We start from the raw sequence: 57,671 nt of genomic DNA, 5'->3' as shown, positions 1-57,671 counted from the left end.
GGGAACAAAGATCATAATCAATAGCCACCACCACGGTCTGTTAATGATTTGGAGCATTACGTAAAGATTGTAAATAGGGATAATGCCTTCCCAGCCTTGTCTTCCTGCTTTTTCGTACACTTTCCACATTGAAACAAGTAATAATACGACAATAAGCAAGTAAATGATAGATACTAACATAGTTCTGATTTTTTAGTTAAACATTTATAGTAATAGAATTCCTTTTTGCCACACAGCATTTCTGTTGCAAATGTATAAAAATTGATATGAATGTCAAAGATTTTTGATGTTTATCGTGCGTCTTTTTTCTTTCAAGGAATTGTAGGATTTCGTTTTTGAAGTAGAGTGTATGGAAATGAAGCGATAAAGATAAAGTCTCGACAAAATTTGATCATTTCACAAAATTGCATACCTTTGCCCTAGGTGTTGGTTTGGGATTAACGATAGGATATCTGTTGAGGAGAGGGAGAGGGTATATCGATCGAATCCGAAGAAAAGAAGTTCTATATTTAAATTTACAATTCCTTATCAAGAAATTGCTATCATAAAGGTATAACGATATGGAAAATAATGAAATTAAAGGAAATGTTAGTGAGGGAAGAACCGTTTTAGTGGCAGAAGATGTCGAGAGTAATTTTCTGTTATTAAAAGCAATTATCGGAAAAATGTATAATTTACTTCACGCTTGGAATGGAAAAGAAGCTGTTGAGATATATGAACAATTCCAGCCGGATCTTATTCTTATGGATATTAAAATGCCGGAAATGGACGGGCTAGAGGCTACTCGAATTATTCGTAAAGTTTCTCAAGAAATTCCGATTATAGCTTTAACAGCATTTGCTTTTGATGACGATCGGGTAAAAGCGTTAGAGGCTGGTTGTAATGATTATTTGACCAAGCCGTTGTCAGCTCCTTTATTAAAGGAAACGATTGCTAAGTATTTGGTTTGATTGATATTGTTATAAAATTATTGTATTTCTAATTTATGTGCATGGAAGTTCATCATGGATTTCCATGTCGTGTATAAGGAAGGTGTTATTGGGTATGAAAAAAGCTGTAAACTTATTTGTTTACAGCTTTTTTATGTAGATGCTAGAATTTTATTTCACTTCCTCGAAGTCAACGTCAGTTACTTCTTGGTCTTTTCCACCATTGTTCGCTTGTTGTTGTTGATCAGCGTGAGGGGCTCCTTGTTGTGCGCCGCCTTGTTGTTGTTGGGCATTGTACATTTCTTGAGATGCAGCTTGGAACACGTTGTTCAGTTCATCAATAGCCGAATTGATAGCGGTAACGTCCTGAGCCTTGTGAGCGTCTTTCAGTTTTTGCAGGGCAGCTTTGATCGGTTGTTTCTTGTCGGCAGGCAATTTGTCTCCAAACTCTTTCAATTGTTTTTCTGTTTGGAAGATCATGCTGTCGGCTTTATTGATCGTGTCAATCCGCTCTTTTTCCTTCTTGTCAGCCTCTGCATTAGCGGCAGCCTCGTCCTTCATTCTCTTGATGTCGGAGTCGGAAAGTCCGGATGAAGCTTCGATTCGGATAGATTGCTCTTTTCCGGTAGCTTTATCTTTTGCAGATACTTTCAGAATACCATTGGCATCAATGTCGAAACTAACCTCGATCTGTGGCACTCCACGCGGGGCTGGTGGTAGTCCGTCCAAGTGGAAACGTCCGATTGTCTTGTTGTCTTTTGCCATAGGACGTTCTCCTTGTAACACGTGAATCTCAACAGACGGTTGGTTATCGGCAGCCGTGGAGAATACTTCTGATTTCTTGGTCGGGATCGTGGTGTTGGATTCAATCAACTTCGTCATCACTCCACCTAATGTTTCGATACCTAAAGAAAGCGGGGTTACGTCAAGTAACAACACGTCTTTAACTTCTCCGGTTAATACACCACCTTGGATAGCTGCACCAACAGCAACAACTTCGTCCGGGTTAACTCCCTTGGAAGGAGCTTTTCCAAAGAACTCCTCAACTTTCTTCTGAACAGCCGGGATACGGGTAGAACCACCTACCAGAATTACCTCGCTGATGTCTGATGCACTCACGTTTGCATTCTTCAATGCACGACGACAAGGCTCGATAGTAGCTTGCACCAGATGGTCTGTCAATTGTTCGAATTGTGACCGGGTCAAGGTTCTTACCAAGTGTTTTGGAATTCCGTCAACCGGGAATATGTACGGCAAGTTGATTTCCGTGGAGGTTGAGCTGGAAAGCTCGATTTTAGCTTTCTCGGCAGCCTCTTTCAGACGTTGGTGAGCCATCGGGTCTTTCCGGATGTCCACGTTCTCGTCTTTCTTGAACTCGTCAGCCAACCAGTTGATAATCACGTCATCGAAGTCATCACCTCCTAGGTGGGTATCACCATCGGTTGATTTAACCTCGAACACTCCGTCACCTAATTCCAAGATAGAAATATCGAAGGTACCGCCTCCCAAGTCGAAAACAGCGATCTTCATATCTTTATCTTGTTTATCCAATCCGTAAGCCAATGCAGCGGCAGTCGGCTCGTTGATAATACGTTTCACTGTCAACCCGGCAATTTCTCCGGCCTCTTTTGTCGCTTGACGTTGAGCGTCGTTAAAATATGCGGGAACGGTAATTACCGCCTCTGATACCTCTTGTCCCAAGTAATCTTCGGCTGTCTTCTTCATTTTTTGAAGAATCATGGCAGAAATTTCCTGCGGGGAATATTTCCGGTCTCCGATTTCAACACGCGGGGTGTTGTTTTCTCCTCTTACCACTTTGTAAGCTACACGATTGATTTCTTTATCTACCTGATCATAGGTTTCACCCATGAAACGTTTGATAGAATATATTGTTCTCGTCGGGTTCGTGATAGCCTGACGTTTTGCAGGGTCACCTACTTTTCTTTCGCCATTGTCAACAAAAGCAACAATAGATGGTGTTGTTCTCCTACCTTCACTGTTCGGGATCACCACCGGCTCGTTACCTTCCATTACGGCAACGCAAGAGTTCGTGGTTCCCAAGTCTATACCAATAATCTTTCCCATATTGTTTAATATTTATAATGTTATTATTTTCTATTTACTTTTTCGTTCTTTGTCCCTGAATAGTTTCAAGAACATTTATCTTTTATCAAACGGTGTGCCAGTTCCCAAATAAGACTTATTTTCATAAAAATCTCTTACAGACATGTGACTGGTGTCACGTTTACTGACAGAACGTCATAAATCGAACCGGTCAAGACGTTTCAATCTGACAATGAAATGGCAGAAAGAGTATTGGGAGTTGATAACTTATTTTATATCTTTATACCCGTTAAAGGTCGTAAGTGGGCGGTGAGATATATTAACTAGTTGTGTAAAAGATTCTACAGTGGAAGAAGTCGTAAATAAGTCTATTCAGGTAATTGGTTTCACGAGAAATGCTGATTTTCAATTACCCGTTTTAAATGCCAATAAAGAATTATTGCAGGAGAATATCATCCTGCTGCGGGTTGGTTGTCAGCATGAAGAGTTTCTAAACGTGTTACAAGAGGTACAGGCCGAGGATATAATGCTTGTCGATCTGGATCGGGTGGCCCTGCCCGTGTTGAACGCTCTTGGGCAAGCTTACGGAAAAACGGAACGAAAGGATCATGTTTATTACGTGAGTAACCGGAAACGTAAGCTGTGGCTTGGGTTTGTGGATGCAGTCCTGTGGCGAGGTGATCGGAGTATCACGGATTCTCCTGTGTTGATCGGTAACAAGTCTTTGTTCATGAAGGCTTACGCCGGGGATGACTTGGACGGAAATCTATTGCGGGCTGTGAGTTACAGTTTACAGAAAGCTTTCGTGAAATTCGGGACCTTGGAGGTGCCTGTTACTTGGAAAGATTCGGAAAACGTTTCGAACCCTGCCGTGAATTATTTTTGGAAGATACCTTTTCGTTTTTTGACCACAGGCCGTTTCTTTACCACCTTGTTTGATGTTTCCGGTCGGTCTCGTCGGGATATGACATTCCGAATGCTTATGCTGTTATTCGGTTTGTTCGTCTTTTTTTACATGCCTTATATCAGCAAGGATTACGGGATTAGCGGGGACGAGTTTGTCGATCACCGGCATTCCGGTTATGTGCTTGATTTCTTCACGAAAGGAGATAAGGCCGCGTTGAATCAGCCGAAAACGGCTTTACATCTTTACGGTAATTCGATGCAGGTCGTGGCGGCCGTTGTGGCTAACGTGATCGGTGCGGATGATGTCTATGCCGTGCGCCATGTCGTGTGTGCCTTGGTGGGAGCTTTGGGGGTAATTGCGATCGGTCTGTTGGGAATGCGTTTCGGGGGAGGGTTGTGTGGACTGATTTCCATGTTGTTACTCTTTTTTTCGCCTCGTTTCTTCGGGCATAGTATGAATAACCTGAAGGACATTCCGTTTGCCGTGGGATACTTGGTTGCCATATTCTACTTCGTGCGGATGTTCGATCGTTATCCCGTGGTCAAACTACGACACATGATCGGGGCCATGCTGGGAATCGCTTTGGCACTGGGAACCCGTTCCGGGGGCTTGCTTTTGTTCCCGTACTTGTTGATGTATGGCGGTTTGTTTTACATCTTGTGGGTCGGATTTAAGGAGTTTTATAAATTTATGAAATATCGTAAGGAAGTCGAAAACATTCTGTTTTTGATTATACTCGTTTTATTTGTTGGGTATTTCTTGTCTATCATCACGTGGCCTTTCGCGTTGGCTCGCCCGTTTACTAACGTGGTTGTGTCGTTAAAGGAATTCACGAATTATAATATCGGGTTGCGCACGATATTCGAGGGCGAACAGATGATGTCGAATATGTTGCCTGTCCATTACGCCCCGAAATACCTGATGATTGGGTCTCCCTTAGTGGTGGTGGCCGGTTTTATCGGTTACCTCTTTTTCATGGCTTTCCGGAAGAAGGAATTCTCTCTGTTGTCGTTCTTCATTTTATTCTCACTGGTATTTCCCGTGTTTTGGGTGATTTACCAGAAATCAAATTTGTACGGGGGAATTCGTCATTTGTTGTTCGTGATGCCTTTCATGGTGTTGTTGGCAGCCCGGTTCTGGACGTTAATGTTATCTGTTTCCCCTAAATATTTGAAGGGCGTTATGGTGGTCGTGTTTGTTGGGTTGTTATTCCTGCCTGCACGTCACATGGCCGTGAATCATCCCAATGACTATGTTTATTTTAGCGAGTTGGTGGGAGGATTGCGAGGTGCTTACGGGGATTACGAAACAGACTATTATTATAATTCCTTGAAGAAAGGGGTGGATTGGTTCAAGAAGAACGTGGATTATAAGGGACGTCCTCTCCGGATCGTGACGAATCATAGTGCGAATCTGCAACATTATTTCCGGAAAGATACGAATGTAACCATCGTGTATAGCCGATATTACGATAAATTCAGCAAGGAGTGGGATTACATGATATTCGATAACGTGTATATCAATAGTTTCCAGTTGAAAAATGGTCTTTTCCCGGTGAAAGAGGGCTTTTTATACTCGGTGGATGCCGATGGGTTGCCGATGTGCGTGGTGGGTGAGAGAACGTCTAGGGATGATTACGAGGCGATCAAGTTGGAGGAACAGAAGAAGTACCCGGAGGCGATCGCGAAATTGGAGAATTATTTGAAAGATCACCCGTGGAACGAGGAAATGTGGATGCGTTTATCCCGGATGTACTACACGATTGGTAAACCGGAAGAGGCTCTTCGGTGTACGGGTGAATCTCTGAAATGGCAACCGCAGTTGATGGATGCGTTGAATATCCGGGCGTTGAGTGCTTTGGATTTGAAAAAGTTCGCGACGGCTCATCAGGCGGTTGATGCGATGTTGGCCCAAAATGACGTGGCGTCCTCGTCTTATTATCTGAAGGGGTTGATTTACTACACGGAGGGAAAGGATAAGGAGGCGTTGGACTATGTCAATAAAGCGTTGAGGTATAACGGTGGAAACGTGCAGGCGTTGGCCTTGGGTGGGGATATTCTACGGCGAAACGGGAGTTATTCGAAAGCGATAGAACCTTACGAGAAGGTGGTGAGAGCCAAACGGGCGGATGAGCGGGTGTTGCTTTCTTTGGCGGAATGTTACTGTCGTGTGAATAACTACAAGTTACTGGAACAGGTCTCGTCATTGTTACACGAGCAAGGACGGGATAAAGAGGCGTTGCAGAAGATTGAACTCCGGGCTTTGATTCAGCAAAAACGCATGGAAGATGCCGAGAAATTGTTGAAACAGATGAACGGGGTCAAGGAGGATAGCGAGTTTGTATTGTTACGTGCGCTATGTGAACTTGCCGCGGGACGCCGGGCTACTGCCACTGAAATGGCTCAAAAGGCGGTGGAACTGGACCCGAAGAACAGGGAGGCGATTGAATTACAGCGTTTCTTGTCGAAAGAAATGGAGATTCGGAAATAAAACGATTATAAATGGAAAAGATATGTGTCATCATCCCGTGTTATAACGAGGCGCAACGTTTGGAGTTGGAGGTCTTCCGGGAATTCGTGGGTAGAGAAGAACGTTTTGATTTTTGTTTCGTGAACGATGGTAGTCAGGATAATACTTCCGAGGTTTTACGGCGGGCCGTGGAGTTGGAACCGGGGCGTTTCTTGCTGGTTGACAATGCGGATAACCGGGGAAAGGCGGAGGCCGTCAGGAGTGGGATGTTGTATGTCAGTTCCTTGAATCGTTACAAGATCGTGGGGTACTTGGATGCCGATCTGGCCACGCCATTGGAGGATTTGTATTTGTTGGCAGAGGTGATGGACCGGAAACCGGGAGTATGCATGACGATGGGGGCCCGTTTGAAACGCTTGGGGGCTAACGTGCAAAGGAAAGCGTATCGCCACTATTTGGGGCGGGGGTTTGCCACGTTAGTTTCGATGTTATACCAACTTCCCGTGTATGATTCCCAATGCGGGGCCAAGCTTTTGAAAAGTGAGTTGATACCTGTTGGATTTAGCGAGGAATTTCGTTCCGGTTGGCTCTTCGACGTGGAACTAATCTTACGAATCCGGGAAAAACACGCTGATTATGACCGGATTATTCATGAAGTTCCCTTGAATACATGGGTGGAGAAGGGGGATAGCCGTATCAAGTTCAAGCATTTGTTGAAGATGCCCAAGGAATTGTTTAATATTTATTGTCGATACATGGGGAGTGAATAAGGGAGCGTGTTCCGGGTTATTCTAAACTTAATATTCCGGATAAGTTACCATGTACTCGCGTCGCTGCCTCGTTAGTAAGTTACCGATAAGTTACCGATAAGTCTTCGAGCGGGAGTGGTAACTTGTTCCAGTGTTCGTGTCGATGAATGGTGGGATTACGCCCGAGTCACAGGCAGAACACCGGAGAGTGTGTCTGCCAGTAGCCTTGAATAATGTTTCTATTGTAAATATTCCGGATGTCGTTTCAACCACACGGCCGCGTACGAGCAAGTGCCTTCCGGTTTGAGGTGATTGGCTTTCGCATAGTCATAAGCGGTTTCCGTGAGTGCGCTAGCGATTCCTCTCCCTTCTAAAGCCGGGGGAACGAACGTGTGAATGATGTCGAGACTATTGTCCGTTAACCTGTATTTAGCATAAGCTGTCATGTTTTCCAGCTCGATTTCGAAACGTTGCCGGGTAGGGTAATGTGTCACTTTGTAATTCATAGTTTTTGTTTTTTGATGTAACGAAGATAAGCAATAAAATGTTTTGTGTCATTTTTTCGATTATATTTGAGGAAGAAAGAGTATAAATTTAAATGATGGAATTATGATAGAAGCACCTGAAGCGCTTTGTTTGTCGGAACAGTTGAACGGGGTTATCAAAGGAAAGGTCGTGACGGATGTTATACCTTGCTACACCCCGCATAAGTTTACCTTTTTCAACGGGGATCCGGAAAAATACCCGGGGATGTTACTCGGTAAAATGGTGGACGGGGCTTGTGCTTACGGGGGAATGGTGCAAATAAACGTGGGGGATGCCAAGGTGGTGTTTAGCGACGGGGTAAACCTCCGTTATTACGAACCCGAGGCGAAGTTACCGAACAAGCACCAGTTACTGATCGGGTTTGAAGATCAGAGTTGCATAATCGTTTCCGTGAGGATGTACGGCGCTGTGTGGTGTTTCGTGGGGGATTCTTTCGAGGGTAGTTTGATGTCATATTATGAAGGGGCAAAAAATAAACCGCAGGTATTGTCGGATGCTTTTGACAAGGCGTATTTCATGTCCCTGATTAATGACGAAGGGGTACAGAAAAAGAGTGCCAAGGCGTTTCTTGCCACTGATCAGATGATTCCCGGTTTGGGAAATGGCGTGTTGCAAGATATTCTGTATCTGGCTCGGGTACATCCGAAGACGAAGATTGCGGTTCTTTCGCGGGCGAAAAGGGAAGAGCTTTTCGGGTGTGTGAAGAAGGTTTTGCGGGAGATATACCGACTGGGAGGACGTTGTTCCGAGAAGGATTTGTTTGATCAAAAAGGGGGTTACGTTCCTTACTTGTCTAAAGATACAGTGGGGAGCCATTGCGTGTACTGCGGGGATTATATATTAAAAGAGAATTATTTGGGGGGTAGTATTTACTATTGCAACACTTGTCAGCAAGAAGAAAGATAGAATAAAAAATCCCGGAGTTTAATCCGGGATTTTCGATATTATCTGTTGTGATCTTTTAATATCACGTCGTGGGCACCGCCTTCCACGATACTGGTTGAAGAAACCATGGTGATTTTAGCATTCTTTTGTAATTCAAAGATGGATGTTGCTCCGCAGCTACACATCGTGGAGCGGATTTTACCGATGGTCACGTCCAAATTGTCTTTTAATTTTCCGGCGTATGGAACGTAACTATCCACACCTTCCTCGAATTTGAGGGATTCACTGCCGCCCATATCATAACGTTGCCAGTTGTGGGCGCGGTTAGAACCTTCTCCCCAGTACTCTTTCACGTAGGAGTTATTCACCATTAGTTTTTTGGTGGGGGATTCGTCGAATCGGGCGAAATAACGTCCCATCATCAAGAAATCGGCACCCATGGCAAGAGCCAACACCATGTGGTAGTCATGTACGAGACCGCCATCACTACAAATCGGAACGTAGATACCGGTATCCTCGAAGTATTTGTCACGGGCTTTGGCCACGTCAATCACGGCTGTTGCCTGTCCGCGGCCGATACCTTTCTGCTCGCGGGTGATACAGATGGAACCTCCACCGATGCCCACTTTGATAAAGTCAGCCCCGGCTTCCACCAGATAACGGAATCCGGCCTGATCTACCACGTTTCCGGCACCAACGAGTACTTTGCCGTTGTATTCTTGTTTAATCCATTGTAATGTTTCTTTTTGCCATTCGGAGAAACCGTCGGATGAATCGATACATAAAACGTCCACCCCGGCTTCTACTAATGCGGGAACACGTTCTTTGTAATCACGGGAATTAATCCCGGCACCTACCAGTAATTTCTTGTCCGTGGTGTTTAATAATTCATTCGGGTTATCTTTGTGGCTATCGTAGTCCTTGCGGAACACGAAGTAAGCAAGGTTTTGATCTTTATCGATGATCGGTAAGGTGTTTAGTTTATGATCCCAGATGATTTGGTTTGCCTCGCTCAGGGTCATCCCGATTTCTCCGACGGTTAATTTGGAGAAGGGAGTCATGAATTCTTTCACCTTTCTGTCTTTCGGGTCTTTTTCTCCCCGATAATCCCGGCTGGTTACTATACCCAATAATTTGCCGTTCGGGGTTCCGTCATGGGTAACCCCCATCGTGGTATGTCCCGTGCGTTTCACCAAAGCAAGCACGTCTGCCAAAGTGGCTTCCGGGGTGATGTTGGAGTCACTGGTAACGAACCCGGCTTTGAATTTCTTTACCTTGCGAACCATTTCTGCCTGTGATTCGATAGGTTGCGAACCGAAGATAAATGACAATCCCCCGTTCCGGGCAAGTGCAATTGCCAATCCAGAATCGGAAACGGACTGCATAATCGCTGAAACAAACGGGATGTTCAGTTCAATGGCTGATTTCTCGCCTTTTTTATACTTCACCAAGGGTGTTTTCAATGAAACGTTGGTTGGGATACACTGTTTCGTGGTCAGACCGGGAATAAGCAGATATTCTCCGAAAGTTCTTGATACATCGTCCAAATAGATTGCCATAGAATTTATCTTTATGCGGTTTGATTAAAAATTGGGCAAAGATAGTCAAATTCTCGGAATATACAGGGTGTAGAGCCTTATTTTTTGTTGCGATGAATTTCATACAATTTTTCAAGATAGTTTAAAAAGTGATATAAAAAAGGGGCTGTCCCAAAAGTCATTTTTAACTCCCTCCCCCCTTCGGGGTACTCCCTCTATAAACAGAGGGAGAGCTGAAATACTTCCTGTCTTTGGGAAGAGTCACCAGCTCCTCCTCTGTTTATGAGGCCACTGAAAAAGTCTTTCTTTTTTTTTGAAAGACTTTTTTCTTTTGAAAAACACTCCCGGTAAAACGATGATGGTATTCTCCATCACTCCAGGAAAACCTGTTGATTCAATTTTTTAGTCGCCAAATTCGATTTAGAGGAGATAATTTGCCTGTTTCACGGGTTATGCCCGGTTTTTACAACACGTTTTTACTTAACGTTAATATTTTCAGCGTGTTGGCAGCGAATATGGTTATCGCTCCTTGCATGGACATGCAATCAAGGCCACATGACACGGTCCTGTCATACCCGAACACGTTCTTGAGCTGCGCGAATTTAGCCTCCACGCGGGGACGTAACCTGGCATTCGCTCGAAAAACACCCGTTTCTTGAAATTTCTTTTGCTCGACATGCTCGTCAGATTTTATCATCACCGAGAACGTTTTCTTGCTTGCCCCTTCCTTGTAACATCCCTCGCGAAGGGGACACTCCTTGCATCGCTTCACGTCAAAAAAGTACACCCGGCGGGCGTTCTTGTTACCTTTCGGCTTCTGGTAGCGTTCCTTGTATGCCAGGTGCCTCGCGGGGCAAACCATCATCGCCGCGTCCTTGTTATAAACGAATCCCGTTTTCCCGCGTACTCCGTCTAGCACCGGGTTCAATCTCGATACCAGTTGAACGTCATGCCCGGTAGCGTAAATGATATTATCCCGGCCCGAGTAAGCCATGTCACCGATTACAGTGTCCACCTCCATCCCGTTCTCCACGCTTCGCTCCACGAGCGGTTCCAGGTATTGCCCGTCCGCCTTCTCCCCCGTGGTTACCAGGGCCGCCGTGATGATCCCGCTGCTCGTCATGGCAACGTGTGTCTTGTAACCGAAAAAGGACTTGTTCACCGCCTTGTGCCCGACCCGGGCCTCCTTGTCAACGGAAAACGAGACGGAATCCTTGACGTCTTCAAGGGTTTCCTCCAGAAGGTTGACTCGCTCGTTCACCAGCGGAAGGGAAGACACTCCCCCGTGGGAACGAACCCGTTTTACCAAGCTCGTGCAAGCCGCCCGGGTTTGCTCCAGTGTTTCCCCGGGGGAAACCGTCGAGAGAATATCGTTAATTTCCCCGGCCGGGAGAGGGGCCTGCCGGATCGAGGATTGAAGGTGACGGAGACGACCTTGCAAGGCGACCCTGGCCGAGTACAGGTTATAACGGGAAAGCGTGTGGGTGGCATCGAGGATTATCGCCTTCCCTTCTAGAACACCGCGGGCGCGGGCAAGACTTACCGTTTTACTCACCAGGAGATCCAGCAAGTTCATGTCTTTCAGACGCTGACGACGGAAACGGGTCAACGTGCTGGCGTCGAGAACGTCATCCTCGGGGGCTAAACCCAGGAAATACTTGAAAGAAAGATCGTAACGCGAACGATCTACAACGTCAACATCCGAGAGGTCAAAGATCACTTTCAAAAGAAGGTACTTGAAGACCCGGACGGGGTCTATAGCCACGCGACCATTCGTCTGGCAGTATCTCGTGGACAATTCATCGTAAACAAAAGTGAAGTCCACCAGGTCGTTGAGCTGGCGAAGCTTGTTATCCCGGGGGATCAGTTTATCATACAAGTCGGAATAAACGCTGAAAGAAAGAGAGGTTTGGCGTGGTAACATCATGCATTGTTTTAGACCTCGAAGATAAACCTATTTGAAAAAAGTTAAAAGTAAAAAATGAATATTTTGAAAAAAGTCCCCTTCTGGGGGACTTTTTCAGTGGCCTCGTTTATAGAGGAGGTGGCACGAAGTGACGGAGGAGTTTTTTGATATAAAATGACTTTTGGGACAGCCCCAATAAATAATATAGAACTATTTACTTTCTGATTTAGAATAATCAACAAGAAATAAAGATCTCTTATTTCTTGTTTGCTAACCGTTCGTCCAGCCACGTTTTCAGCTCGTGCTTGTCTTTTGCTTTCCCGACGATTTTTCCATCCGGGTCGATCAGCATCAACGTGGGAAGGTAAGGGATAGCGTAGAGCGTGGCTACTTTGGCAGGTGTATTGCGTATCGGATATTCATCGATGACTTGTAACCACGGGAGGTTGTCTTCTTCCAACGCTTTAAGCCAGTCGGCTTTCCGGCTATCATTCGTGATTCCGAGTATTTCAACCCCTTTTTTATGGTATTCTGCGTATAGTTTTTTCATTTCAGGGAAAGAGGCTCTGCAAGGACGACACCAAGAAGCCCAGAAATCCAGAATCACGTATTTCCCTCGCAAATCTGATAGAGATAATTTTGCCCCATCGGGTGTTTCCAGCGTGAAGTCCGGGGCCGGCATTCCCGGTTGCACCCGAATTCTTGCTGCAATTTCCTCTCTAACATCTTTAGCGAATGAGCTGTTTTGTACTTTAGGAGATAAGGCCTTGAATACTTGTTCCAATTCTGCTAACTCCATGTCATTCTGAAGGAAATTTAAATAGTATGCTACTGCTTCTATCGTGTCATTTTTCAGGATCAATTCTTTTTGTTGCTTCCGCACCTCATTGCTGAATTCTTTGGTTATCGCCTCGGTTTCTGCTTGATACTTGTAGAAGGCTTCTTTATCCTCACCATTATGGAGTTCATTCAATTTAGTTTGTACTTCTGCGTATTTCTTAAAGCGGGGTTCTTGCATCAACTTTTCCCGAACGTTACTGATTTCTTGGTATATTTTTTCGTTTAATGAACCTGTCACATCAACATTCGGTATACCCCGATACCCGTATTGGTCGATAACATCTGCCCATTTTCCAGCGAGAGTGATCGGGTTATTTTCCCCGATAAAGCTAAAGGATGCCGTTTTTTCCTTATCTGGGCAAATTTGAATCACGATCATGGTGGGTTCTTCCAGTTTTCCCGTGAAGGTAAAGTTCCCGTCCTTCATTTTTACCGTGTCCCCGGTTGTGACTTCTTCTCTCCCGACGGGAATTGTCATGATTGCGGTTCCGTTTCCAGCACCTTCAATATTTCCCTTGATAGTGTAACCATCCTTGTTGGATTGACAGGCTAAAATTGTTAACCCGATTAATCCGATAATTGTCATTTTTTTCATTTTTCGAATATTTCTATTAATTTTTGATCCAAATTCTCTTGCGGTTCGCCTCCTCCCCCGTAACGTCCAATGATGGTGCCGTTTTTATCAATTAGAATTTTCGTGGGTAGTGAGTGGATACCATACCATTCTCCGATGTCCTCGGAGGTGTCGTAGCCGTTAGCCGTGCTTTTCAGGCCACTTAAAATGTGGCGAAAATGCCCGATCCCGTCTTCTTCAATAGCTTTTTTCCACTTTTCTGGGGTGTCATCGTCAGACGCGATACACACGATTTCGAATCCCATACTTGCGTATTTTTCGTATAATGTCTTTAAGTGTGGATTACCTTTACGGCAAGGGACACACCAGCTGGCCCAGAAATCCAGAAGAACATATTTTTTACCTTTTAACTCGGAGAGGTTGAATGTTTCGTTGTTGACATCTTTCCGGTTGAACGGGGTGGCAACACTTCCCGGAGAACCTTTTTTTAATTTAACTATCTCCCCTGCTATTTCCTTGCCCGAACTACTGTTTTTTACCCGTTCCGTCCATTGGTTATAGGCGTTTTCAACTTCATCGGCAGGCAACGACATCAACCGGAAGCGCATGAGATAGGGGGCTAGATAAGAGTCGGGATGGGTTCGGATGAATTCATCTGTGATCCTGTTCATTCGGTCGTTATAAGGTTCGAATTGTTCACGGATAACGGCGGCTTTCTCGTGATCTTTTTCTGCCCGGTAAGCATCCAGAAGCGGTTGCATTTCTTTTCGTATAGGAGCTTGGAGGCGTCTTAATTCTTGCTCTTCGTCATTTGTTTTCGAACCGGTAAGTTTAAACTCTTTAAATGCCCCGACAGTTACTTCCATGTGCATGGTGGTGGCTTCGATCCAGAAATCGGCTAGATTCGGATCGTCCATGAGCTGGATAGTTGAATCTAAACACAACAACACTTGCGTGGGTTCGGAAATATTTCCTTCTAGTTTAAATTTACCGTTTTCCACTGGAATTGTCTTTTTCAGGTATTGCCCGTTGTTATCCGTGTGTCCGAAATAGAGGCTACCGGAAGTCATGCCTTCTATTTTTCCGTTGAGCGTGAATTTAGTATTTTGCCCAAGGAGTATTGTTGTGCTTAATACAAGTGCGGCGAAGAATACGATTGATTTTTTCATATAAATAATGTTTTAAATTTTGCTGTATCCGGGATTCTGATTTCCAATAGTGGGATTTTTCTCGAATTCTGTTGCCGGGATGGGGAGTATCGTGTAATTATATTCCTTTATGGCGGGTTTGATCTTCAAGATTTCCTCTAACGGTAATCGTGTCATGGCGGTCCACTCTATCCCGTCTTCAAATATTAAATTTTTGACGGTTTCTTTATAAATTTCCAAACGTAGTTCATCCCGGTTCGTGATGGCATCTATGACGGAAAAATCAGTTATTCCCGCATGGCCCGAGACTGTTTTTAATAGATTTTTTGCATCCTCCAGTTTTCCCCCGGAAAGGACGATCGCTTCTGCCTTTAGTAAGTACATTTCAGTCAAACGTATGGCAATAGATTCTTCTTTTTTGTTTCCCGATATTCCTTTTACAATACCGTAGTCCGTTAGTGTCGGGTCATTATAACGCTTTTGTGCTATGAGCATCCAATCTTTTCGGGGATCATTCTCGATCAGAGACATGAAACTCGGCATCGCTGTGTACATGGCCATAGAATTATATTCCTGCCAGTAAGTACCATATCTGGCTGTTTGGTTTGCTAAGGGTTGAATCCCTAACATGACCTCTTTGCTCGTTAGACCTTTCGTGTTGAATATATCTTCAACATGTTCTTCCAATTCGTAGGGACCGTTATCAATGATATCGGTTGTGATCGTGACCACATCTGCATAATCTGTACCTTCACCCCGTAAAATCAATACTCTTGCTTTCATGGCTTTGGCAATCCATTGATTCCCGTAAATATTCTTGTTTTCTAGCGGGGCGTTTTTAATGGCTTCTTCGAGGTCTTCCAGTATGAACGTGTATGTGGACTTCACGTCACTCCTGCTTTTTGCGATATTATTTGTCGTGACAAATTCATCACGGATCAGAGCCCCGTATTCACTCTCCGTGTCATCAAAACGGCAGAAATAACGCAGCAAATTGTAGTGTCCGTATGCTCGCATTAATTTTGCCTCGGCAATGATTTCTGCCTTGCGGTTTCCCGTGAATAACGTGGAGGATAATGCTTCCATCTGTTCGATTACCCCGTTGGCTGCATTAATTAAGGAGTAAGCATTCGACCATGTATTTAAAATATTATTATCTGTTGGATAAAATGTTTCTTCAAGGGGAGAACCTCCGAATGCATACGTGAAGTATCCTGTAAGTATGGGAGAAGTTAGTTCGTGATAAATTGCCCATAAAATGGCTGGTTCGTCCTGAGATTCTCCTCCCGAGGCAAATCGGTAGTACACGCCATTTAATGCTATTTCGGCACTGGCTTGATCGACAATCACGTTTCCCTCTACTTTCGATTGAGTCGGTAAGGCGTTGAGTTGATCTTCGCAACTTGTCTGGGATATGATACTCAAGAACATGAATATATATATAAAGGTCTGTTTCATAATTCAATTTATTTGTTTAAAAACCTATTCTTATGCCAAACGTGTATGATTTTGCGGTAGGGTAGGTGCTGGCATCCCGTCCTCCCCCGATCACGCTTCCCGGGTCATCGCTTACTTCGGGATCTGGTCCGGGATAAGAGGTAAGTGTGAACACATTGGTTGCCGTTCCATATATGGAAGCGGATTTGATCTTGACTTTTTGACAGATGCTTGCGGGAAGATTGTAGTTTAACGTGAGTGTTTTCAATTTTAAATAAGAAGCATCATACACGTTTAAACTTGTTAGCATATATGTGGCTGCCCACATACTTCTCGGGCGATTGGAGGAGGTGTTCGTTTCGCTGTAATGGTTTAATACTCGTGTACCCCGGTTGGCTAAACTTGACATGCCTGAATCGCTCACGTCTTTTTGGTATATTAAATCGTTACCATACGAGAATGTAAATAGTGCGGTTAGAGTGAATTGTTTCCACGTGAAGGTGTTCGTGTAACCACCGAAGAAATCCGGGGTCGAACGTCCGATCACGTCTTCTTTCCAGTAGCCATCTTCATATTCGAAAGCGATGTCTCCCAAGTCTAGATAGGGATCGAAACTCGTGTAGTAGGGAAATGCCTCCTTGGCGGCAGCCAGTTGTTCTTCTGTTTTTATGATGCCTGTAGCTACCCGTCCATAAAGTAGTCCTAGGGGTTCGCCTTCTTTTACCACGCTGGTTCCCAAATTCAATGCATCACGGTTGTTGGGGTCGGAGAAGGGACCTCCGTTTATATCCAATACTTTAGATATATTCCGGGAGATATTCAGCGCTCCCGTCCAGCGGAAATGCTTTTTACGAATGAAATCTCCATGAATATCAAATTCCACCCCTTGATTTCGAATTTTGGCAATATTGAATACAACAGTCGAGTACGAGCTACTTGGGGCCGGGGTCATATTTAATAATGCGCCATCAGTTACCTTGTGGTAATACCCGAATGTTCCGCCCAAACGTCCTTGTGCGAAAGAGAAGTCAATCCCGAGATCTTTTTGTACGGTGGATTCCCATTTAATGCTACTATTTCCGAGTTGCGAGGGGATTAATGCGTTTTTGTCACCATACGATACCGGTGTGTAGAGCGTGCGCCACATGTGGTCTCCAATACTCTGTGTTCCGGTTTTTCCCATGCTTGCACGAATTTTTATTTCATCAATCCACTCCGCTCTTTTCAGAAAGTTCTCTTCCGATATTCTCCATGCAATAGCTCCCGAGGGGAAAAATCCATACTGGTTATCCGGGGCAAATTTGGAAGATGCATCTGCGCGTCCCGTGAATGTGAATAGGTAGCGATCCTTCCAAACGTAGTTTGCTCTGGCATAAAATGATAATAACGAATTTTGGCTCTCCGGGGTAGCTCCCTGTACTTTGGATGCGTGAGCTGCAGAACTCAGGTTGTTTAATTGCTTGTCATCCGGATAACCCTTGCCCGCGGCTGAAAAGAAATCGCTTCGGTGTTCTTCCCATGAAGTACCTACCAATAAATTGAAACGATGGTTCTCGTTTATTTCTTTGTCCCATGTCAATGTATTTTCGAAAAATATATCCAGTGTTGTCGAATGGGATTGAGATCCGGTTCCGTTTTCAGAACTTGTTTTTCCCATGTAATTACCTATATCCACGTAACTTGGAGTATAGCTTAGCTGGTTGTAACTGCTATAATTGATTGAAACCGTACTTTTGAATTTCAAATCTTTCAGGATACTTATCTCCCCGGCAACGGATCCCATGAAAGTGTATGTCTTTGCTTGGTTCGTGCAGGAAGCTACTGCCAAAGGGTTCTGGTAACCTTGATAATTGTATCCTAATTCAAGTATAGCGTATGTACCATCTTCGTTGTATGGGGCAAATGTTGGAGGTGCGTATAAGGCCTGTCCGTAGACACCGTTAGTAATGTTGGATTTCGTGTACCCGAAATTCAGATTGGTGTTTAACCTGAAATACTTGGAAATATCACTGTCAAGACTGATCTTACCGGATATCCGTTGGAAATCGGTTTTAATTAAGGTTCCCTCTTGTCCGGTGTAAGATAGCGACGTGTAGTAACGGGAATTGACACCCCCACCGGCAACCGAAAGATCCAGATTTTGGGTAACCCCCGTGCGTAGCACGAGATCCAGCCAATCTGTATCCGTGTCACCGAAATAATCCGGGTTGTTCAAAATAGCTTGCGCTTGTTCCACGTCACTTCCGGTCAAAGGTTCTCCTGCTTTTTCACGGGCATCGAGGTACGTCTGGGCAGCTTCCTTTAGTGTCGATTTATATTGTTCTGCGTTCAGAACTTTTTCTTTGTTCGGAGTGGAAATCCCGATGTAATAATTCAGGTTTAATTGTGGCTTACTTTCTTTGCGTCCTTTTTTAGTCGTGATAATAACCACTCCATTAGCGGCTTTCGACCCGTAAATTGCCGTTGCGGATGCATCTTTCAGGATGTCGATACTTTCAATATCCGCGATGTTTAATCCGGATAAATTATTTAATCCCCGTAAAAAAGCACCTTGAACACTGTTATTGAAGTCTTCCCCGTAATTATTAGATTCTATCGGGTTAACAATATCAGATTCTGTGATATAATTATTTGACACGACCATCGGAATCCCGTCTATCACGTATAGCGGGTCATTCGTTCCCAGCAACGACGCCCCACCTCGAATACGGATACGTACTGCTCCACCGGGAGAGCCGTCCGCCTTGACCACGGATACCCCGGAAGCCTTACCGGCTAAGGCATCATCCACGCTAATGTACGGGACATCTTTTATCTCAGATACTTTCACTGTAGATACCGATCCCGTGAAGTCCTTTACCCGGGTTATTCCGTATCCAACCACAACCACCTCGTCCTCCACTTTCACATTTTCCTTCATGACAATATTAATGGTATCTTTGCCCGTGTAAGGAATCTCTTGTGTTTGCATCCCGACAAACGAGAACACTAGGATAAAGTTTTCACCGATGCTAGTGGGAACCGAAAGGCTGTATGTCCCGTCCACTGCGGTTGCTGTTCCGCGTTCGGTCCCTTTTATCTGGATCGTCACACCGGGTAGTTCTTGTCCCTGTTCATCGCGAACTTTTCCCGTGATTTTGATTTCTTTCACTTGTTGTGCCGTTTGGCTTTTTAATTTCGGTGAAATGATAATCACGTCGTCTTCAATCGTGTAAGCCAGTTTCGACCCGGCAAGAAAGACTTGCAGGACTTCTTCGATCGTGGCATCCTTCAAATCCATCTGTTTTGCCGGTAATTGTCTGATTTCTTCGTGATTGTAAAGAAAACGGTAATGAGTGAGTGCTTTTAACTGCTGGATCACCATTTCTGCCGGAATCCGGTCTGCTTTGAAATTAATCCTTCCCGTTTGGGCTCTTCCCTCTGCAAATGATGCGAGGGTGAATCCCATGATCATGATAAATGTTAGCTTCATGATTCTGCAACTTTTTGACAACACTTTTCCCGTTAAGTGACAAGTGTTTCTGTTTTTTTTCATAACTTTGTCATTTAGTAATTCAACTTCGTTTGAGTTTTGCCGGAGTAGGGGTCGAAGTCTTCTCCGGCTATTTTATTGTTTTAGAATTTTATTCCGGTGTGATCGTGATTGTTTTCCCGTTGATCGAGAATGATATATTTGTCGTTAATTCAATCATGCGTAATACTTTGTCAATCTTTTCATATCTGTCAATTTCCCCGCTAAAATGTAATTCTCTTGCTCGGGTTCCGACAAAGAAAATATTCACGTCATACCAACGTCCCAGTTGAGCCATAATGTCTTCCAGTCTCTCGTTGGCAAAGAGAAAACGTCCGTGACGCCACACGCTTTGTTGGCGTGCATTTACTTTTACAATCTCCACGTCCTTCGAGGGGTTTAATATTGCTTGTTCGTTCGGGGTTAACCGGAATTCTTTGTCATCAACAAATAAACCGATAGAACCGGTTTCGAGCGTTGTCTTTTGGAATGAGTCATCCGGGTAGGCTTTTACGTTGAAGGTTGTTCCGTATACCCGGATAGTTGACTGGGATGTTTTCACGAAGAAGGGTATTTGATCGTCGTGTTGTACCTCAAAATAAGCCTCTCCTTCCAGTTCCACCTCCCGGTTGGTACCGGAGAAAGAAGTTGGATATTTTAGACGGGAATCAGCATTTAACCAGATTTTCGTACCGTCGGCCAGTACGAGAGAGAATTCTCCACCCTTGGGAACCACCAGAGTGTTTATTGTCGGGGCTCCGGTAACTGCGGAATGTTTTAATTCGTTATGAGCTACCACAACGGATGAATCCTGAGTTAACACGGCTTGCATATTTTCCTTGAGTTCGATCACCTTGTTATCTCCGGTGTACAAGGTTGCTTTGAAACTTCCAGCCTGAATTTGAGCCGTGTGAACGGGGGCAGGGGTGATATTTTCGGGATAGAACCAGTAAGAGCCGATGGCGAACAATAGGGCTATCGTGGCAGCTATGCCTATCTCCCGATAACGAATGATTCGTGTATGACGGTTTCGGGTTACTTGCCATTGTTTCCAACTTTCTTCGATATTGGAATTTAAACGATTATATTGTTCCAGCTTGTTTTCTATGTTTTGTTTGGATAAAACTTCCCGTACGATTTTCTCGTCTTCTTCCCGGAGCGAGTTTTCTGTATTCTCCTCACTCTTGTTCTTTCCCGTGAGATACAGCCCGATTCGAAGGGCCTGTTTTATCGTTTCTTCAATTTGTCTCTTCATTTTTATCTCCTATTTTCATATAAGAAACACGCTCGTTAAGGTTTGGATGGAGACAAAAAGTGATTTTTTTTGAAGAAAAATGATATGTTATTGAAAATTAGGAAAGTAAAAGTAACAATATTTTTAAGTATTGTAGTTTTTCCCTTAGTACTGCGTAACCTTTTGCCTTATGGCTCTTCACGGTAGAGACGGCAATTCCCAGCTCTTGAGCGATTTCTTCGTTTGATTTTTCCTCCAGCGTGAGCAATAATACTTTTTGCTCCATTTCCGTGAGGTGGCTGATTTCTTGATGAATGACATGGAATATTTCTTCTTTTACAACCGTTTCGTGTATGAAACTCTCGCTTTCTAGGTATTGAAGGTTCTCCGCGAGATATTTATTTTGTACTTGTTGATGACGGATTAGGTTTAGACACGTGTTACGGATTGATTTGTAGAAAAAAGCTCTAATGGCTATTAAATTATCGAAATCGTTTCGGGTATTCCAGTATTTCAGAAAAACATCATGTACCACGTCCTTACATTCTTCTTCGGAAGGCAACAAGTTGTTTGCGAAAGAAACAAATAGGGCAAAATACTCTTCGTAAAAGCTTTTGAGTGTTTTCTCTTTTCCGTTTTTTAATTCTTCTACTAGGAGCTGGTCATGTTTTTTCATACACATACACGTTATACATTTACAAATATAGGATATTTTTGATTGGATCAACATATTTTAAAATGTATTTTTGTCCTTGATGAATTATATTGAATGGAACATAGATCCCGTCGCGTTTTGGGTAGGAGGAATCCCTGTCATGTATTACAGTTTGCTGTTGATTGCGGGGACCGTGGCGTCCGTGTCGATACTGAAATGTGTTTACCGGGAAAACGGGATACCGTGGGAGCATCTCCAGATACTCGTGATGCTGAGTATTGCCGGCTTGTTTCTAGGGGCGCGTCTGGGGCATTGCCTGATTTACGAGTACGCGTATTATTTTGCGCATCCATTGGAAATTTTGCTCCCGATACAGGTTAAGTCGGATGGAAGTGTTATTTTTTCCGGTTATCAGGGGATGGCCAGTCATGGAGGGCTTGTCGGGTGGATGATTGCCATGGTGATTTATTCCCGGATTACAGGTGAGAACGTGTTACGGACACTTGACACGATTGCTCTCGTTTTACCTTTAGCGGCGGGGTGTATTCGTTTGGGAAACTTAGCAAATTCCGAGATTATCGGAATCGAAACCAACGTGCCATGGGCCTTTGTTTTCGAACAGATTGATTCGGTACCCCGTCATCCGGCTCAAATTTATGAGGCCTTGGCCTATTTCTTTACTTTCGGGATAAATTTGTTGCTTTACCGACGAATCGGGTTGAAGTGTTATAGGGGGGTACTTTTAGGGAATACGCTTGTCTGGGTTTTCGTGGCTCGTTTTTTGATTGAATTTGTCAAGGAAAGGCAAGTCCCTTTCGAGGATCAAATGACTTTGGACGTGGGACAGGTGTTGAGTATTCCGTTTATCTTATTGGGTATATTCCTATTGATTTGCGGGCTAAAGTGTAAAAAGAGTACGACACGGTGATTCATGTAACGTGTGTAAATCGTGTTTTGTTCCTGTGAAAGAAATGTTTATTGGGAGTTGTTATTAGATATGGCTATTATTATATGATCATACTGTTATTATAAATGTAGCCAAATCATTCTATATACTAATAAATGTCTATTTTTTATTAGTGTGATAGGATGGGAATAGGGGAGGAATGGGAGCGGAATGGGAGCGGCTCGCAATATGGTTCGTGTATGATTGAAATTTAGTAATAATAATTTACATGAATTTGTGAAAATTTAGGATTGAACTCGACTGAAGTTACCTTACTATGATGGCCTACCCCCTCCAAGGGGCTGTCCTAAAAGTCATTTTATTTCAAAAACTCCTCCGTCACTTCGTGCCACCTCCTCTATAAACAGAGGAGGTGCTGGTGAATCTTCTCGAAGACAGGGAGTATTTCAGCTCTCCCTCTGTTTATAGAGGGAGTACGGCGAAGCCGGGAGGGAGTTGGAAAAATGACTTTTAGGACAACCCCAGTTAATTTCCAAATGGTCACCGCTTTTAATAAGCTAACCGTACGTTATCTACCCAAAGTTTATTTCCCACGGTGCCAATGTAAGCCTCCCCGTAACTAGAGGATACACGCAGGAACAAATGGGTGGGTTTGTCGTCCGTATCTCCCCAACCTACTTCTTCCACGGGTACGGATTTACCTTTACTGTTGATACAGTATAGAGATTGTTCTTTGGGGATTAATTGCATATAGGATTTACTACCGGCCTGATTTGCCGGGTCCCCGTAAAGAATATTCAGCCTGTGGTCGTTTTTCCAGTCGGGAGTGTTTTCGGAAAGGCGTTCTATGGCTGTTCCGATCCGTTTGGCATACACGTTACCATTCTTGTCTTCCCAACGTTTTTGAAGGATCACGTATATTTCGGCGGAATCCCGTCCCGCCACGTCAACAATTTTGCTGAAACCGGTTGCTTTGATCCGGTGATCTGTTCCCGGGGTCTCCATCTTGTAGTCAAATACAACTGCGTTCGGGGTTTCCGTGAAAGGAATTCCGGCGTTCAGTTTACTTTGCGGGTTCTTCGTGTCCTTGATCGGTTCGTGCATCTGTCCCAGATAAATTGTACCCGGTACAAGCACGGTGATGTTCACGATGCCCAGTACTTTACACTTTTCCATGAGCGTTTCGACACGTACGCAATAGCCGTCATCTCTTTTCTCCGGGAAAACGGAAATACTGCATTTTGTGACTCCACTGACTTTTGCCATGACGTTAGAAGTTCTCCACGGGGAAACCGTGGAACTGATATAGGGTTTGTCTCCTCGAATCGTGTCCACCGGGGCAATCTCGTAGAGGGTTTTCGTGTTACCACCAATGACAAATGATTCGTCAATGATTCGAACCATCCAGCTATTGAAGTCCCCGAATGGGATTAATTTTTCATTTTCTTTTTCTGTTGTTTGTGCCATGGATAGAACGCTTGTTCCCAGAATAATTCCTAGGCATAGCGTTTTTATTGTATTACGTGTAAATTGTTTCATATCAATTGATTTTCTTCTGTCTTGAATACTTTTATTACGATAAAATGACTTTAAGGTTTTATGCAAGAAACATGCCAGTGTTAATAATCGTGTTGAATAATGTAAATAATGTTGTTAACGTGTTTATTTTTTGATTTGAAAATGAGAATGTTAAAAATAAAGCGTATCTTTGATTGTCTTAAATACTTTTATATATGATGATGAAAAAATTAAACATTGGGAATCTCTCTATCTCAGTTCCCATTGTACAAGGTGGTATGGGTGTTGGTATATCACTTTCAGGATTGGCGTCCGCGGTGGCAAATGAGGGGGGAGTTGGTGTGATTTCCAGCGCAGGATTAGGTTTGTTATATCGGAATTTATCTAAAGATTATATTCAGGCTAGTATCATGGGTTTGAAGGAAGAACTTCGTAAAGCTCGTGAGAAAACGAAGGGTGTGATTGGCGTGAATGTTATGGTGGCTATGTCTAATTTTGCGGATATGGTGAAGACGGCGATAGCCGAGAAAGCGGATATTATTTTCTCCGGTGCGGGGTTACCGTTGAATTTGCCGAGTTTCTTGCAAAAGGATAGCGTGACCAAGTTGGTTCCGATCGTTTCTTCTGCGCGTGCAGCGAGAGTTATTGCCGAGAAGTGGCATAATTTGTATAATTACCTGCCGGATGCGTTTGTCGTGGAAGGACCGAAAGCGGGGGGACACCTCGGTTTCAAGGATGAGCAAATCAATGACGAGCATTTTTCGCTGGAACATATTTTACCGGAAGTGATCGACGAGGTGAAGGATATTGAAACGCATTACGGGAAGAGTATTCCGGTAATCGTGGCTGGTGGAATTTACACTGGTGAAGATATTAAACGTTTTATGGATATGGGAGCAGCCGGGGTACAAATGGGTACTCGTTTCGTGACCACGGAAGAATGTGATGCGTCCGATATTTTCAAACAGACTTATATCGAGGCAAAACAGGAGGATATACAAATCATCAAGAGTCCGGTGGGAATGCCGGGACGGGCGATATTTAGTAAGTTTATCCAAAAGGTGAAGGAAGGACAGAAACAGCCTAAAACGTGTATGTGCAAGTGTATCAAAACGTGTGATATAAGCAAGAGTCCTTATTGTATTATTGCGGCTCTGTACAACGCTTTCAAGGGAAACATGGATAACGGTTACGCTTTTGCCGGGGCGAATGCTTTCCGGGCCACGAAGATTGTTTCAGTGAAAGAGACTTTCCGTTCTTTATTGGACGAGTTTAATCGTGCTATAAATAAATAGATGATCTGATTTGGTGGTTTCATATCGAGATCACCAAATCTTTAAATCTAAAATTATCACGTTCTCCACCAGATACTATACACGGCGAAAGCGGCAATCGTGAGTAATCCCGTGTAAATAATGATTGACGTGTGTTGCATGTGAGATGGGTGTTTCACGAGTTTACGATCTAGATGAAATTTTAGCCCGTTGGCAATGCTATCCACCCGAAGACAGAAACGGTATATTCCATAAGTGACGGCTCCCACGGCAAACCCGACAACTGTTCCGAAAAGTAGATCTCCGGGATAATGTACTCCCACGTACACCCTCGTGTAACAAGTTACAATCGCCCATAGCATAAAGAATGTAGTTAAGGCTCTGTTCTTGAACAGTAACATCATGAAACAAGCTAATGCGAACGTGTTAGCCGCGTGGCAGGAGGGGAATCCGAATTTTCCGCCTCGCTTTCCATTGACTAAATGTACCATGTCTGCAATATCCGGGTTGCGTGATGGTCGAGGACGTTCGAATATAGGGCGCAGGAGGGAACTACATGTTTGGTCTGCCAATGCTATAAGCAAGGCGAACATCAAAGTAGTGAAAATGACCATACGGATATTCATGTTTTTATACAAGACGTACAGGATGGACGCGTAAAGAGGAATCCATACGAGTTTACTCGTGAATATGTACATGAAGGAATCCAAATAAGGGGTGTGCATTCCGTTTAAGGCAAGAAATACCGTACGATCTAGTGCTTGTAGTGATTCTAACATGGAATTTGAATCTATAAGTTTAAATAAATAATGTTCAGCCGCTATTTGAGGGGATTATTGGAGAGCAAATATATCATTTTTCGGTATATTTGCAAAATTGTTCTGCGAAATGGTAAAACTCCTCCGTCAGCTTCGCTGCCACCTCCTCTATAAACAGAGGAGGAGTTTTTGCTCTTGCCAAAGATTGGGAGTATTTCAACTCTCCCTCTATTTATAGAGGGAGTATGGCAGAGCCGGGAGGGAGTTTGAATGTGGAATTGAATGAATTACAAATAGTAAATCGGCAGGTGCCGGATCTTTAAATTTTGATGAGTTTATGGTAATATTTCCGAATGCAAAGATTAATATAGGGTTGTTCGTCACGGAGAAGAGATCGGATGGATTTCATAACTTGGAAACTGTTTTTTATCCGATTGATCTTCGGGATATACTGGAAATCACGGAGGTGAAGGGTGAGCAAGGGCGTTGTGTTTTTACTTCCACGGGAATTTTGATAGATTGCCCGCCGGAAAAGAACTTGGTGAGCAAGGCATACGCTATTCTGGCTGCCGAGTATGATTTACCCTCGGTAGATGTGCATTTGCATAAGATCATACCATACGGTGCCGGACTGGGTGGCGGTTCCTCTGATGCGGCTTTTATGCTGGTTGGGTTGAATCAGCTTTTTTCCTTGGGGTTGAACGAGGAACAATTAATGGGATATGCAGCCCGGGTAGGAAGCGATTGTCCTTTTTTCGTTTTGAATCATCCCGTGTTTGCTTTTGGGAAAGGCGAGTTGATGGAAACGATAGATTTGTCATTAAAGGACTATCATATGGTACTCGTGAAACCGAATCGGGGAGTTTCTACTCCCGAGGCATACCGGGGAATAACGCCTCGTGCGGCCTCTTTTGACTTGCGAGAATTGGGAAAATTGCCGGTAGAGCAATGGAGCGGAGTGATCGTGAATGATTTTGAAGATTCCGTGATTCCTAAAGTACCGGAGATAGAAGAAATAAAGAATAAATTACGGGATTTGGGTGCGATTTATGTTTCCATGACCGGAAGTGGATCAGCCGTTTACGGGTTGTTCCATCATCCCGTGGAGGCAGAAAAGGCGTTTTCGGAATATTTCGTGTGGCAAAGTGAGGGAATGAGTTTATAAAGTCCATAAGGTTCGTAGACCTTTGTGGGATGCTTTGTCAACGGCAGCTTTACTGTAAATATAAAACAACTACCCCCTCCGGCTCCCCCTTACACAGGGGGAGTTAGAGGGGGTAGTTTGTTAGCCTCTTCCCACAAATGCGTATACAAATGAAGAGATGCCGGCGAAGATGAAACTAAGGCCGGTCCAGATGATGATATTGAAAATTCCGAACAGGGGATAGAAGACGATCATGAAGGAAAAGAACAAGGTGATGATTCCCGCTATGAATATCCATCCCCATCCTCTGATTTTTAGCGATGACATCTGTAATGATTCGGCAATGTAATCAATGCTTTTGAACATGAGGATAAAGCCGACGATGTAAGGAAGTATGTCTTCCGTGATGATCGGGTGGATTAACAGGATAAAACCGATAATTAGGTCGAGTAACCCGATGAACAGTCCCCATCCCCAATGCCGGGAGTTACCGCCTGCAAAAGCATTCATGATTTCACTGATTCCGATAACAATGATAACGATACTGAAATACATGGCCAATCCGAAATAAGATGCCACCGGATGCCGGATGATGCCGACACCAAAAACGAATAACACGATACCTAGGATTAGGTATAGCCATCTGAACCCCTTGGGACCGGTAGATGTTGTTGCACTTGTTGTAGTCATTTTTCTGATATTTTTAAAGTTTAGTTTGTTTCTTTATATGTGAAATGCATTCAAAAAGTTGTTATATTGTCATTAAAAATAAATAACCAAATGCCGGGAAATACGTTTCAGAGATTAAAAGAGCGATGATGAGAAAAATTATATTATTCTTGATGTTGTTTTTAGTAAACTACATGATTATGGCACAAAAGAAAGAGTTGACAGCGGATGAAAAACAAGTGATTATTTATAAGGGGACGGAGAGACCTTTCACGGGTAAATATTATGATTTCAAGGCGAAGGGGACATACGTTTGCAAACAATGCGGGAACCCGCTTTACCGTTCGGAGGATAAGTTTGATTCCCGGTGCGGGTGGCCGAGTTTTGATGATGAGATTCCGGGAGCGGTGAAACGAGTACCGGATGCAGATGGGAGACGGACGGAGATTGTCTGCGCTCGTTGTGGAGCGCACTTGGGACACGTGTTCACGGGAGAGGGGCTTACCCCAAAGAATACCCGTCATTGTGTGAATTCGATTTCGATGGAATTTATTCCTGCGGAAGAATTGAAAATAGACACGGCTATTTTTGCCGGAGGATGTTTCTGGGGAGTGGAGTATTACATGAAAAAGGCACCCGGCGTGCTTGCCGTTGAGTCCGGGTACATTGGAGGAAAAGTAGAGGACCCGTCTTACGAGGAAGTATGTGAGGGAAACACGGGACACGTGGAGGCGGTACGAGTGTTGTTTGATACATCGAAGACCGATTACGAGACATTGACAAAGTTGTTTTTCGAGATACATGATCCCACGCAACAAGATCACCAAGGTCCGGATTACGGGGAGCAATACCGTTCGGAAATTTTCTACAATAGTCCGGAACAGAAGGCCGTGGCTGAAAAGCTGATACAGGAGTTAAAAGAGAAAGGCTATGCGGTGGTGACCCGGTTAGCTCCGACTACAACATTTTGGGTGGCAGAGGATTATCATCAGAATTACTATACTAGGAAAGGGACTTTGCCTTATTGTCATGGATATATGAGGCGATTTTGAAAAAATCATGTACCTTTGTTTGGATAAATATTTCAAAGGATAACAGAGAATTTATTTATATAAAAGAAAGGAATTGAATCATGAAAATTGCAGTACCAACAAGAGAAAACGTTGTTGATGATCATTTTGGACATTGCGCGTATTACACGCTGTTCACGGTAGATGACGATAAAAATATCACGAATATTGAAACACTCCCTTCTCCACAAGGATGCGGTTGTAAATCGAACATTGCTTCCGTGTTGAAAGAAAAAGGGGTTACCGTGATGCTTGCCGGTAGCATGGGTGACGGGGCTTTAAAGGTATTAAGTGACCAAGGGATTAAAGTTTTCCGTGGTTGTAAAGGGGATGTCCGGAAAATAGCGGAAGGTTATTTGAAAGGGTTTATTTTGGATTCCGGCATCGGTTGCCACCATCATCACGAGGGTGGAGAACATCAGTGCAGTCATCATAAAGAGGTTGACTAAAAAGTCTTGTCCAGTATCTACAAGCTACCCCCTCCAACACCCCCTTATACAGAGGGTGTTGGAGGGGGTAGTTATTTAAAATTGACTTTTTAGTCCGTCTCTTTGTTTATTTTGACAAGAACTTTGTCAATTCGAGCGGCATCCATATCCACGATTTCAAACTCGAAGTTATACCATCTCAATTTTTCTCCGGTTTGGGGAATATGTTCCAAAATCTTCAGGATCAGTCCGCTTAACGTGTTGTAGTAATGGTTCGTGTAAAGACATTCTAGGTCGAAATAGGCCAAGAAATCATAGAAGGGACATTGGCCGTCCACGAGATAAGTACCATCTTCCCGTTGCACTATGTCCGGCTCTTCTCCAAGTTCCGGTAGGTCTCCGATCAAGGCTTTCAGAATATCCTGTAATGTAACAATACCTTCGATACTTCCAAATTCGTCCGTGACTAGCCCATATTTCGTGTGTCCTTGTTTCAAGTGTTCCATGGCGTTATACACGCTTTGATTCTGCGGAAAATACTGGGGTGGGCGTACAATTGATTTTAGATCAAAATCCGGGGCATCCATTTTTCCGAAAAGGTCTTTCAGAAAGACGATACCGACGATATTGTCCAATTTCGTGTCAGCCACCGGGTAAATTGTGTGAAGATGTGCGTTTACCGTTTCCCGTAGAGTTTCGTTACTATCTTGTATGTTCAGCCAGATGAGATCACTCCGGTGTGTCATGATGGAGCCGAGATCCCGGTCGCCGAGGTTAAACACCCGTTCCACGATGTCTTGCTCCACTTCTTGAATCTCTCCTTCGGCGGTACTTTCTTGGATGATTGCTTTAATTTCCTCTTCCGTGATTTTGTTCTCTCCCGATTTGTTCAATCCCAATAGTTTCATCATGAATGACGTGCTGGCAGAGAGTAACCACACGAAAGGTGAGGCTATACGGGAAAGAATATCCATCGGGGCGGCAATTAGTTTTGCCATTCTTTCTGCGGCGACCATTCCTATGCGTTTAGGTACGAGTTCTCCGAAAATCAGCGTGAGATAAGTCACGACGATCACGATAAGCGTTTTGGATATGAGTAATGCATGAGGTTGCAACACCTCTATTTTTTCCACCCATATGGCCAAGTCGCCAGCGAGGGCTTGCCCGGAATAAAGACCGGTAAGGATACCGATTAACGTGATTCCGATCTGTATGGTCGAGAGGAATCGATCCGGTTGATTCGCTAATTTTAACGCTCTTTGTGCGGATTTGTTCCCGCTTTTGGCTTCTGTTTCAAGACGGGATTTACGGGCAGAGACCATCGCTATTTCAGACATGGCGAGTACCCCGTTTAAAATGATAAGTCCTATGATGATTAGAAATTCCATGTGTTAATTTTTTGATTTGGTGATTTTAGATTTTAGATTCCAGCCGCCCAAAGCCTGCGCTTTGACTACCCCCTCTAACTCCCCCTTGCACAGGGGGAGGAAACGCTACAATGTAACCTTGAAACGTCTTCTTGCGTCCGTTTCTCCCCCTGTGTAAGGAGCCAGAGGGGGTAGTTGTTTTTTCCATTCTAAATTCTAAATTTTAAACTTTAAATTCTATTTGTTTTGGCCTTATGATTAGTAGTGAGGGTAACTTTGCAAAAAGAGCCTGATCTTTTGACAACTTTTCGCAAGTGGTATAACTCATCACTAATAAGGTTTCTTTATTTTCAATAAAAGTGTTCATGGTTAATGGTTTGTCCAGTATGAATTTGTTTGAATCGATTTGAACGAAATCATTCATAATTCTGGATTCTAGTTGTTTATCCACCTGTTCGTTGATAAAGCAAATCCGGATGGTCATGCTTTGTTCGCCCAACCGGGTTCTGGCGTAATTAAAGAGGAACAAGTCGTCTTCGCTATCAACGAGAAGTAAGATATTGGAAGCCCGCGTGAAACCTCTGTTCACGAAGATTCCCACGGAACAATCCACGTGATCCATGATGGATTCCAGTTTTTGCCGGAGTAGCGTTCCCGGTAAATGTAACGGGCGATCTTTTAATTGTTTCAACCAGCGGGAGATCGTGGTGAATCTTTTACCCAGTTTTCCGGGGGCCGTGCTATTGTCCTGCATGAATTGTTGTCCGGCCCCGACGAACAGGTAGTCCACGTGTTCTTTCTTGGCCACGTGAATCATCTCCTGAATGAGTTTGTCGGTTACCTGATAACGTTCATCAACCTGTAAATTCAGATGGCGAGCCTCTTCCCGAAGGGGAATAAAACTCTCTTCTGCAAACTCTTCCGCTTTGGCAGGATTCAAGTCTGTTCCCAGCGTGAAGTGGGTGGCTATAAGTTGACTGTTTTGCAGACGATGTCCTAGTAAAAGATCGGCCATACCCAGTAAGGTTCTACCGGTTTCGGGACGACCAAAGGAGAGCAACACTTTCTCGTGATGATGGGATTTTTCCTCTTGTTTGGCAAATATCTTTTCCACGAGCGACAACATGGGAGTTGCCATGAACGTGGTCAATAAAGACATGATCAATAGCACCACGAACATTTGGGCAGAAAGGATTCCCATCTCGAACCCGATGTTCAGGGCCACGAGTTGCATAAGTCCCCGTGTGTTCATTAGTGTGCCGACGATAAGACTATCTTTCCAGTTTTCGCCCACAGCCCGTGCAGCCAACGTACACCCCCCAAACTTCCCGGCAATGGCTACCACGATGAACAGTAAGCACACGCCCCATAGCTCCGGCGTGTTAATCAAACCGATTTCCGTGTGTAATCCCGAAAAGGCAAAGAATAGGGGGAGGAAGAATACCAAAGAAATGTCTTCCACCTTCTCCATCATGACTTTACGGAAGCCGATGTTCGTGGGCATGACTACCCCGGCGATAAATGCCCCGAAAAGGGCATGAATACCGATGATTTCTGTCGTTACCGCCGAGAGTACGAGGAAGAGGAATATGAATCCCACGAAGGTCTTGTTGATGACTTCCGAGTTGGCATAAATGTCCCCGATTTTACGCAGAAACGGGCGCATGACCATAAACATGAAGGCGATGTAGATGAGCGTTAAGGCAATGGTGTAGAGGGCGCTGACGAAATTACCCGCTTTCGCTAAAGCAATCACGATGGCCAGTAAACACCATGCGGTGACGTCATCATTGGCCGCCGAGGCGATAGATAACATCCCGACAGGGCTTTTTGTCATATTACGTTCCTGCACGATTCGGGCCAACACGGGAAAGGCCGTGATACTCATGCTTATCCCGATGAACATGGCAAAAGGTAAAAATTCCGCTTGCTGTGCCCCGTAGTCCGCGTATACCCAGATGGCAGCTACTACTCCTAGGAAAAAAGGAACCACGATTCCGGCATGACTGATGACCAGTGTTTCGTTTAGTTTGTCTTTTATGACGCTGAAATCCAATTCCAGTCCGATGACAAACATAAACAGCACTAACCCGATCTGGCTTAACAGGTTCAGGTTCATCAGTGATTCGGGAGGGAATAGCGTGGCAGAGAATTCCGGGAAAAAATATCCCAGCAACGAAGGTCCCAAGACGATTCCGGCCACGATTTCACCCATAACACCGGGTTGCCCGATGTATTTGAAAAGGAACGAGAAAATGCGGACGGTGATCAAAATCACGATGATTTGTAACAACAAGATCGTTAGTGAGTTTGCCAGATTGTCGGAAATGATTCGTTTGAATAGTTCAAATGAACTCATTTCCGTGTTTACCGTACTGCTGACTTCGGGATGATCGATATGTTGACCCGTGCAAAGTGCAAAGTAAATTAAAGCACAGAAGACGGTCATCATGCCGAGATATATCCAGTAGTTTGTGCTATTCCTTTTCATGATCCCCAATGATTTTTACACTACTTCCTGTTTTTCATTCGTTTGAATGCTCTGAAGATTTCTCCCACCCAAAGTACAAGAGACGTGGCAAGCGTGATCCAGATCCATTCGGTCCACGTCAACGGGATGGTTCTGAAAACGGAACCACCGAAGTTGACCACGAGTACTTGTCCCACGATAATGGCCATTCCCACGGTAAGGAAACCTTCGCTTTTGAATATATCTTTAAAGGCGGAATCATTTGTTCCGAAAGTCTTCGCGTTGAACATGTTCCAAAACTGTAACATCACGAATACCGTGAAGAAGATCGTCAGGTTCCGAAGTCCTTCCGGTGTTCCGGCCTCAATACCTCCGGCATAGTTGGAGAGTACATATAACAAGCCGAGTAGGATAACCACGAACGTGATTCCGGTGGCTAGTATCAGTCTCTGCATTTGCGGGACGATGATGAAGGCATTCGAGTTTCTCGGCTTCCGTTTCATCACTTCCGGGCTAGGTGGGAGTGAGGCTAAAGCCCCGGCAGCAAACGTGTCCATGATGAGGTTTACCCACAACATCTGTGTTACCGTGATGGGAAGTTCCGAACCGAACAAAGACCCCAGTAGCACAATAATCAAGGCTGCCACGTTAATGGTAAGCTGGAACAGGATAAACCGTTGAATGTTCTGGTACACCGAACGTCCCCACATCACGGCAGAGGTGATGCTGCTGAACGAGTCGTCCAGCAAGGTGATGTCACTGGCCTCTTTCGCCACGGAGGTTCCGCTACCCATAGATAATCCCACATGTGCATGATTCAAGGCGGGAGCGTCGTTCGTCCCGTCTCCGGTAACGGCCACGATGGCTTGTTTCTGTTGTAGCAATTGAACGAGGCGTTGTTTGTCCATCGGGCGGGCACGGGACATGATTTTTAAATCCAGTACTCGATCCAAGGCCTCTTTATCAGTTAGTTTCGCGAATTCAACTCCCGTGATCACATTTCGATCGGTATCTTTTTCCGTCCACAGGCCGATTTGTCTTCCGATCTCTTTTGCCGTACCCGGTGTATCCCCGGTCACCATTTTCACTTGTATTCCGGCATCAAAACAGCGTTTTACGGCATCCGGTACATCCAAACGGATCGGGTCTGAAATTGCCACGATACCAAGGAAGGTTAATTCGGTGTTGTATAAACGTCCGTCTTTAAAATGCGGTTCATTATCCTCGATGATTTGGTAAGCAAAACCCAGCGTCCGCATGGCTTGATTTTGGTATTCCAGCAATTGGTTCTCCACGGTCGTTTTGTAACTGGCAATCGGTTGCAGTTCCCCGTCGATCAACGCGTTCTTACATTGAGCGAAGATAATTTCGGGAGCCCCTTTCACGTATAGAATCTTTTTTCCCATGACGGGAGAGTCAACCAATGTGGCCATGTATTTCCGTTCCGTGGAAAAGGTTAATTGGTCGATCACCGTGGCATTTTCCCGGAGTTCTTGGTAATTAGCCTGTTGTCCGTTTAACCAGAGTAACAAGGCAGCCTCGGTCGGGTTACCTAGAGTTTTCACTTTGCCCGGATCGGAAAAGTCAAGGAACGCGGTTGTATTTACGGCAATACCCTCTTTTATCAGTCGGGAGTTTTCATTATCCGTGAGTTGTTGATCTTTCAGACCGTAGAAGTTTGTTTTGTACACGGTCATCTGGTTTTGGGTCAGGGTTCCCGTTTTATCCGTACAAATAACGGTTGTGGCACCCATCGTTTCGCAAGCGTGCATTTTGCGAACGAGGTTGTTGGATTTTAGCATTTTACGCATACTGAGAGCCAAGCTCAAGGTAACACTCATTGGAAGACCTTCCGGAACAGTTACCACGATCAGGGTAACGGAAGCCATGAATGCCGACAGGATTTTCTTTCCCAGACTTAGCGAGATCCACGCTTGCGGATCCCAAGGTTTAACCCCGAAAGCCAAACCAATGGCGAGCATGATAACCAATGCTCCTAATCCGTACAGAATCCAACGTCCCCAACCTCCTTGCTTTATACTCTTGGGGAGTTCTTTTTCTTTTCCCCGTAGGGCATGAACATCGTATATAACAGGTACCCATACTTTGGCAAGCATGATGACTGCCGCGATTATCAATGCCCCGATCAGTCCGAGCTGTCCTAATTCCGGGGTAGGGGATGCGGGATTAAAGAAGATGGCTTTAATGAATAGGATGGTGAACGTGACCGCGGCACCGCAGAATCCTACTATTCCAATGAATTTTGCCAGCGAATCCAGCTGTTTGTCGAGCGGGGTTGGTTCTTCGCTTTTTTCCGAAGATTTTTCTGCCACTTTTCCAAATTCCGTGGCATCTCCCACGGCGAGTACCTGCATGATCCCGTGACCGTCGGATACGGTTGTGCCTCTCATCACGTGATTGGAAGGATAGGTGGCTTCGAGGTTAAATTCGGACTCGATCACGGTTTTATTGGCGATCGGTTCTCCGGTTAAACTGGACTCGTTCACCTGTAACGAGATTGCCTCCAGAAGCACCCCGTCGGCGGGGATCTCTTCTCCTTGCTCCAATAGCACGATGTCGTCCACGACAATGTCTTTTTTAGGGACTTCATGTACATTACCGTTGCGGATAACTTTAACCAACGTGTCGTCATTCACTTGATTCAGCACGTCGAACTTTTTGTTTGCATCCCACACGAACCAAGTGGCTACCCCTGTCGCGAGTAAAATGGCCACGGCGATACCGATGGTTTCTGCGATCTCGATGATTCCTTCCGAGAAATACATGGAGATGGCGATACCTCCCGAAAGAAATACCGCGATCATTAATATGCGAATGACGGGATCTTCAAAGTTCCCGATAAAAATCTGCCATAAAGAATCCCTTTTAGGGGGAGTTAACACGTTAGCCCCGTGTTTCTCGCGACTTTCCAGCACTTGTTTATCCGTGAGGCCCGTGTAGTGTTTACGTGATTCCATGTTATAATTTAAGATTTAATTGTTTTTTTTTACGTGTTGACCGAATAATAAGATACGTGAAAAAGCCAATGCCGACGATTAGCATGACGATGGAAATCTCGGTGAAATACTTTTCCAGTAACTCTTTTCGAGAATATAAAAAATAGCCGGCCGTAGCCAGTATCAGGTTCCAGATACCGCTTCCGGCAGCCGTGTAAAATATAAAGCTGTTTAAAGGCATTTTGACCAATCCAGCCGGAAGGGAAATAAAACTTCTTACCCCCGGGGTAAGTCTTCCGATCAGCGTGGAACTTTTGCCGTATTTCAAAAAATATTGTTCGGATTTTTCTACTTTTTCTTTTGACATCCGCAAAATCTTTCCCCAGCGTGATTCCGCGAAAGAATAAATGAATTTACGCCCTAACGTGTATGCTAACACGTAGTTGAAAAGGGCGCCTAGAACCGATCCGATTGTGCTGAAAATAACTACCAGTAGGAAATTGAGATCCCCGTTTGCAGCTTTCCAAGCTGCAGGAGGCACGATCAATTCCGCCGGAAAGGGAATGATGGAACTCTCAATGGTCATACACACGAGAACGCTCCAGTAGTTCACGTTATGCATATACCAATCGAGAATAGATTGAAGCCAATCGATCATATGTTGTTTCTAAATTTTTTTTTTATGTTTTTATTTGCTCTCACTTGTTATAATTATCGTTATGGTTTTGTCATAACAGCAATACTTTCAGCGAGTAGATATAAAAACCTTGACTATGTCGGGCGGTCAGGTATTGGATAAAGTGCCGTTCTTTTTTAGCGAAAGACAATTTTATCGGAATATTCTTCCCACTCTGCATATTGTGATGCGAATACACGTTTGTTTTAGGAGTTTTATCGAGTCCGAAACGTCGTCCGTGAGAGCTTGCAATTCCTTCATCGGAGCCTAAACGAAGACCTCGTAAGAGAGTGTCATAATGATGGGCCATCTCGTCCGGTTCGGATAGTTGTTCTGTTTGTGTAGGCAATGTTATCTCTTCCTCGTTTTCCTCAGCCTGTAGTCCATTGACTATGAGTAGTAAAGAAAAAATGAAGATAGATATATATACAAAAAACAGCCTTTTCATTATAAAATTATTTACAGGCTCAAAAGTAATATATTTTTTGGATATATATCCAGTCTCGTTTACGCTTTTTCTTATCAATAAATCCGTTTTATTACGTACCTTTGCGGGGAATCAGAAATATTCGGATCATGACGGTAAAAATGATATTAGCTTGTATCGTGGCTCTCTTGGCGTTAGTAAACCCGGTACAGAAAGTTTTAATTGTTACTTCATTGCAGGAGAGGTTCAGTCCTAAAGAATTGCGGTATATATCCATTAAATCATCTATTACAGCCGCGTTGATTCTAGTCTTTTTTCTTTTCTTGGGAGAGGTTACTTTCAGTTACGTGTTCCATGTCGAATTGTATTCTTTTCAAATCACTTGTGGGGCGGTGTTGATGTATAATGGTTTATCCGGTTTGTTGAAAGGTTTTTTCCTGAAAGTGGACGAGCATATCAAACTAGCCGATCTGACCACCGTGCCTATTGCCATCCCGATGATCGCGGGCCCGGCAACCATCACGGCAGCCGTTACGTTTCCCGTTCAATACGGGCGTGAGATCACGATTATAGCCATTTTGATCGCTTTGGTGGTAAATCTGTTTTGTATGTTACAAGCCCGGCGAATCGGGAATTTCTTGATTAAATACAATTTCATGAACCCGTTGATCCGGATTATCGGGTTGATTGTTGCCACGATCGGGTTACAGATGATATTTGACGGAATCACGCTGTTTATAAAGTCGTTGACGGTGTAGTGTATTTGTTTCCCATTTCCTTTCTGGCCAGACGAGTGGCCTCTTGGATAAAGTCGGTTTTGGCCTCGGTGTAGGCATCCCGATCATGTTCATAGCGGAGTTGAAGGTTTTGTTTCAGTTTGCCGTATGATTTTGCCGTTTCCGGGTGGGAACGCAGGTAATCCCGAAAATAGAGTTCGTCCCAATCCCCCGGGAATCTCACGTGAAGATGAACGGCTTGGCCTCGGAAACCTTGAGGGGTATATCCTTTCATGAACATCAGGTGAGGGGCCGGGTTATTAGGCTGCGTGTTGCAAATATATCCCGCAGAGATCAGGGCTGCGGTGAGCGACGGGATGTCCGCGTCAGTGGGGATTTCCAATAGAATGTCTATGGTTGGTTTGGCTATTAGACCGGGGACGGATGTACTGCCGATATGATTGATTCTGCTGATGTTTTTTGTCCCAAGAGCTGAAATGATGGTGTCTTTTTCTTGTTCGTAAAACTTTGTCCATTCTGCACGATGTTCGCTTAGGATGATCGGAAATAGAGCCCAAAGCTCTTCGTTTGTCATTTTTTGTAAAGGGTTGTTCATTGTGTTAAGGTTTCCAGTCTATAATTCCGTTTGCAGGATGTGTTTTCCGCCAGTTTTGGAAAGCGGTATAATCTTGTATCCCGTCTTGAATGACGGCTTGATAATACTCGATTCCCATGATTTCTTCGCCGTCGGGAGTCTTGTACTTTAGTTTCAATATGGTTTCCCGGATTTCGGGTGTCAATACCGCTAAGATTCGTTCGGCCACTTGCTCGAAATAGCCGTCATAGTAGGAACCTTTCAGGATGTGAATCATGTCGATTTGCCACAATTCGTAATCGGTATCCTCGTACCACGCGTGCCATTCAATGCAATGTTCGTCCGTGTTGATCAGGTTTTTGTATTCGATTCGTTTGATAGCCGGGTTGGCGGCCAGTTGCGTGATTGCTTGGAAACTGATGGCCGGGGTTAATTGTGGCGTATAGATATGGAAATCTATATCCCGGTGTTTCATCATCAATCCCATTTTTAATGACCCGACAAGATTGATTTCCGCCCCGATGGATTTCCAGATATTGATAATGTCAGTTGTTTGGACTATCTGTTTGGCTCGTTCTGTATTGCGAGCTGCAAGTTGTAACATCGTTTCCATATATTCGTGATTGAATATGCAAAAGTATAAAAACAATCTGCGTTTTTGCTAAAAAACAACTATCTTCATGCCGAAATTATAAATATTCACATTTTGGGAACAATTCTTAAATTTATACTGGCTTAGTATTAGTCTTAGAAACCACAGGCTAATAATTCTTTCGTTTGGGTAATTCTGCCCAAGCCGGTTTATTGTTTTTATTTCTTTTCATTCACGGCATTGCTCTTTTTAAGGGGATAAGTCTCTATTGTTGTAGTTTATGGTCACTTCTACGTGTGCCGTAAGTTGTAATGCTGTGAATGATCATAAAATCTTTCAAAGAATATTAGGCACAGTATAGATTATGAGAACAGAGTATATATGGGAGATAAAGGTTAAAAACACACCTACCTTAAAAAGAAAATGTAATCATTGTAATAGTAATAGATTTTATTGTAGTAACAAGTTCAGGATGAATGCCCAAAAAAGAAATATTGATGTATGGTTAATTTATAGATGTGTTGAATGTGATAGTACCTATAATTTGACTATTTTGTCACGCACAAAACCTGAATTGATAAAAAAAGATTTATTTTCCAAGTTTTCAGAAAATGATGAAAAACTTTCTTGGGAGTACGCTTTTTCTTCTGAAATAGGACGTAAAAATGGTGTCGAACTTGATTATAGTAATGTCGAATACGAGATTTTGCATGATGGTATTTCGATAAATGACATCTTGGATGTTGAGGGGGAGGTCGTGGTGTTTAAAATTAGAACCTATTTTGAATTTGGGTTGAAGCTATCTTCTGTTATTCGATCGTGTTTAGGGGTATCTTCCAATTTGTTAAACCAAATGATAGAAGCTGAAGCTATTTTTGTTTCTGAAGGCTGTTTGCTAAAGAAACGTAAAGTTAAAGATGGAGATATTGTATTTGTGAATAAAGAGAAGTTACGAAATATGTATATATTTCGGGGGATGTTATAAATCTATGGACTAGGGGCTGTTCCAGAAGTCATTTAATTTCCAAAAACTCCTCCGTCACTTCGTGCCACCTCCTCTATAAACAGAGGAGGTGCTGGTGACTCATCCCGAAGACGGGTAGTATTTCAACTCTCCCTCTGTTTATAGAGGGAGTACCCCGAAGGGGGGAGGGAGTTTGAAAGATGACTTTTGGAACACGTTATTCATTTTTCATCCCAATATAAAAGACATAGCCGTAGTAACTTTTGTATTTCCGGTAATAGTCGATTTCATCTAATTCCCGTTGTACTAATTGCTGGGCGGGTTTACTGTTTTTATATTTTTCCAAGAAGAGAGGAATGTTTTCTTGCATAGGTTTGTAAAAACAATCCAACCAACAATATTCAGGTAAAATGAAATGGGCTACCGGGGTGTATCCGGCTTCTTCCATTTTCTTGATTTTATTGGAAATGGTGTCAATTTCGGCATAATTGAAATTCCAGAATTGTTCAATCTCATCCGGTCGGGTATTCGTGAGCCAAGAAACTTCCGAAACGGCGATCATTCCTCCCGGTTTCAGGAATTGTTTCCACTCCCTTAGACCTCTTTCGAATCCGATGTTATAGATGGAGCCTTCCGCCCAGATTAAATCCAGTTCTCCGGGTTCAAAAGGTAGGTTCTCCATGGAAACTGCAATGCCGGAAATCCGGTCGCTGAGTCCATGACGAATGGCCCGTTCCTTTAAAAGTGTGATCATCTTCGGGAATAAATCGATCGCCGTGATCTGTCCTTTCGTGTTCTCGGCAAGCGTGATGGTTTGTCCACCGCTGCCGCAACCAATATCGGCAATTTTGGCGTTATCCGATAACTCCCCGATAAAGCTCAAGGCTTGTCGGGTGACTTGTTGACTTCCGGGACCTTGACGGTTTAGACGTGAAAAAAAGTCTACGATCATGTCAAAGTCGAAGTCTGCTACTAATTGTAATTCTTGTTCCATAATTGTAATAAATATATGTGATTATATGGTGAATCCCATGCTTTAGACATAAAGATTCGGATAAAAATTTTCGTCGTGGCAGTAGGCACTTGAAAATCAAAAAATAAAATCAATAGAAATAATTTCCGGGTAGGAAACCCGGATAGGGAAATCCAGCCTGAAAGAATTCGGGCTGTTAATTACGCATTTATCTTCTTAGAATTTGTTGTTTTCAAAAAGCGATATTTTGTTTGTTGAGGCGAAGGTATATTATTTTCATTTAAAATCTATTTTCCGGCTCTAAAAAACTCGATCATTTCGCTGGTAAGACTAATGTCAGATTCAGAAGCCGGAATGTTTTCCCGCTCAAACCATTCGGCCAAGGCCAGTTCCTCCCGGTCGAGCGTGATGCTGTCGTCTCCTTCCACTTCGGCAAAAAAGCCCATTAGAAGTGTGTCGGAGAATGACCACGGTTGACTTTTGTAGTATCTGAGGTTTTTAACGTGTAATCCGACTTCTTCCATGACTTCCCGTTTCACGGTTTCCTCGACGCTTTCCCCGATCTCGGTAAATCCGGCGAGCAAGGCGTAGCGGGTATATTCCCGGTTGGCATATTTGGATAACAGGATTTTATTCCCGTTCGTGACGGCGATGATCACGGCTGGCATGATTTTCGGGTATTCAGTGTTATTACAAGTCAGGCAATGTAACATCCGTTCCTTTTCATGGGGAACGAGTTTTGTCCCACAATGGCTACAGAACTGATGGTTGTCGTACCATTTGTAGAGGCTGTACGCCGTGATACCTGCAAATGCAAGGTGTCTCGGCCCGCTTGTCCGGAAAAGCCCGATGTCTTTTAGCTCGAATTCCGGTTGTCCTTCCGGGACTTGATGTACCAGATAAAAACAGTCGTTGTCAATGGCGAATAAATAAATGGCTTTCTCGTAAACACTTTCTTCGATCCCGTTTAATTCCGCGAAACGGGGAAACCGCAGGACGGATGAATCTTTACCTGCCAGAACCGTGCGCCCGTCGAAATAAAGCGCGTAGCTTGTTGCCTCCGGACGTTTGGGGGCGTAAGCATTTGAAAATATATGGGGCGCTATATCTTGTATCATACCTTATTTATTTTGCCTGTGAATTCGGGCGTCAAAGGTATTAAATTGTTGGATATGACGCTAGTTTTTAAAATGAAAATGGGGTGTGTCAAAAGTCATTTTATTTCAAAAAACTCCTCCGTCACTTCGTGCCACCTCCTCTATAAACAGAGGAGGAGCTGGTGACTCATCCCGAAGACAGGGAGTATTTCAACTCTCTCTCTGTTTATAGAGGGAGTACCCCGAAGGGGGGAGGGAGTTGGATAAATGACTTTTGACACACCCTCATTTAAGAATAAAAACTTTGTAATGAAGGGTAATTGGCTCCTATTTTACCATCTCGTAATCGAGGCCGTTTACATAGTAGATAGAATAGAAGTTTTTATTATGGTTTTTCATCCATTCCCGCATTTGTTGAATGCTGTTCTTTTCAGAGTCGCAGTGGTCGGAATCTTTGTCTCCTTTAGCCTCTTCTTCCGCGACTTCTTTTTCCCAGTTGTCGATGTATTCCTGTGACAGGCGTTGTTCCTGTAATACCCCGGTCACGACGATTTCGGAATTAACCAGCTCTTTGTTGAAAGATTGTATGTTACCACCAGCTTCAACACGGATTGTGAGTTTACCCGTGGAGTCCGCGATGAAACAGCGACGTCCGGAGTGAGAACAAGTGTGTTTCACGACGCCTTTCAGAACGACCGTATCATTCAGTTGTTCTTCGGCCACGTTCAGAAGACCGTTAACGTCCAAGGTTTTGGAGGCCAAAGATATTTCAGTGGTATTCTCCTGCTGTGTTTTCTTGTTCGTGTTTTTGCATCCCACGATGGAAAGTGTTGCGATACAAGCGATAATAAAAATAAATGTACTTCTTTTCATGACGATATATTTAATGTTATTTTCTTATTCTGGCAAAAAGGCACACGGTAATAAATCCGGCAAATCCCGAGAATAACGTGATAATCCCGGCAAGGTATTTCCCGTATGATTTCTCTTTACGATACACGACAAAAGTAACTATTGTCAGTATAATATTCAACAGAAGAGACGGGAAATAATAACCCGAAACTCGGGGATAGATGTAACTGTTCGTGCTATCTTGAAAGGTCACCGTGAACGGGAACAAGTAAGGTAGTGTTTTGTCCCACGTGGATTCCGGTGCCGGGCGGAACAGGCTGTCCACTTGACGCATACTTTTATTCTCCAAGGCGTAGGTATGTTCCCCGTCCGAAGAAATCTTGGCTACCGTCCAGTAGAACATATTGGCCATGATGGAAACCCGGTCTTTATCGGGATTCACGTTTTCCAACACTTTCACGAGGCGGTACCCGTCCGTGGAAAGATAGTAAAGCGTGTGATTCGTGTCGAACAGGAATCCGTACAGGCTCCGGTTGTCAATTTCCATCGGGAACATACAGGAGATGTTACTTGCCTTCGTGTCCTTGACAAAAGGTTTCCCGTTTGTCATTTTTACATGGAAAAGATGTCCCTCGCTATCCAAGGCGAAATACCCTTCATCGTATGATTTCTGGCTCGTGGGAATCCCGGTGACCCACAGCGCGGGGAACGTGAAACCGGCCTTCTCCATTGCTTGCTGGAAACGGGTGGATTTCTGTTCGTCTGCCCGGTTGGTGGCCATGTCGATGAATTCGATGTTCTCTTTCAGTCTGAACATATCGCTGGGGTTTTCAAGGTCTACTTTTCCCGAACAGGATTCGAACATGGGGTAGAGTTCTATGACCGGGGTATTTTTATCTTTGGGTTTATACCAGAAGAAAAAGTTATTCCGGGCTATGGTTTGTCGGTCAACCGGAATCCCTTGGATGGAATCCGGGATGGCGTTTTCCATGGCTAACTGACGATAGTAGAACATGGGTAACACCCGGTCGAATTCCGCGTCCGAGTAGACTTTCCCGCTCATGTCTTTTCCTCTCACGTTATCATTGTCCTGATCCAAATAACAGAATTGGTTAATGACAGAACTGTAATAGGTGAACGGGTACCGGGGAGAGGAATCCATGGTTAATTGAACGAGTGACGGGATAATCCATGATAATAGGAAAATGGATAATCCGATATATAGAATCTTTATTTTCATCTGCTTGAAATTTAATGATATTACTGCATTCCTTCTTTAAAGTGACGAATGGAGATTTTGGGGTATAGGGCTAAAAGTACGAGTGTCCCGAACAGGAAGGGGAGCATGTAAATGTAGCTACCCGGTACGCCTTGTACCATGAATAATGATAGGATCAATAACCCGATCACGGCATTATAGATTCGCTGGCTCCACACGGGTTCCAGAATAATCCACGCCGTAAGTAGATAGGATGCGAAACCGCATAATACTTGCGGGAGTATCGTGGCGAACCATGCACCGACCACTTCTCTCGGGAAATCCGCGGATAGTCCCCACAGGAAACCACCATAGCTGACCGTGAAAAGGAGTAACAGGCACGCCATCCCGTAACTTAGCATCAGGAACACGATTCGGTTCTCTCCAAGCGGGAGATGCAGTGTCAGTTTGAAACGTTTCTTCGTCATTTCCGGAATAAACTGGGTGATTCCCATGATGATCCCGGCAAGTAGCGGTAAGACTTTTATCTGGTCCAGCAAAACCACGTTTTTTAGGATAAATACTTCCCACAAGTGTGGCATTCCCACGTTACGGGCGGCACTTGAAATGCGAAGTGCAATGTAGCCCATGGCGAGGATAAATACCACGAACATCAGGAGAAACATCCAACGGGTTTTAATCCATTCTTTGAATAGTAGTGCTTTGTTCATCGTTTTAGTGTTGTTTTTGATTAATATTTTCCGGTTAACCCGATAAAAGCGTCTTCAAGGGATAAAGTTTCCTCCTTTAAATCTGCCACTTGCACACCTTTTGATTCCAATAGTTGCCGGACGGTTTCGAGTGGTTCGAATGAGTAGGTAATCCATTGACCGTTATTTTTTTCGGTGTTCCATAGTTTTTCATGTTCCGTGGGAACTTGACCTTCGTTCAAGGAGAAACGGAAACGGTGGAAGTTTTCCATGATTTCCCGGGTCGGTTTGTGAATCAGCAAGCGCCCGTAATCCAGAATCATACAATCGTCAATCAGCAATTCCATGTCTTGGATGATGTGGGAGGTCAGGAATATCGTTTTATCCCCTCCGGCGGCAAAATCTCGCAAGTATTCCACGAACAGACGGCGATAGCCGGGGTCCAGTCCCATGGAGAAATCGTCTAGGATCAGTAATTCCGGGTCTTGGGCAAATAGTAACCCAAGGGCGACTTGAGAACGCTGACCGCATGACATATGATTGATTTTCTGATGAGGAACAACTTTTAGTTTTTCCATCAAACCGTAGAACGCGTCTCGTTTCCAGTTCGGGAAAAAAGCCCGGTAATACTTTTCGATTTGCTCGATCGTGAAATAGGTGTGTTGCACGTGACCTTCCAGTAATAAGCCGATCTTGGCTTTTGTGGCGGGAGTGAGGTGATTCATGTTCTCGCCGAGAAGGTAACACTCTCCGGAACAGGGTTTTAAATAACCGTTCAATATGTTAATGATGGTGGTTTTTCCCGTTCCGTTTTTTCCGAGTAACCCGAGTACTTTACCTTTTTCTACTTCGAAGTTCAGGTTCTCGTAAATTAATTTTTCTCCGTAATAGTGCGTTATATTTTTACACTTGATTACTTTTTCCATGTATAAAAGATATTATGGTTTAAAAAACAATGCCGCAATGTGCTTGCAGGGTTTCCCGGTGCAAGTCGTTTTGGCAGGAGTCATGTTGCCAGTTTAATTTGATAAAGATACCCCTGTTTTTAGGCAGGGAATAATTCCAGCGGAGTTCTATATTCGTGGTCCAGTTGTCCGCGGAGAGATTGTCGTAAGCCTTGTAAACCGCGGCTAGGGCGATTTGCTCTTGGTCGATTTCCGTGAGCTGCAAATCGGCGGTTGAATTCTTACGATACACCCCGTCCAGAACGAACTGGAAAGAGTGCTTTTTGTAGCCGGTTGCGGCAAAGAAGTTCATCCCACCGGATAAATAGTTTACTTTCATGAGGCGGGCAGGGTCAAGATATTCCATCTTGAACGAGTTGAACCCGGCTCTTGGTGACAGGTACCATGTAAAACGGTCTCCCTTGGTTTGCCCGTATACTCCCGAAACGGAAATATCTGCTTTTTTCACGGATAGTTGTTCGGCCTCGCCCGTTTTTTCGTACACGTTGGTCGTGGCACTTCCGATAAGGGATTCAATCCCTTGACGATCTTGGTAGGTTGCCCGTGTCCGGACTCCCCACTGGTGCTTGTTCCGGAAAGAAGTGTAAGCGATTTCGGCTTTCATCTCGTCCTGATTCAACGTGTTCAAGGGTAGGTCGTTCAGGTCTGAAATAATCTTTTCGAAAGAGAATCTTTCATACCCGAAGGAGCCGGAGAAACCTTGTTTGTCGCGGGGGAAAATTTCAATGCTTGCCCCGTAGCGATGACCGTCGTAGAAGAGGGAAGTGGCCCCTCTGCGAAACCGGACGTAGTCCATGCCCAGACCACTGAGATTATAGGTAATGGCGGAACCCAGTTCGCTATAAAACTTTACGTCGTTGGTTTGCTTGTATTTTCCGGCATGGAAGGCGATTCCCATGGAGTATAGCGTGTTCAACTTGGCCGATATGCCGATGGAGGCTTTCAGGTCCGAGACGATGTTTCTGGGGCGGGGATCGATCTTCCGGTACTCGATAAGGGCCCGGTAATTGGCATATATCCCCCAAGTGAAACGTTTATGTTCCTGCGCGTATCCCCCAGCAAAATAATATTCTTCAAAGTCCATGTCCCCACCGACCGAGTCCGCAACCACGTAAGGATATACCATCAAATAATCGGACGTTTCGTTCCATTCTACTTTTTCCCTTTTCCCTTTTTTAAAATAGGCGTTTCCCCATGTCTTGCTGTTTTCTCCTAATGGCATGTAAGAAAATGCGTGGAAGGAAAAATTACTAACTTCCGAGCCTAATTGGGGCAAAAATGCCTTGTTTGCATTCTGTTGTTCCCAACCGATTTGTAGTTCCGATATGGAGAACGTGTGAGCATAGTAATTTATAGCCGGGTTATCATAGATTTGCGACACGAAACTCTCCGTCGGGGAGAAGTAAATCCGTGCGCGGGTGTTTGCCGGAATACTATCCTGTGCCCATGCCTCGAAGGTCTGGAAAAGAAGACTAAAAATCAGAATGAAACGAAAAGTCATGATTTTGTCGGTTTAATAATTATTGTTTTAAAGACGGAGTGGCCTTGGCCTCAAAGTCTTCCGTGGAGTTATTTGTGTCTTTCAGTATCTTGCGTCCGTCAGGAGTGGTGGAAAGTACTTTCCGGCGGACACTTTTGTTGTATCGGTTTTTGTCGCTTGCGACTTCCCCGCAGTAGGTGAATCCCATGTCGAGGGATGCGTCAACTACATTCCAAGCATATTGTGCTTTGTTACTTATGTTGACCGCATCGATGATCCATGCGTTGGGGACTTGATAAGCATTCTTGTCTTGGGATTCTCCTATAACGTTAATATATGTAGCCTTGTATGTGTAATCTGTTAAAAAAGTATTTTTATCCACTTGTAACCGGGCAATAGCATAAGCGCAAAGTCCTTGATTGTGCAGACTCCATGTCGTTTTTGTATAGCTATAGATTTTGTCAAGGTTGGTCACTTGGGGATTATCTATATCTGGATTTTTGTCATTGTCATCGAACCATTCGAAGTCTGCATTACTTAGGTCGAAAGAATTGCTGTTTGCTTCTCTGTGATCTATTGCTTTATCACAAATCAAAAGAGATTTTCCGGGTTGTACCGGATAGTCTTTTCCGTTTCCGGGAATGGCGTACACGCATTGAACAGCCATTGCTCGTGACATGATGTCCGGTGTGTAGTCGTATTTTTGGGAGGTTTTAAAAGCGGATTCTAGAATAACAAGTCCGTCTGCATATAAAACGGAATCGGAATTGTTGTATATTTTAATATATTGATCTGCAAGATATTGTTTTCCTTCCGGTGTCGTACTTCCGGCGAAATAGACCTCTTCAATAACAAAATCCGCTTTCGAGTTGAAAAGGAATAATTTAATATTATCAGCGCTTGTTGTTCCGACAAGATTCACGGATTCTTTATATCCTTTTACTTGCCCTTCAACGGTTTTCTCGTCAACGATATAATTCATTTTCCCCTCTACGGTGATATTGTAAAGGCCTTCGTTGAGCGTGATTTTCCCTGTGGTTCCGGTCATCGTGTTTGTTGTCTGTTTTCCGGTGTTCACGTTCTTGAACGTGACGTGTAGGTCGGATATGCTTGTTACATTCAAGTCTTCCGGTTCTGTGAGTGTTAAAGTAAACTCTGTGATTTTTACTTTGTCATCATCCGTGCAGGCAATAAATCCTGCACAGATGAATAACATAAATACTAATACGTAAGAAATTTTGTTGATCATGTTGTTTTTGTTTTTATAAAGTGTTTATTTCTTCAAAGATGGTGTAGCTTCCGGGGTAAAATCCTCGGTTGAATTGTTGGTGTCTTGCAGAATTTCCCTTCCGTCTTCCGTGGTCGTGAAAGTTTTCCGGAGAACGCTCTTTCCATATCGGTTTTCATCCCCGTCAATAACCCCGCAGTAGGTCCAGCCCATATCTATCGTGGGCGAGGTTACAATCCATTGGAATTCTGATTTGACACTTAAATTGACAGCGTCTACAATCATTTCGTTCGGTACTTTGTAACAACTTTCCTCGCAGGGAATCTGGTATTCTTCAAAGACAAACATCCACTCGTAATCATAAGTATAGTCTTGTAAAAACTTTTCGATATCTCCCAGTCGAGCTATCGCGTAACTATTGAAACCGCGATTGTGGAATACAAATTTGCCGTACGGGGTCAGTATGTTGGGAACTTCGTGGTTATCAATATCGTCACTATCTTCATAGAAGATTTCGAAATCCGCTTTACTTAAATCGATGGAGTTTGAGTTTTGAGCTTGATGATTTATCCCGTTATCTGCAATGATAATATATTCTCCGGGATTAACCGGGTGTTCGGTTCCATTTCCCGGAATGGTAAGAATAGAGTTTACGGCCATAGCCTCTCTCATGATGTCTGGCGTGTAGTCTTGCTTGTCTGTGGTTAGGAATGCTGATTCTAGAATAGATAATCCGTCGGCATACAGCACCTTATCCGTGTTATTGTAGATTTTAATGTATTTGTCTCCATTGTATTGTTGTCCTTCTTCCGTCACCGTTCCCGTGAAAAATATCTCGGCGATAATGAAGTCGGAAGACGTCTGGCTAATGAATAATTCGGTTGCTAAAGAAGCGGTCGTTCCCGATATGTTGACAGATTCTTCGTATCCCCGGATTAGTCCTTCATGGCTTTCTCCCTCTCGCTTGTATTGAATAAAACCTTCCATGCTGATATGATACATTCCTTCCGGAAGGGTTACGTGGATTTGATTATTCTCGAACGTCGTGTTATTTGTCACTCGTCCGGTATTCACGTTGGTGAACTTTACTACCATATTGGATATACTAGGTTCTTCAAATCCTTCCGGAAGTGTTGTGTTTAATGTAAATTCGGTTGTATTAACCGTTTTGTTATCGTCCGTACAAGACAGCACGCTAAAGATCGTCACGATCAGCGAACAGAAAATGATAAAATTGTTTTTCATATTTATGATATATTGGTGTTATAATTTGATGTTCAATTCCATGCCGAAATAGGGGACTGCTTTCCTTCTGATTTTCGCCCCGTTGGCCTCGTAGCTGGGATTGTAGTCCAGTATGTTGTTTACGAACAGGGAGAGTCCTATCTTTTGATTGAAATACTTGGTTGCCGAGAAATTGATGTTGATGGATACGGGAACCGTTGTCCGTTTGAAAGCGGCCTCGTTGTAGTTCACTACCAGATGCTGGCGTTCCATGTCGGTTTGATCGGCTGCCGTGTAATCGTGTTCTTCGCCTTTGATGTCCACGTACTTGATCGGTACCCCGTTCTTTCTCATGCTCTTCTGTGCGGTAAACCACATGCATTGTACCGAAGTGGCGAAATTCAGTCCGAGCTTTTGCAGGTACGTGTCGAACATGAAGTTCGTGTTGAATTGTTCCCGAATATACCCGTCATCGTCCAGATATAACCCGATGTATTTTAATTCTTTCCCATTCAATATCACGCTAGGTTTCCTGTACACCGGCTGGCTGTTGTGGTAGGTCGATTTGAACCATGCCCCGGTAACCGTGAGACGGGTGTGTATGGATTCGATACGGTTGGACGAGTATTGAAATTCAACTCCTTTTTTGATAATCATGCTACCGTTCGTGTTTCTCCCGTACGTGCTGATCACCGTGTCGTTCGTGTAAGTCAGGTCACTTAATTCCGGTGGCCCCTGTAATGAGGTGTGGTCAATGGTTGAGGTGTCATATTTTTTATACTGGAAAGACCGGTAGTAATTGGTTGTTCTGAAACCGTCAGTCATTTTCTCGTAGAAATAATTCACGGAGAACAGGTGTTTGTCATAATCGAAATCCAGACGTACTTCCCATTTCTTGTTACGGGCGGGTTCCAGATCGTAATTCGTCGGGTCAATAATGTAGGTCATCATGTTTAAACGCCGGAAGTCAGCGTTCGTGTGATAATAGTTCAATTGGGTCAGGTCGTAATAGATCTTCTCCGGGTAGAGTTGTGACATCACGGGCATTTTCCTTTGCCAGCCGATCCCGCCGACAAGTTGGATGTTTAATTGTCGGTCGAAGAGAAACAGGGTCGGGAATTTCCATTGTGCGTTTACCCGGGGATCAAAGTATATTTTACCCTGCATCCGGTACTCCGCATCCAAGTTGAGCGGGGAGAAGGCACGTATACCCCCGGCCACGATCAGCCGATGTCGGTCGACAGGAATATCAATCCGGTCCTCGATGAAAAACGATAACAGGTGATCTGCCGGAATCTCGTCATACGGTCTGGGGCGATAGGAGGTCGAGGGATAAAGAGGCCGTGTCAGGTCGTACACCTGACCTTCCCCTAGGTTTTTACTCATTCGCCATTCAACTCCCGCTTTCAATTTATTCGTGGTGTTGAAAAGATCGAAGTGAAATTCACTCATCGTCTTCACGTAAGCATTGATGGGTTTGCCGTCCACTTTTAAATGTGCCGTATAGCGATACGGGAGAAAAATCCCGTCGTGTTCGCCTTCTTCCGTGTTGTCGGGAATGGGGGTGTCTTTATCCAGCGAGATAAATTTAGTCTGTTTGATTTTGTTGAGCGAGTAGTCCACGGCGGCGGTTAAGTTGACGTATTGCCAGTGCCGGGATTGGGTGAATACCCAGTTCAGCGTGTTTGACACGGACATCCGGTGGTAGCTGGATTTGTATTTGTCTATCTTTTTATAGCTGATGTCCGGATCGCTTTTCTCATCATCAATGGATTGCCCGTAGTCCAAGTCCAAATCCCATGATAATGACCGGGCGTTTGTTTTCCACACCCGTGCCACGTGGGTGGTTGCGGAGAGACGTTTGTAGTTTTCCAGATTGTTGCGGGGATCGATCTCTGCATCCAAGTAATCGAACCCGAAGTTGAATATCCATCCTTTGTTTGTCGCGAATCCTTTACCTAGGTACACGAGTTTACTTTCGGGGTCTGATTTTATGCGGGCTTCCCACGGATGGGCTCCCGCTTTTCGTTGGATTTTGATTACTCCGCTGGTCAGTTCACCGTATTCAACGGAAGGAATTCCCCGGATCACTTCCACGCTTTCGATGAAATCAGTTGACACCATACGCATATCAACCCCTTTGCCCGTGCTGTTCCGGTAGTAATCGTGATCGCTTTGACTGGCTCCCAGCACGTGTTGCATGTTGGCATCCGTGTTGATTGGTACCCCGTTGACAAGAAAAGCGGTACCTAATGATGAAATATCGTAATCGTCGCTGGAAACACCAACTTCCCGCAAACGGGCTTGGTTTACACCACCGAGGGCGGGATCTTTCGTTCTTCCGCCCGGCAGTAATGCCAGAATATCCGTGAAACTTGACGGTTGCAGGAGTTCCATGGCCTTGCGGTTAATCTTGGAAGAGGTTGTAAGGCCTCTGGATTCGGATGCGGTGACAATAATGTCTTTTAGCGTGATATTGTCCGGTTGCAAGGCGATTGCAATTGTCGTATCCCGGTGGATGGACAGGGATTGATGTATCGGGGTATATCCGATAAAAGAGATGCTAAGAGAGTAGGTCCCGGTTGGAACGTTTTTTATGCTGAAACTTCCTTTCGTATCACTGATCGCGTGAAGTTGCACGGAATCATTTTTTAATAATACGGTTGCGAATTCCAGTAATTCGTTCGTCTTGGCGTCTTTTATATTCCCTTGCAGGTGAAATTGTGTTTGACTTTGCGCTTGAATCGGTAGCGCGATAGATAGGTAACCCAATAAACAAAGAATCTCGATAATCCCAAATCTGCATTTCATCACTTACTTCTTTTTGTCGATGCAAAGTTATAGGGTAGGATAATATGAATCCATCACCAAAAATAAGGATATTGGGGGTGCTTTTGGGGGAGAGGTGTCCCCGTTTATGGGGATAAAAAAAGAATGGGGCTGACCCCAAAGTCCATTTTAAACAACTACCCCCACTAACTCCCCCTTACTCAGGGGGAGAAACCGCTTGGTAATCAGCTCTCCCCCTGTGTAAGGGGTAGTTGGAGGGGGTAGTTGTAAATACAAACAGGACTTTTTAGTCACCCTCATTCTTTTGTTTATAAGGTTTATAAACCCAATGACTTTCTAGTATTTTATTTCTGTAATTTATCGGCTCTTTCTTTTAATCTTGCTGCACGAGCCTCGCTATCCGGGTGGGTAGAAAACATCTGTTGTATGCGAGAGGCTTTTTCACCCCCGGTATTGGAGAGTTCTACCAGTTTTGTCAATGCTTTTGACATGGCGTAGGGATCAACCTTTTGTTGAAGGCAAAAATCAAAAGCGTAATCATCAGCGGCGAATTCTTGCTTTTGTGAGAATTGTGCCCCCATGAAAGCCTCTGCCAACGCTCCCAGTTGGGAATCGGTCAATTTGGATGCAGTCTCGCTTACCGCACCTGCCACGTTCTTGGCAGCCGAACGGAGGTAAGCATTTTTCATGGCGTGTTTGGTGTCTTGGTGTACCACGTGTCCGATCTCATGACCGATAACAGCCAGCACCTCGTCATCAGTCATTAACTCCATTAATCCGGCAAAGATACGGATGCTCCCGTCCCCGCAGGCAAAAGCGTTGACATCGACAACTTCATATATAGCAAAATTCAGTTTCAGCCCTTCAATTTCGGGGAAGTTTGCCGTGATCTTGGCCAAACGTTTACCTAATTCACTATCTGGTGCCGCCACTTTATTATGAGTGTCCATCCATTGTATGTATTCTTGGCTCATGTTAGCAATGTCCTCGTCGGAAAGAGTGATCGCTCCGGCCGCATCCTTCCCGGCTTGAATAGCTTTTTTCGTGTCGATTTTCATTTTGCCGATTTTTATTTGCGCTTGTAAAGTTAAGGTTCCGGCAAGTAATAATACGCACATGAATAGTTTTCTCATCGTTGTAGTGAATTTTAATGTTTGATTATTAAATATTTCCTTATTGTCGTTGTATGTTTGTAATATGAAGTACAAAAATAAACATTTCCCTTGTATCTTTAACGGGAAAGAATTATTTAAAAATATTCTTGCGAGAAGTGAGCAAGTGAAGAAAATTATATTACCTTTGCATCGCTCAAATGAAAAGGACTCGTAGCTTAATGGATAGAGCACTTGGTTACGGCCCAAGAGGTTGTGGGTTCGACTCCCGCCGAGTTCACGAAAATGTCATAAAATGGCAATGAAAAAATGCCAAACCTTGTAAATCTCATGATATACAAGGTTTTTTCTTTTTAATAAAACGACAAGATAAACCTTGACTTTGCCAATATAGCACGTGGCAAAGTAAATTAAAAGTAACCCGATCTATTATCCGGTAACTAGGTTACTTTTGGCAGGGAAATGTCCCGAATTGGCAGCGTGCAAAATTCTCTCTAACAAATAATTAAATTACATTTAAGTCAAATTATGTTGCTATGAGAAACACGTTTACAGTTCTGTTTTACCTGAAAAAAGAGTCTAAAGAAATCGAAAAGTTGATCTTCACGAGAATTTCAATAAACTCGCGTCGAACACAATTCAGTACGCGATTAAAAATTGAAGAAAAATCATGGGATCAAAAGAATCAACAAGCCAAGGGACGTACCGCGAAAAGCAATGAAATTAACAACGTCTTGACCACGTTAAAAAGTAAAATATTACAACATTATAACGAGATCGCTCGTGAAAAAGGATTCGTTAGCGTGGATTACTTGAAAAGTAGCGTGCTAGGTCAAGTAGAACAGAAGAAACAAGCCACACTTTTACAGCATTTCGATAAATTTCTTGTCGATATGGAATCACGAGTTAATATCGATCTGGCGGCGAGAACACTCGGACGTTATCGTGTAACACGAGATCGTGCCTGTATATTCATAAAAGAAACGTACGGGACGCCAGATTTGCCACTCGAAGAAATCAATTATTCACTCGTGAAAAAATTCTATCTTTTTATACGTGAAAAGTACAACAGTGAAAACAACAACGCTTTAAAATACGTGCAACGCCTAAAAACGGTGATTAACGACGCGAGAGCGAACTCGTTAATGACAAGCGATCCTTTCGTTAATTTCAAATTTAAATTCGAGAAAAAAAGGCGGGAGATTCTAACTGATGACGAAATAATTCGGCTAATGGAGAAGACTTTCACGATTGAAAGACTTGAAAGAGTTCGAGACTTCTACATCTTTTCTGTTTTCACGGGTTATTCACACGCGGATATTAAAGATTTGAAAGAAACGGATGTCGTGAAATTTTTAGACGGGAAACAATGGATCAACACGAACAGGAATAAGACGGGCGTGAGCGAGGATGTCCCGCTTTTAACTATCCCGTCTAGAATCATTCAAAAGTATAAAGGCGAGGGAAAGGAGGGGAGACTTTTCAATATACCGAGTAACCAGAAAATAAACGCTTACTTGAAAGAGATTGCAGATTTATGCGGGATAAGCAAAAAACTAACATTTCACACCGCAAGGCACACGTTCGCCACGACAATAACCCTGAACCGGGGAATCCCGATCGAGGTTGTTTCAAAACTGTTAGGACACACGAATATTCAAACGACACAAATATACGCTCACGTGTTGAAAGAAACTGTTAGCGCGAAAATGCAAGAACTTGGCGGGAAACTTGATATTTTTAATGATCACATTTAGGATGAGATACCCGTTATTTTGCAAATTATTGAATAAAATATTCGGGATGATAATACACGAGTGATCACGGCAAACGAATACTTTTTGCAACACCTACCCGGGAAGATTTTTTGAGCCGGATCGAGGGGCTCCGAAACTTCCCGGGTTACCCTCGAAATCATTAAAATCCCGAGAATAACTTGTGAAAAGTTATTTCCCGTCATTTTAACAATTTCTCCACCCGCGTACGAGAACCAACGTTGCTGCGTTTGGCTACACCATGTTTTCTAAAAATCGATCGATCACACCTTGGATTTCCATGACTTGCTCGCGAGACAAACCGCTCAAACCTTGATCATTAATTACCACGTCATATTCAACTTTGGGAGCCACGTTTATTTTTGTCAACGTTTCGCTTTTTAAAATCATCGGTATTTCTTTTATCGTCTCTATTTTCTTTTGCGCGTCATTTTCTTCCAGCAACAAGACATCGTGCTTGCTCTTCTTTAATGGTAATGGTTTAATTTTTCGTGGTTTTATCCCCGGGATCGAGCATTGTATATCCATTTTCTCTACTTGATTTAAAAACGAGAGAAGAGACATGAACAAGTCAAGTATTACCCAGGAAGGGGTGCATTGTATTTCCACCCACAAGCCAGATGCACTGTAATCCGTGTTAAAAATTCCATCATCAAAGGTTGTTGTTTTCCGAATCACGGAATACTGTCCCAAATCAGAAGACAAATCCTCGCTCGCCAAGGAAATTTCATCCTCCCTATCAAGAAAATCATCTATCGCCTCGTGAAGAGATTCAATATCCTCGCGAGATAACCCGTGAATTGTTTCTTTCCCAAGTTTTAAATAGTAACTCTGCACGGAATTATCTCGTGCAGGGGCTAGAGTAGAAATGACATCACTTTTCATGGTAATTAGTGTTTATTATCGTGACTAAGATTTTAGATTAATTACTTGTTCTCCTGTAAAAAAACAGCAAGTTTTTTTTCAAATTCCTCGAATTCGGTGGGAGAGAACCTACCCGAGCATTGTCCGTTTACATATAAAGTATAATAAAATGTAGGCTTATCATCCCAGCAACCATGATTGATACTCTTTGAAACATCGATGTTATCATCAATTAATTTTTCGCGCTCGTTCGTTAATCCATCTTCCATGATCTTTACCAGAAAATTTTCTCGTTCCTCGTGTACGCATGTTGAATTATCAATACGTTGAAGACGTAACCGCCTCGTGTTATCCTTTAAAAACGCTTGAAGGGTATCGGAAAGAGCCTTTATTTGGGAGTAAGTGATGCATTGAATTTTCCCGGCAGAGGAAAAGACACAATAGCGTGTTTGCAGATCATCACACGTCTCGTCAAGATTCATGTCCATTTCTATGGAAAACCAAAAATCACCGCGAGTTTCTTTCATCCTCTTGCGTGCTACCTTTTCTTTCTCCCGGAATACTTTCATCCTGAGTTGCAGGTTTTCAAGTTGTTGTCTTGATAAACCACACATTAGCTGATCTCCTGTAACGATACAATAACTCTTCCTTGAATAATCCCCTTCAACAACGGTGTTCACACGTGTCAAATCATCCATGATGTGCTGTATTAGTGAAGGCAGAAAAAAAGACGGTTCCGCCTGTCCCGTTGTCTTACACTCCAAAGGCGTGTGAGAGTGCATTAACACTCTCTACGGGGGTACGAAACCGCCGTATGAAGATAACGGGCATAAAAAATGCCTGTCACGTAATGGCAGGTTTCCCCGCCTTTGGATTATGTAAGACGTAACAAATGTACAATTAATTTTTAACAACTCGTTATTTTTCGGGAATCATTGAAAAAAATATTGATTCAATAATTCCCGAAAAATAATTCAAGTAACAAGAGAGTATCTAATTGCACGAGCAATTAGCAAGGTGTGTTTTTGTCCGACAAGCATTCATTTGTCCGACAAAAAACCTTGCCCGGCTAACAGCCGGGATCATTTACTCCGAAGTCGTAAATCTTTAAATGAAAATAGTCATGAATAATACAAAATCAGTTATTGATTCTTTTCCGATTCATGATAACCGTGTTTATTCAGGTAAAGAAAATAACCTTCGTTCTAAACGTGACATACACTTGTTAGCGGTGGATTCGTGAAAAATAATGTAACAAGTTTCACGTGATTCTAAATAAAATCGCTATATTTGTGATGAGAGAATGTTTGCCAAATCATGACAATTTTTAAGCTAACAAGAGTAACTTAGAAGTAACCGAGTTCTTTAGAAAAATGCTACATGCAGATTTACAGGATATTGAAAATATGAGTTCGGCTCCCGCCGAGTTCACAAAAAGCAAATGAAAACCTTGTAAATCGACTGATTTGCAAGGTTTTT

General features: G+C 43.7%; 46 protein-coding genes and 1 tRNA gene (1 of these 47 only partly in view). 13 read left to right on the top strand and 34 right to left on the bottom strand.

The genetic code is table 11. The features are described 5' to 3' along the window. Positions 1-180 carry the 5' portion of a DUF5684 domain-containing protein gene (locus tag QVC79_RS14705; RefSeq protein ID WP_027201036.1) on the bottom strand. The gene continues 150 nt to the left of window position 1, outside the view, so the window shows 180 of its 330 coding nt (coding positions 1-180); its start codon is at positions 178-180; its stop codon lies beyond the left edge, outside the window. Positions 181-560: 380 nt separating this feature from the next. On the opposite strand from QVC79_RS14705, the gene QVC79_RS14700 reads away from it, so the two are divergent. Then, the gene (locus QVC79_RS14700; protein ID WP_124317191.1) at positions 561-950 is read left to right on the top strand and encodes a response regulator; all 390 of its coding nucleotides are present in this window, start codon (positions 561-563) and stop codon (positions 948-950) included. 150 nt (positions 951-1,100) lie between these two features. Here the strand turns inward: QVC79_RS14700 and dnaK are convergent, their stop codons facing one another. Beyond that, on the bottom strand, positions 1,101-3,014 hold the full coding sequence (gene dnaK, locus QVC79_RS14695; RefSeq protein WP_270593194.1) for a molecular chaperone DnaK: 1,914 nt from the start codon (positions 3,012-3,014) through the stop codon (positions 1,101-1,103). Positions 3,015-3,339: 325 nt separating this feature from the next. Here dnaK and QVC79_RS14690 point away from each other — a divergent pair, with 325 nt between their 5' ends. Both QVC79_RS14690 and QVC79_RS14685 read left to right on the top strand, forming a co-directional pair. Beyond that, on the top strand, positions 3,340-6,390 hold the full coding sequence (locus tag QVC79_RS14690; protein ID WP_270593195.1) for a tetratricopeptide repeat protein: 3,051 nt from the start codon (positions 3,340-3,342) through the stop codon (positions 6,388-6,390). Between the two features lie 11 nt (positions 6,391-6,401). After that, a complete protein-coding gene (locus QVC79_RS14685) occupies positions 6,402-7,139 on the top strand; it encodes a glycosyltransferase (protein ID WP_124317188.1) in 738 nt (245 codons plus the stop codon). Between the two features lie 218 nt (positions 7,140-7,357). On the opposite strand, the gene QVC79_RS14680 is transcribed toward QVC79_RS14685, so the two are convergent. Next, positions 7,358-7,624: a GNAT family N-acetyltransferase gene (locus QVC79_RS14680; protein WP_270593196.1), complete on the bottom strand. Its 267-nt coding sequence runs from the start codon at positions 7,622-7,624 to the stop codon at positions 7,358-7,360. A 103-nt stretch (positions 7,625-7,727) separates the two neighbouring features. Between QVC79_RS14680 and QVC79_RS14675 the strand changes: the two genes are divergently transcribed. Further along, entirely contained in the window at positions 7,728-8,570 is an 843-nt protein-coding gene (locus tag QVC79_RS14675; protein WP_270593197.1) for an endonuclease VIII, read from the top strand. A gap of 38 nt (positions 8,571-8,608) precedes the next feature. Here the strand turns inward: QVC79_RS14675 and QVC79_RS14670 are convergent, their stop codons facing one another. The 8 genes from QVC79_RS14670 to QVC79_RS14635 form a co-directional block, all read right to left on the bottom strand. Then, complete coding sequence (locus QVC79_RS14670) at positions 8,609-10,108, bottom strand: IMP dehydrogenase (protein WP_270593198.1); 1,500 nt, start codon at positions 10,106-10,108, stop codon at positions 8,609-8,611. A gap of 442 nt (positions 10,109-10,550) precedes the next feature. Beyond that, positions 10,551-12,011, bottom strand: a complete 1,461-nt coding sequence (locus QVC79_RS14665) for an IS1182 family transposase (protein WP_270593199.1) — start codon at positions 12,009-12,011, stop codon at positions 10,551-10,553. A gap of 238 nt (positions 12,012-12,249) precedes the next feature. Beyond that, a complete protein-coding gene (locus QVC79_RS14660) occupies positions 12,250-13,428 on the bottom strand; it encodes a TlpA disulfide reductase family protein (protein WP_270593200.1) in 1,179 nt (392 codons plus the stop codon). Then, on the bottom strand, positions 13,425-14,576 hold the full coding sequence (locus QVC79_RS14655; RefSeq protein ID WP_124318188.1) for a TlpA disulfide reductase family protein: 1,152 nt from the start codon (positions 14,574-14,576) through the stop codon (positions 13,425-13,427). Before QVC79_RS14655 ends, QVC79_RS14660 begins: the two co-directional genes overlap by 4 nt. Positions 14,577-14,588: 12 nt before the next feature. Continuing rightward, on the bottom strand, positions 14,589-16,013 hold the full coding sequence (locus tag QVC79_RS14650) for a RagB/SusD family nutrient uptake outer membrane protein (protein ID WP_270593201.1): 1,425 nt from the start codon (positions 16,011-16,013) through the stop codon (positions 14,589-14,591). Positions 16,014-16,029: 16 nt separating this feature from the next. Then, on the bottom strand, positions 16,030-19,464 hold the full coding sequence (locus tag QVC79_RS14645; protein WP_270593202.1) for a TonB-dependent receptor: 3,435 nt from the start codon (positions 19,462-19,464) through the stop codon (positions 16,030-16,032). Positions 19,465-19,615: 151 nt separating this feature from the next. Further along, positions 19,616-20,758, bottom strand: a complete 1,143-nt coding sequence (locus QVC79_RS14640) for a FecR family protein (RefSeq protein ID WP_270593203.1) — start codon at positions 20,756-20,758, stop codon at positions 19,616-19,618. 97 nt (positions 20,759-20,855) lie between these two features. Further along, positions 20,856-21,413 carry an RNA polymerase sigma factor gene (locus QVC79_RS14635; RefSeq protein ID WP_183312865.1) on the bottom strand — a complete coding sequence of 186 codons (558 nt, stop codon included), beginning with the start codon at positions 21,411-21,413 and terminating at the stop codon, positions 20,856-20,858. Positions 21,414-21,492: 79 nt separating this feature from the next. On the opposite strand from QVC79_RS14635, the gene lgt reads away from it, so the two are divergent. Further along, positions 21,493-22,320: a prolipoprotein diacylglyceryl transferase gene (gene lgt, locus QVC79_RS14630; RefSeq protein WP_270593398.1), complete on the top strand. Its 828-nt coding sequence runs from the start codon at positions 21,493-21,495 to the stop codon at positions 22,318-22,320. A 528-nt stretch (positions 22,321-22,848) separates the two neighbouring features. On the opposite strand, the gene QVC79_RS14625 is transcribed toward lgt, so the two are convergent. Then, on the bottom strand, positions 22,849-23,838 hold the full coding sequence (locus tag QVC79_RS14625; RefSeq protein ID WP_270593204.1) for a PCMD domain-containing protein: 990 nt from the start codon (positions 23,836-23,838) through the stop codon (positions 22,849-22,851). 200 nt (positions 23,839-24,038) lie between these two features. Here QVC79_RS14625 and QVC79_RS14620 point away from each other — a divergent pair, with 200 nt between their 5' ends. Next, entirely contained in the window at positions 24,039-25,112 is a 1,074-nt protein-coding gene (locus QVC79_RS14620) for an NAD(P)H-dependent flavin oxidoreductase (RefSeq protein ID WP_270593399.1), read from the top strand. A gap of 56 nt (positions 25,113-25,168) precedes the next feature. Here the strand turns inward: QVC79_RS14620 and QVC79_RS14615 are convergent, their stop codons facing one another. Further along, entirely contained in the window at positions 25,169-25,870 is a 702-nt protein-coding gene (locus tag QVC79_RS14615; protein WP_270593205.1) for a phosphatase PAP2 family protein, read from the bottom strand. 316 nt (positions 25,871-26,186) lie between these two features. Here QVC79_RS14615 and ispE point away from each other — a divergent pair, with 316 nt between their 5' ends. Next, a complete protein-coding gene (gene ispE / locus QVC79_RS14610; RefSeq protein ID WP_270593206.1) occupies positions 26,187-27,014 on the top strand; it encodes a 4-(cytidine 5'-diphospho)-2-C-methyl-D-erythritol kinase in 828 nt (275 codons plus the stop codon). A 120-nt stretch (positions 27,015-27,134) separates the two neighbouring features. On the opposite strand, the gene QVC79_RS14605 is transcribed toward ispE, so the two are convergent. Continuing rightward, positions 27,135-27,683 (bottom strand): HdeD family acid-resistance protein, encoded by a 549-nt coding sequence (locus QVC79_RS14605; RefSeq protein ID WP_118302081.1) that lies wholly within the window; start codon positions 27,681-27,683, stop codon positions 27,135-27,137. A gap of 128 nt (positions 27,684-27,811) precedes the next feature. On the opposite strand from QVC79_RS14605, the gene QVC79_RS14600 reads away from it, so the two are divergent. Together QVC79_RS14600 and QVC79_RS14595 are read left to right on the top strand one after the other, a co-directional pair. Further along, positions 27,812-28,714 carry a bifunctional methionine sulfoxide reductase B/A protein gene (locus QVC79_RS14600; protein WP_270593207.1) on the top strand — a complete coding sequence of 301 codons (903 nt, stop codon included), beginning with the start codon at positions 27,812-27,814 and terminating at the stop codon, positions 28,712-28,714. An 80-nt stretch (positions 28,715-28,794) separates the two neighbouring features. Beyond that, positions 28,795-29,181 (top strand): NifB/NifX family molybdenum-iron cluster-binding protein, encoded by a 387-nt coding sequence (locus tag QVC79_RS14595; RefSeq protein WP_124316973.1) that lies wholly within the window; start codon positions 28,795-28,797, stop codon positions 29,179-29,181. Between the two features lie 89 nt (positions 29,182-29,270). Here QVC79_RS14595 and QVC79_RS14590 read toward each other — a convergent pair whose 3' ends face one another. The 5 genes from QVC79_RS14590 to QVC79_RS14570 all read right to left on the bottom strand — a co-directional run bounded on the left by QVC79_RS14590 (position 29,271) and on the right by QVC79_RS14570 (position 37,078). Beyond that, positions 29,271-30,548 (bottom strand): hemolysin family protein, encoded by a 1,278-nt coding sequence (locus tag QVC79_RS14590; protein WP_270593208.1) that lies wholly within the window; start codon positions 30,546-30,548, stop codon positions 29,271-29,273. Positions 30,549-30,750: 202 nt separating this feature from the next. Further along, entirely contained in the window at positions 30,751-33,018 is a 2,268-nt protein-coding gene (locus QVC79_RS14585) for a cation:proton antiporter (protein WP_270593209.1), read from the bottom strand. 20 nt (positions 33,019-33,038) lie between these two features. Then, a complete protein-coding gene (locus QVC79_RS14580; protein ID WP_270593210.1) occupies positions 33,039-35,975 on the bottom strand; it encodes a calcium-translocating P-type ATPase, PMCA-type in 2,937 nt (978 codons plus the stop codon). Position 35,976: 1 nt separating this feature from the next. Further along, on the bottom strand, positions 35,977-36,612 hold the full coding sequence (locus QVC79_RS14575; RefSeq protein WP_151411779.1) for a DedA family protein: 636 nt from the start codon (positions 36,610-36,612) through the stop codon (positions 35,977-35,979). A gap of 70 nt (positions 36,613-36,682) precedes the next feature. Continuing rightward, positions 36,683-37,078 (bottom strand): hypothetical protein, encoded by a 396-nt coding sequence (locus QVC79_RS14570; protein WP_124316922.1) that lies wholly within the window; start codon positions 37,076-37,078, stop codon positions 36,683-36,685. 128 nt (positions 37,079-37,206) lie between these two features. Here QVC79_RS14570 and QVC79_RS14565 point away from each other — a divergent pair, with 128 nt between their 5' ends. Beyond that, the gene (locus tag QVC79_RS14565) at positions 37,207-37,815 is read left to right on the top strand and encodes a MarC family protein (protein ID WP_124316921.1); all 609 of its coding nucleotides are present in this window, start codon (positions 37,207-37,209) and stop codon (positions 37,813-37,815) included. On the opposite strand, the gene QVC79_RS14560 is transcribed toward QVC79_RS14565, so the two are convergent. After that, on the bottom strand, positions 37,793-38,368 hold the full coding sequence (locus tag QVC79_RS14560) for a GrpB family protein (protein WP_270593211.1): 576 nt from the start codon (positions 38,366-38,368) through the stop codon (positions 37,793-37,795). The genes QVC79_RS14565 and QVC79_RS14560 overlap by 23 nt on opposite strands. Before the next feature lie 25 nt (positions 38,369-38,393). Beyond that, on the bottom strand, positions 38,394-38,981 hold the full coding sequence (locus QVC79_RS14555) for a phosphoglycerate mutase family protein (RefSeq protein WP_270593212.1): 588 nt from the start codon (positions 38,979-38,981) through the stop codon (positions 38,394-38,396). Between the two features lie 343 nt (positions 38,982-39,324). Here QVC79_RS14555 and QVC79_RS14550 point away from each other — a divergent pair, with 343 nt between their 5' ends. Then, on the top strand, positions 39,325-39,945 hold the full coding sequence (locus tag QVC79_RS14550; protein WP_270593213.1) for a DUF1062 domain-containing protein: 621 nt from the start codon (positions 39,325-39,327) through the stop codon (positions 39,943-39,945). Positions 39,946-40,141: 196 nt separating this feature from the next. On the opposite strand, the gene QVC79_RS14545 is transcribed toward QVC79_RS14550, so the two are convergent. The 11 genes from QVC79_RS14545 to QVC79_RS14495 form a co-directional block, all read right to left on the bottom strand. Then, on the bottom strand, positions 40,142-40,918 hold the full coding sequence (locus QVC79_RS14545) for a class I SAM-dependent methyltransferase (protein ID WP_270593214.1): 777 nt from the start codon (positions 40,916-40,918) through the stop codon (positions 40,142-40,144). A gap of 266 nt (positions 40,919-41,184) precedes the next feature. Then, a complete protein-coding gene (gene nudC / locus QVC79_RS14540; RefSeq protein ID WP_270593215.1) occupies positions 41,185-42,015 on the bottom strand; it encodes an NAD(+) diphosphatase in 831 nt (276 codons plus the stop codon). A 306-nt stretch (positions 42,016-42,321) separates the two neighbouring features. Continuing rightward, positions 42,322-42,867: a hypothetical protein gene (locus QVC79_RS14535; RefSeq protein WP_270593216.1), complete on the bottom strand. Its 546-nt coding sequence runs from the start codon at positions 42,865-42,867 to the stop codon at positions 42,322-42,324. A gap of 16 nt (positions 42,868-42,883) precedes the next feature. Then, positions 42,884-44,086 (bottom strand): DUF4857 domain-containing protein, encoded by a 1,203-nt coding sequence (locus QVC79_RS14530; RefSeq protein ID WP_270593217.1) that lies wholly within the window; start codon positions 44,084-44,086, stop codon positions 42,884-42,886. A 20-nt stretch (positions 44,087-44,106) separates the two neighbouring features. Beyond that, positions 44,107-44,775: a hypothetical protein gene (locus QVC79_RS14525; protein ID WP_124316913.1), complete on the bottom strand. Its 669-nt coding sequence runs from the start codon at positions 44,773-44,775 to the stop codon at positions 44,107-44,109. Positions 44,776-44,795: 20 nt separating this feature from the next. After that, positions 44,796-45,680, bottom strand: coding sequence for an ABC transporter ATP-binding protein (locus QVC79_RS14520; RefSeq protein ID WP_124316912.1), 885 nt, complete (start codon positions 45,678-45,680; stop codon positions 44,796-44,798). Positions 45,681-45,699: 19 nt separating this feature from the next. After that, positions 45,700-47,220 carry a DUF6850 family outer membrane beta-barrel protein gene (locus QVC79_RS14515; protein ID WP_270593218.1) on the bottom strand — a complete coding sequence of 507 codons (1,521 nt, stop codon included), beginning with the start codon at positions 47,218-47,220 and terminating at the stop codon, positions 45,700-45,702. A gap of 19 nt (positions 47,221-47,239) precedes the next feature. Continuing rightward, positions 47,240-48,448, bottom strand: coding sequence for a DUF4876 domain-containing protein (locus QVC79_RS14510; protein WP_270593219.1), 1,209 nt, complete (start codon positions 48,446-48,448; stop codon positions 47,240-47,242). A 24-nt stretch (positions 48,449-48,472) separates the two neighbouring features. After that, positions 48,473-49,672: a DUF4876 domain-containing protein gene (locus QVC79_RS14505; protein WP_151411775.1), complete on the bottom strand. Its 1,200-nt coding sequence runs from the start codon at positions 49,670-49,672 to the stop codon at positions 48,473-48,475. Positions 49,673-49,690: 18 nt separating this feature from the next. Beyond that, positions 49,691-52,462: a TonB-dependent receptor gene (locus QVC79_RS14500; protein WP_270593220.1), complete on the bottom strand. Its 2,772-nt coding sequence runs from the start codon at positions 52,460-52,462 to the stop codon at positions 49,691-49,693. Between the two features lie 323 nt (positions 52,463-52,785). Continuing rightward, a complete protein-coding gene (locus tag QVC79_RS14495) occupies positions 52,786-53,574 on the bottom strand; it encodes a M48 family metallopeptidase (protein WP_124318033.1) in 789 nt (262 codons plus the stop codon). 186 nt (positions 53,575-53,760) lie between these two features. Between QVC79_RS14495 and QVC79_RS14490 the strand changes: the two genes are divergently transcribed. Both QVC79_RS14490 and QVC79_RS14485 read left to right on the top strand, forming a co-directional pair. Further along, positions 53,761-53,833 (top strand) — tRNA-Arg (locus QVC79_RS14490). 256 nt (positions 53,834-54,089) lie between these two features. Continuing rightward, a complete protein-coding gene (locus tag QVC79_RS14485) occupies positions 54,090-55,310 on the top strand; it encodes a site-specific integrase (RefSeq protein WP_270593221.1) in 1,221 nt (406 codons plus the stop codon). A gap of 252 nt (positions 55,311-55,562) precedes the next feature. Here QVC79_RS14485 and QVC79_RS14480 read toward each other — a convergent pair whose 3' ends face one another. Both QVC79_RS14480 and QVC79_RS14475 read right to left on the bottom strand, forming a co-directional pair. Further along, positions 55,563-56,213 carry a hypothetical protein gene (locus tag QVC79_RS14480; RefSeq protein ID WP_270593222.1) on the bottom strand — a complete coding sequence of 217 codons (651 nt, stop codon included), beginning with the start codon at positions 56,211-56,213 and terminating at the stop codon, positions 55,563-55,565. A gap of 41 nt (positions 56,214-56,254) precedes the next feature. Next, complete coding sequence (locus tag QVC79_RS14475; protein WP_270593223.1) at positions 56,255-56,890, bottom strand: hypothetical protein; 636 nt, start codon at positions 56,888-56,890, stop codon at positions 56,255-56,257. Positions 56,891-57,671: the final 781 nt, after the last annotated feature.

The sequence above is a fragment of the Butyricimonas sp. genome, from assembly GCF_019423355.1.
GTDB classification, from domain to species: Bacteria; Bacteroidota; Bacteroidia; order Bacteroidales; family Marinifilaceae; genus Butyricimonas; species Butyricimonas faecihominis.
Note: the sequence above shows the minus strand (reverse complement) of the source record. Positions and strands in the feature narration are given on the sequence as shown.

Bases quoted from the DNA above. Each gene is read 5' to 3' on its own strand.
- QVC79_RS14700 (WP_124317191.1), top strand. From the start codon at position 561: ATGGAAAATAATGAAATTAAAGGAAATGTTAGTGAGGGAAGAACCGTT.
- dnaK (WP_270593194.1), bottom strand. From the start codon at position 3,014: ATGGGAAAGATTATTGGTATAGACTTGGGAACCACGAACTCTTGCGTT.
- QVC79_RS14685 (WP_124317188.1), top strand. From the start codon at position 6,402: ATGGAAAAGATATGTGTCATCATCCCGTGTTATAACGAGGCGCAACGT.
- QVC79_RS14680 (WP_270593196.1), bottom strand. From the start codon at position 7,624: ATGAATTACAAAGTGACACATTACCCTACCCGGCAACGTTTCGAAATC.
- QVC79_RS14675 (WP_270593197.1), top strand. From the start codon at position 7,728: ATGATAGAAGCACCTGAAGCGCTTTGTTTGTCGGAACAGTTGAACGGG.
- QVC79_RS14670 (WP_270593198.1), bottom strand. From the start codon at position 10,108: ATGGCAATCTATTTGGACGATGTATCAAGAACTTTCGGAGAATATCTG.
- QVC79_RS14665 (WP_270593199.1), bottom strand. From the start codon at position 12,011: ATGTTACCACGCCAAACCTCTCTTTCTTTCAGCGTTTATTCCGACTTG.
- QVC79_RS14660 (WP_270593200.1), bottom strand. From the start codon at position 13,428: ATGAAAAAAATGACAATTATCGGATTAATCGGGTTAACAATTTTAGCC.
- QVC79_RS14655 (WP_124318188.1), bottom strand. From the start codon at position 14,576: ATGAAAAAATCAATCGTATTCTTCGCCGCACTTGTATTAAGCACAACA.
- QVC79_RS14650 (WP_270593201.1), bottom strand. From the start codon at position 16,013: ATGAAACAGACCTTTATATATATATTCATGTTCTTGAGTATCATATCC.
- QVC79_RS14645 (WP_270593202.1), bottom strand. From the start codon at position 19,464: ATGAAGCTAACATTTATCATGATCATGGGATTCACCCTCGCATCATTT.
- QVC79_RS14640 (WP_270593203.1), bottom strand. From the start codon at position 20,758: ATGAAGAGACAAATTGAAGAAACGATAAAACAGGCCCTTCGAATCGGG.
- QVC79_RS14635 (WP_183312865.1), bottom strand. From the start codon at position 21,413: ATGAAAAAACATGACCAGCTCCTAGTAGAAGAATTAAAAAACGGAAAA.
- lgt (WP_270593398.1), top strand. From the start codon at position 21,493: ATGAATTATATTGAATGGAACATAGATCCCGTCGCGTTTTGGGTAGGA.
- QVC79_RS14625 (WP_270593204.1), bottom strand. From the start codon at position 23,838: ATGAAACAATTTACACGTAATACAATAAAAACGCTATGCCTAGGAATT.
- QVC79_RS14620 (WP_270593399.1), top strand. From the start codon at position 24,039: ATGAAAAAATTAAACATTGGGAATCTCTCTATCTCAGTTCCCATTGTA.
- QVC79_RS14615 (WP_270593205.1), bottom strand. From the start codon at position 25,870: ATGTTAGAATCACTACAAGCACTAGATCGTACGGTATTTCTTGCCTTA.
- ispE (WP_270593206.1), top strand. From the start codon at position 26,187: ATGGTAATATTTCCGAATGCAAAGATTAATATAGGGTTGTTCGTCACG.
- QVC79_RS14605 (WP_118302081.1), bottom strand. From the start codon at position 27,683: ATGACTACAACAAGTGCAACAACATCTACCGGTCCCAAGGGGTTCAGA.
- QVC79_RS14600 (WP_270593207.1), top strand. From the start codon at position 27,812: ATGAGAAAAATTATATTATTCTTGATGTTGTTTTTAGTAAACTACATG.
- QVC79_RS14595 (WP_124316973.1), top strand. From the start codon at position 28,795: ATGAAAATTGCAGTACCAACAAGAGAAAACGTTGTTGATGATCATTTT.
- QVC79_RS14590 (WP_270593208.1), bottom strand. From the start codon at position 30,548: ATGGAATTTCTAATCATCATAGGACTTATCATTTTAAACGGGGTACTC.
- QVC79_RS14585 (WP_270593209.1), bottom strand. From the start codon at position 33,018: ATGAAAAGGAATAGCACAAACTACTGGATATATCTCGGCATGATGACC.
- QVC79_RS14580 (WP_270593210.1), bottom strand. From the start codon at position 35,975: ATGGAATCACGTAAACACTACACGGGCCTCACGGATAAACAAGTGCTG.
- QVC79_RS14575 (WP_151411779.1), bottom strand. From the start codon at position 36,612: ATGATCGATTGGCTTCAATCTATTCTCGATTGGTATATGCATAACGTG.
- QVC79_RS14570 (WP_124316922.1), bottom strand. From the start codon at position 37,078: ATGAAAAGGCTGTTTTTTGTATATATATCTATCTTCATTTTTTCTTTA.
- QVC79_RS14565 (WP_124316921.1), top strand. From the start codon at position 37,207: ATGACGGTAAAAATGATATTAGCTTGTATCGTGGCTCTCTTGGCGTTA.
- QVC79_RS14560 (WP_270593211.1), bottom strand. From the start codon at position 38,368: ATGACAAACGAAGAGCTTTGGGCTCTATTTCCGATCATCCTAAGCGAA.
- QVC79_RS14555 (WP_270593212.1), bottom strand. From the start codon at position 38,981: ATGGAAACGATGTTACAACTTGCAGCTCGCAATACAGAACGAGCCAAA.
- QVC79_RS14550 (WP_270593213.1), top strand. From the start codon at position 39,325: ATGAGAACAGAGTATATATGGGAGATAAAGGTTAAAAACACACCTACC.
- QVC79_RS14545 (WP_270593214.1), bottom strand. From the start codon at position 40,918: ATGGAACAAGAATTACAATTAGTAGCAGACTTCGACTTTGACATGATC.
- nudC (WP_270593215.1), bottom strand. From the start codon at position 42,015: ATGATACAAGATATAGCGCCCCATATATTTTCAAATGCTTACGCCCCC.
- QVC79_RS14535 (WP_270593216.1), bottom strand. From the start codon at position 42,867: ATGAAAAGAAGTACATTTATTTTTATTATCGCTTGTATCGCAACACTT.
- QVC79_RS14530 (WP_270593217.1), bottom strand. From the start codon at position 44,086: ATGAAAATAAAGATTCTATATATCGGATTATCCATTTTCCTATTATCA.
- QVC79_RS14525 (WP_124316913.1), bottom strand. From the start codon at position 44,775: ATGAACAAAGCACTACTATTCAAAGAATGGATTAAAACCCGTTGGATG.
- QVC79_RS14520 (WP_124316912.1), bottom strand. From the start codon at position 45,680: ATGGAAAAAGTAATCAAGTGTAAAAATATAACGCACTATTACGGAGAA.
- QVC79_RS14515 (WP_270593218.1), bottom strand. From the start codon at position 47,220: ATGACTTTTCGTTTCATTCTGATTTTTAGTCTTCTTTTCCAGACCTTC.
- QVC79_RS14510 (WP_270593219.1), bottom strand. From the start codon at position 48,448: ATGATCAACAAAATTTCTTACGTATTAGTATTTATGTTATTCATCTGT.
- QVC79_RS14505 (WP_151411775.1), bottom strand. From the start codon at position 49,672: ATGAAAAACAATTTTATCATTTTCTGTTCGCTGATCGTGACGATCTTT.
- QVC79_RS14500 (WP_270593220.1), bottom strand. From the start codon at position 52,462: ATGAAATGCAGATTTGGGATTATCGAGATTCTTTGTTTATTGGGTTAC.
- QVC79_RS14495 (WP_124318033.1), bottom strand. From the start codon at position 53,574: ATGAGAAAACTATTCATGTGCGTATTATTACTTGCCGGAACCTTAACT.
- QVC79_RS14485 (WP_270593221.1), top strand. From the start codon at position 54,090: ATGAGAAACACGTTTACAGTTCTGTTTTACCTGAAAAAAGAGTCTAAA.
- QVC79_RS14480 (WP_270593222.1), bottom strand. From the start codon at position 56,213: ATGAAAAGTGATGTCATTTCTACTCTAGCCCCTGCACGAGATAATTCC.
- QVC79_RS14475 (WP_270593223.1), bottom strand. From the start codon at position 56,890: ATGGATGATTTGACACGTGTGAACACCGTTGTTGAAGGGGATTATTCA.